The following is a 56903-nucleotide window of genomic DNA, read 5'->3' as shown; positions in this document are numbered from 1 at the left end:
GGATGCGCTCCTGGTTGCACACCAGGCGGAGCGAACCCTCGTGGGCACGCACCCGCTTCAGGCCGCCCACCAGCACACCGAGACCGGTCGAGTCGAGGAAGTCCACGCCTTCCATGTCGACGACGAGGTGGTACTTGCCGTCGTTGACGAGCTCGACCAGCTGCTCGCGCAGCTTCGGGGCGGTGTACACATCGATCTCGCCGCCAACCTCGACGACCGTACGATCGCCGACTGCGCGGGTCGACAGGGACAGGTCCACGGAACCTCCAGCACCTTGCCTTGCTACGTCATGTGCGATCCTCGGCCGGACGGCCGCCACCGCATGGTCGCGAGCCCGGGCGCGCCCAGCCAACGCGTGGCAAGCCTCAGCGCTGCGACCCACGGCCATACGGCCGTCACGGCCACATTCAACCACCTGCGACCATGCCCGCACGATGGCTTACGACGATTCTCCGTCACGCCGGTGACACACTGGGTCCCCATGCCGCCCCGACACAGCCTGCCCGAGGCACTGCTCACGACCCTGTCCACCAGCCGGGGGCGGTCCGATCGGCTCACCCATACGGAGCACCTTCCCGCGCGACCTGCGCGTTATTCGCCGTGGCCCGACACGATCCGACCGGAGATCATCGCCGCCGCGCACGCCGTGAGCGTGGAACAGCCCTGGGCGCACCAGGCAGAAGCGATGGAACTGGCCAAAACCGGCCAGACTGTGGTGATCGCCACAGGCACCGCCTCGGGCAAGTCGCTGGGCTACCTGGCGCCGGTGCTCAGCGACCTGCTGGACGGCACCGAGGCCCGCAACGGGCGCGGCGCCACCGCCCTCTACCTGGCGCCGACCAAGGCCCTCGCCGCCGACCAGCGCCGCCGGGCCGCCGAACTCGCCCCGCCCAGGGTCCGGTCCGCCCTCTACGACGGCGACACCCCGACCGAGGAACGCGAGTGGGTACGCCAGTATGCGTCCTACGTGCTCACCAATCCGGACATGCTGCACCGGGGCATCCTGCCCGCGCACGCCCGCTGGGCCTCCTTCCTCAAGGTGCTGCGCTACGTGGTGATCGACGAATGCCACAGCTACCGGGGCGTGTTCGGCTCGCACGTCGCCCAGGTGCTGCGTCGGCTGCGCCGCATCTGCGCCCGCTACGGTTCCTCACCCACCTTCCTGCTCGCCTCCGCCACCACCGCCGACCCGGCCGTCACCGCCCGGCGCCTCACCGGCCTGCCCGCCGTCGCCGTCACCGAGGACGCCTCGCCGCGCGGACCGATGGTCTTCGGGCTCTGGGAGCCGCCGCTGACCGAGAACGTCGGCGAGCACGGCGCCCCGGTGCGCCGCACCGCCACCGCCGAGGCCGCGCACCTGCTGACCGACCTGGTCGAACGGCAGACCCGGACGGTCGTCTTCGTCCGCTCCCGCCGCGCCGCCGAACTCGTCGCCCTGCAGGCCCAGGACCAGCTCGGCCGGCCGCTCGCCGACCGGGTGGCCGCCTACCGCGGCGGCTACCTCGCCGACGAACGCCGCGCCTTGGAGCGCGAACTGCACTCCGGCCGACTGCTCGGCCTCGCTTCCACCTCCGCCCTCGAACTCGGCGTCGACGTCTCCGGCCTCGACGCCGTCCTGATGGCCGGCTACCCCGGCACCCGGGCCTCGCTCTGGCAGCAGGCGGGCCGGGCCGGCCGCGAGGCCCAGGGCGCCCTGGCCGTCCTGATCGCCCGGGACGACCCGCTGGACACCTACCTGGTGCACCACCCGGAGGCGCTGTTCGCGGCCCCGGTCGAGGCCACCGTGCTCGACCCCGACAACCCGCACGTGCTCGCCCCGCACCTGTGCGCGGCCGCCGCCGAACTCCCGCTGACCGACGCCGACCTGGAGCTGTTCGGGCCCTCCACGGCGCCGCTGCTGCCCGTCCTGGAACGGCGCGGCCTGCTGCGCCGGCGCGGGGACGGATCCTGGTACTGGACCCGCCGCGAACGCGCCGCCGACGCCGTCGACCTGCGGGGCAGCGGCGGCAGCCCGGTGCAGATCGTCGAGGCGGACACCGGCCGACTGCTCGGCACGGTCGATGCGGCGGCCTCCCACACCACCGTCCACACCGGGGCCGTCCACCTCCACCAGGGCCGCACCTACCTGGTCCGGGAGTTGGACCTGGACAACTCGGTCGCCCTGGTCGAACCGGCCAACCCGCCGTACAGCACGGCCGCCCGTGACATCACCTCCATCTCCGTCCTCGACACCGACACCACCGTCCACTGGGGCGAGGGCCGGCTCTGCTTCGGCTCCGTGGAGGTGGTCAACCAGGTGGTCGGCTACCTCCGGAAGCGGATCTCCACCGGGGAGATCATGGGCGAGACCAAGCTCGACCTGCCGCCCCGCACCCTGCGCACCCGCGCGGTCTGGTGGTCCGTCACCGAGGACCAGCTGCTCGACGCGGAGATCCCGCTCGACCAGCTGCCCGGTGCGGCCCACGCCGCCGAGCACGCCTCGATCGGCCTGCTGCCGCTGTTCGCCACCTGCGACCGGTGGGACATCGGCGGCGTCTCCGTCCCGCTGCACCCCGACACCGGGCTGCCGACCGTGTTCGTGTACGACGGCCATCCGGGCGGGGCCGGCTTCGCCGAACGCGGCTTCCGGCGGGCCGCCCAGTGGCTGACGGCCACCCGCGAGGCGATCGCGGCCTGCGAGTGCGAGCGCGGCTGCCCGTCCTGCGTCCAGTCGCCCAAGTGCGGCAACGGGAACGACCCGCTGGACAAGGCGGCCGCCGTCCGGCTGCTGGACGTCCTGCTGGCCGGAGCCCCGCGCCCGGACGGCCCACCGAGCCCCGGCCCGGTGGAGGGGGAGGCGAAGGAGTCATGAGCCCCCGGCCGCGCCGAGGCCGTCCTCGGCGGCGGTGACCGCGGCCCGCACCGGTCCGGCCCGGGCCCTCGCCCTGGCCGGGCCGATCGGCAGCCGCACCGGCAGCCCACCGACCCGCACCTCGGCCACCACCTCGACCGCGTCCGCCGACCGGTCCACCGTGCAGGACACCACCGCGGCGCCCTGGGCCGAGGCGATCCCCACGGCCCGCCCGCACCCGCCGTCCTGGTCCAGCAGCAACCGGTCCGCCGCCGCGAGGGCCGCCAGATCGGCGGCGGACTCGGCCCGGTGCCGGGCGGCGACCGCCGCTGCGACCGTGATCGTCGCGGCGAACACCGCCGTACCCAGCATCGCCAGCGCGAGCACCCAGACCGTCGCCGAACCGGCATCCGGCCCGTACCCGCCCGTCGCGGCCGCCCGGGCGGTACGGGCGCGCGCCCACCGCCCCGCCACCGGGCACCGCCCGGTCAGGCCGGCCAACGGCCCTCACCTCCTTCCTCGATCCCGGTCAGCACGTCCTCCCGTGCGGCCACGGCGGCCGCACCGACCCGCACCGCGAGCAGCGCGCCCAACCGGCCCGGCGCCGCGGACGGCGCCTCCACCTCGACCCGTACCGTGTCGGCCGCCAGCGACACCCGTACCCGCACCCCCGGCGGGCCCGCCGCGCGGGCGAGTTCGGCCGCATCCGCCTCGCCCCGGGCGGCCGCCCGGGCGCCGACCCGGGCGGCGTCCACGCAGCGGATCTGCGCGGACGCCGCGAGCACGCCCCAGATCAACATCACGGCGAGCAGGACGAGCGCCGGCAGGGCCACCGCCGTCTCCGCGGTGACGAAGCCCGCGTCACCCCGGCGGCTCGGCCGCAGCGACCAGGCCCGGCCGCCGCACACCGCCCGCCGACTAGGTCGCATGGAGTGCCCGCTCCAGTAGGTCGGTCAGTGCCCCCGTCACCGACGCACTGGTCACCACCTTGTAGAGCCCGGCCGCGAGGGCGCACGCCCCCAGCGTCCCGACGGCGTACTCAGCCGTGGTCATCCCGGCATCCGACCGGCCCCGGCGCCGGGCCATCCGGCGCACCCCGCAAGCCACCCGGCGGCTCCTCCGCCGCCAGGGCCCGGGCAACTGCCCGAGCTCGCGCCCGGAACCGGGCCCCGTCACGATCACCGCAGTCATGAAGTCCTCCTGATCTTGGATTCCGAATCCCGTTCCGATCACACAGCCGACCGACCATCCGTCACATCGCCTCGGCGAACCTGCTGGTGAGCCCGACGACCACCGGCACCACGCCGATCAGCACGAAGGCCGGCAGGAAGCAGAGCCCGAGGGGCGCGGTGGCGAACACCCCCGCCCGCCGGACCCGGGCGTGGGCCGCCCGGGCCGCCGCCGTCCGCTGCCGCTGGGCGAGCTCGACCAGCGGCAGCGCTGCCGGGGCCCCGCCGAGGGTCGTCCGGAGCAGGCAGCGGGCCAGCGGAGCCAGCACCGGGTGCTGCTCGCCCAGCCGGTCCCAGCACAGCTCCGGCGGCGCCCCCAGGGCCAGTTCGGCCCCGATCGCGACCAGCCGTGGCCCCAGCGGGGCGTCCACGCTCCGCCCGACCGCCGCCACGGCCGCCGAGGGCGAGGCCGCCGACCCCAGGCAGGCCGCCAACAACTCTGCTCCCAAGGGAAGTTGCCTGGTCAGCAGCTCCTCCTCGCGGACCGCCCGCCGGTGCGTCGGCGACCGCGCACGGGCCAGCCAGCGGTAGGCACCCACCGCCAGCAGCGCCCCGGCCCCGATCCCGGGAGCGCCGCCGAGCAGCAGCGCGGCACCGAGCCCCGCCGCGACCGCCATGGCCACCCGCCGTCCGCGCTCACCACCCGGCCCGGCCGGGCCCGCTCGTTCCCGGAGCTCCTTCCGGGCCTCCTTCCGGACCTCCTCCCGATCCCGTTCCCGGGCGAGCGCCCGGCGCCGCCTCGCCCGCCGCCTCAGCACCGGCGGCACCAGCGCCCAGCCGGCCAGCGCCGCCGAACTCCCGAGAGCCGCCCACTCCATGGCCCGACTCACCCCGGCCGCACCTCCCACCCGCGCGCCCGCACCCGCGAGATCCCGCAGCCCTCGCCCCAGGACCTCACCCGGGCCGACACCCGGCCCGCACCGCGCCCGCCGGGCCTTCGGGGCACCTCCAGCCCGCCCCGGGCCGCCGCCCGGACGATGCGGGCCGTCCAGAGCACCCCCAGCCCCTCCAGGGCCGCGCCCGCCGCCAGACAGACCAGCCCGGCGGGCGTGTGCAGCAGGACGTCCAGCGGGCGTGCCCCGAGCGCCGCACCGAGGAGCAGTCCGGCGGCCGGCAGCACGGCCAGGACGGCGATCGTCGCCCGGGGGCCCGCCAGTTCCCCGGCGATCTCCTCCGCCAGCGCCCGCTCGCCGCGCAACGCCTCGGCGACCCGGTCCAGCGCGGTGGCGAGCCCCGACCCGCCCTCCGAGGCCACCCGCCAACAGGCTGCGATCGCGGCCGCCCCACTGCCGCCCGGCAGTTCGGCGAGCAGGTGGAACGCGCCGAGCACGTCCCCGCCGTAGCGGCCGGCCGCCAGCCTCGCCACCGGCTCCTCACCGAGCCGGCGCAGCGCCTGCGAGTCGGCGAAGAGGCGCGCGGTGACCAGGTGCAGCGCCCGCTCGGGTGTCGCCCCGCTGCGCAACTCCCCGGCCAGCGCGGCACACAGATCCACCACGGCCGTGGCCCGCCGCCCGGCCTCCGCCGCCAGACGCCGCCGCAGCCGCCACCGCCGCGCCGGCAGCACGGCCAAGGCCGCGACGAGCGCCGGCACCGGGGAGGAAGTGGCCCGCCACGCGACCAACCCGGCGGGCAGGAGAAGCAGTTCGGGCGCCAGGGCGGCCGCGAGCCGCAGCCGGGCCCGAGCGAACGCCTCCGGACCAGGGCCAGGACGGGTGCCCGTACCCGGCGCCGTCCCCGGCTCCAGGCCCGCGGCCGACACCGGCGGGCTGCTGCCCGCCAGCACGAGTCTGGCGCGCCGACCGCCCGGCAGCTGCTCCTGCAGCGCGCGCCACCCGAGGACGGCCGCCAGGCACAGCGCCGTCATCCAGAAGAGAGCGATCTGACTCTGCGACATGTCATGCACCTCCGTGTTCATCGACCCCTCCGGCCCCACGCCCCGAGCAGCGCCACTGCCCCGGCCGCACACCCGATCAGCAGCAGTGCGAAGGCGAGTTCCACCGCCCGCGCCTGCGGGCCCGCCAGCCCGGCCACCGCCGACGTCACGTCGGCCCCGCAGCGATCGCCACCCCGCGCGCCGCGAGCAACCCGATCAGCCGCTCCCAGCCCGCTCCCGGGACCATGCCGCCCGCCGCCGGGAACGCCACCGCTTCGGTGGTGACGGCCAGGCCCTCGCGGTCGCCCGCCAGGGTGTGGATCTCCGCCACCCGGCGCCGCCCCGAGCCCGGCTCCCGGACCAGGTGCACCACCACGTCGAGCGCGGCGCGCAGTTGGCTGTGCAGGGCCGGCCGGTCGAGCCCGGCGAGCGAGCCCAGGGCCTCCAGCCGGACCGGCACGTCGGCGGCCGTGTTGGCGTGGACCGTCCCGCAGCCGCCTTCGTGCCCGGTGTTGAGCGCGGCCAGCAGGTCCGAGACCTCCGCCCCGCGCACCTCGCCGACCACCAGCCGGTCCGGACGCATCCGCAGCGCCTGCCGGACGAGGTCCCGCAGGGTGAGTTCGCCCAGCCCCTCCTGGTTCGGCGGCCTGCTCTGCAGCCGGACCACGTGCGGGTGGGCCGGGCGCAGTTCGGCCGAGTCCTCGACCACCACGAGCCGCTCCTGCGGCCCGACCAGGCCGAGCAGCGCCGCGAGCAGGGTGGTCTTGCCCGAGCCCGTCCCGCCGGACACCAGCAACGACAGCCGGGCCCGCAGGATGCCGGCCAATAGGTCGGCCCCCTCCGGCGGCAGGGCCCCGCCCGCCACCAACTCGTCGAGCGTGAACGGCCGGGGCCGGCACACCCGCAGGGAGATGTGCGTGCAGCCGGCCGCGATCGGCGGCAGCACGGCGTGCAGCCTGGTGCCGTCCGGCAGCCGGGCGTCCACCCAGGGCCGGGCGTCGTCCAGGCGCCGCCCGGCCGCGGTGGCCAGCCGGTGGGCCAGCCGCCGCACCGCCTCGGCGTCGGCGAAACGGACTCCGGAGGCTCGGTGCAGGCCGCCGCCACGGTCGACCCACACCTCGTCCGGACCGTTCACCAGCACGTCCGTGACGTCGGGCGCCGCCAGCAGCCGCTCCAGCGGGCCCGCACCCACCAGTTCGGCGCGCAGCGAGCGCACGGTGTCCAGCACCTCGTCCCCGCCGAGCGGCGGCCTGGTGGCCCGCAGCACGGCCGCGACCGAACCCGCGGTCGGAGCGGCCCCCGACTCGGCCAGTCGCAGCCGCACGGCGTCCACCAGCTCCGCCGTCCGCTCCTCGCGGGCCGTGCGCCCGTACGGGCAGGGCCCGTGGTCGGCCTCGGGCGGGGGCCCGGGGGGCGGCACGCTCCGGAGCGGCCGGTGCTCCCGCACACCGTCGCCCGTGACCGCTGCCCCGCCCCGCGGGGTCGTCCTGCGCAGACGGACCATCAGTACACACCTCCTCCGACCGCCGGGACCGGCGGCAGCACTTCGTTCAGGAAGGTCGCGCAGAAGCGCGCGAGCGGGCCGGTCTCCCGGCTCCCGGGCGGGACGCCCTTGTCGACGTCCTGGGCCAAGCCCGGTTCGGGCTCCAACTCCCCGACCAGCTCCAGCCGCAGGCTCCGGGCGATCCGGCGCGCCGGGAGCCCGGAGATGCGCACCCGCCGCACCACGGCCCGGACGTCGCCGAGCCGCATCCGGGCGGCCGCCGCCACCCGGTCGGCGGCCGCGACCGCGCGCAGCTCGGCGGGCACCACCAGCAGCGCCAGGTCGGACTGCTCCAGCGCCTGCCCGGCGGCCGCGTCGAGATGGCGGGGCACGTCGACCACCACCAGCCCGCCGCGCCGCCGGGAGGCGGCCAGCACGCTGCGCATGGCCTCCGGCGGCACGGTCAGCGTGTCGCCGCGGTCCCAGGACAGGCAGGAGAGCGCGGAGAGCCGTTTGAGCGCCGGCAGCGCCCGGGCCAGCTCGGCCCCGCTGACCCGCCCGCGGGAGCCGGCCAGGTCGGGCCAGCGCAGCCCCCGGACCGTCTCGCCGCCGAGCAGGATGTCGAGGCCGCCGCCCAGCGGATCGCCGTCGATGAGTATCGTGCGCCGCCCGGTCCGCGCGGCCGTGACCGCGAGGGCGCAGGCCAGGGTGGATGCCCCGGCCCCGCCCCGGCCGCCGAGCACGGCCACGGTGACCGCCGGCGAACCGGCGCCCTCGGCGGCGTCGGCGATCCGGTCGAGCAGCCAGGCCTCGGCGTCGGGCAGGAACAGCACGTGCTCGGCGCCGAGTTGGACGGCGCGGACCCAGACCCCGGGGTCGTCGAGGTCCAGCCCGAGCAGCAGCACGCCGGCCCGCCGGCCGAGCCCGGCGCAGCGTTGGACCTGGTCGTCCCCGACCAGGACCAGCGAGGCGGCGTCCCAGTGCTCGCGCGTCGGCGGCGCGCCGCGGATCAGCCGGGGCTCGGCCCCCGCGGCGGCGCACAGCCGCAGCAGGTGCTCGGCCAGGGCCTCGTCCTCGGTGACGACGAGCGGTCCGGTGCTCCCGGGCCCCTCGGCGGTGACGTGGTCGGCGATCGGCGTCGACATGGTGGCTCCCCTCCGCGCCGCGGGCCAGGGGCCGGCGGCGCACGTCGGACGGTTCCGGCGGACGGCCGCCCGGCAGACCTCCAAGGAAGGGGTGAGGCCATGCCCGGCGACCGCCGCCGACGACCACGGTGGGGGGAGATCCGGATTCCGTCTGTCGCGTTCCGATTCCCTGTGGATAACTCATGTGCCGAATGGCTAAGCGTTCACCCGGGCGGGGGGCTAATCGGCAAAGAATTGACGATTGCGGATCACGGAGATGAACCGACACCCCATACCGACCCGACCCCGCGGGCCCCGGACATCCCTCGGGCACCATCGGACGAGACGCGCGGAGGCGGTGAACCGCCGGTCGGAACCAGCCGGGCGGGCATGCGGTCAATCCATGCGAACGGCAACGCAGAGTGACGAAATCCGGGCGACCGACCGGGCCGCCGACACCCCCTGTACACCGCCGACCGAGCGGCAGCGCCGCCTGGCACCGTGCCCTTCAAGGCCTGAAAATGGCCCCGGACGTGCGACGACCCCCGCCGGGGGGGAGAGCGGGGGTCGTCTATCCACGGCCCGACTCGGGGGGGAGGAGCCGGACCGGGTTAGCACGGTCGCGAACGATCCGTGACTTCCATGGTGTACCCGAGCGGCCAGAAACACAAACCCGCACGCCCGCGAGTACGCCGAATGGCGGGCTGTTTTGTGGCTCCCTCTATCCTCGGTTCCCGTGGACACCACCGAGAACGCCGACGATCACGCCGACGAGTCCCCGGGCGACACCACCGGGCCCGAGGAGCACCGCCAGCCGGTCCGCCCGAAGCCGGGCGGCTCTCGCACGGCCGCCTTCTTCGACCTCGACAAGACCATCATCGCCAAGTCGAGCGCGCTCGCGTTCAGCCGCCCCTTCTACCAGGGCGGCCTGATCAACCGTCGGGCCGTGCTGCGCAGCGCGTACGCCCAGTTCGTCTTCCTGGCCGGCGGCGCGGACCACGACCAGATGGAGCGGATGCGCGAGTACCTCTCCTCGCTCACCCGGGGCTGGAACGTCCAGCAGGTCCGCGAGATCGTCGCCGAGACCCTGCACAACCTGATCGATCCGATCATCTACGACGAGGCCGCCTCGCTGATCGAGCAGCACCACGCGGCCGGCCGGGACGTGGTGATCGTCAGCAGCTCGGGCTCCGAGGTGGTCGAGCCGATCGGCGCGCTGCTCGGCGCGGACCACGTGATCGCCACCCGGCTCAAGGTCGAGAACGGCTGCTACACCGGCGAGATCGAGTACTACGCGTACGCCGAGAACAAGGCGGCCGCCATCCGGGAGTTGGCCGCGTCCGAGGGCTACGACCTGACCGAGTCCTACGCCTACAGCGACTCCTCCACCGACCTGCCGCTGCTGGAGGCGGTCGGCCACCCGTCCGCCGTGAACCCCGACCGCGCGCTGCGCAAGGAGGCGCAGGCCCGGGAGTGGCCGGTGCTGGTCTTCGACCGCCCGGTGGAACTGCGGCGGCGGCTCCCGGAGTTCTCCGCTCCCAGCCCTTCGGTGCTGACGGCGGTGGCGGTCGGGACGGCCGTCGCGACCGCCGGGGTGATCTGGTACCTGGCCCGGCGCCGCCGCCCGTCCGCCTGAGGTCCGCCCTCGACAGGGCGGGCAAAACGGGCAATCGCCGCACAGTTCACTTTTCGGGTTCCCCTTTCGCCCGAAACGCGATACAAATGAAGCACGGCCCGCGAGACCCGGTCAGGACCCGAAGAGGTCGAACCGACAACGCAGTTCAGGCCCCACGGACCGCGTGTACAGATAGCCGAGCACCCACATGCAGCCGACCCGCTGTCGGGCCGCCGGACCAGACGAACGGGCAGGAGATCCCCGTCTGATCGGCACTTCCGGTGCATGCTTGGTCACCCGGTATCTGCACCAGCGGCGGCACCCGGAAGGATCAGGTGCCGCCGCATTTCCGTGGGCGCGGCCGCGGCCCCGAGGGGCCGGTCAGACCATCCCGCGCTGCATCGCCTCGCAGACCGCGGTGCTCTCCCGCACGCCGAGCCGCAGCGCGCTGCCGCAGTGGCCGATCCAGGCCGCCATCCCCTCGGGCGTGCCGGCCAGGTAGCCGGCCAGGGCCCGCCGGTAGGCGTCGGTGCCGAGCTCCGCCAGGCCGACCTCGGCCGGGCAGATCGACTTCGGGTCGAGCCCCTCGGCGATCAGCACGATCCGCTGGGCGGCCCGCGCGATCACCCCGTTGTGGCTGCCGAACGGGCGCAGCGCGAGCAGTTCGCCGTGCACCACCGCGGCCACCACCAGGGCCGGCGTGCCCACGCCCTGGCCCTCGGCGCGGGCCACCAGCAGCCGGGAGAGCTGGTCGAGCCGCGCGGCGACCTCGTCCGCGCCCGGGGCGGGCGGCAGGACGGGCACCGGCGCCGCCGGGTCGACCTCGACGGACTCGACGGTCTCCGCCGCCGGGAGGTCCAGCGGGAACAGCTCCTCGGCGTCCTCCCCCGCCCGGCGCGGCCGCCCGGCCGCGGGATCGGCGTCGCCGACCGCGAGCAGGTGCAGCCGGGCCAGCACCTGGAGCGGCGAGTGCCGCCAGACGCTGAGCAGCTGACCGGCCTCGGCGGCGACCCGCAGGGCGGCGCCGATCGTCCGGGCCTCGGCGTCGGCGCCGAAGTCGCTGCGGCGCCGGACCTCCTCCAGCGGCCAGTCGGCACCGGCCAGGGCCGCTGACGCGCGGGCGCCGCGCAGGGCGGATTCGGACGTGACCTCGGCCGCGCGGCGGCGCATCACGCGGTGGCCGTAGAGCCGGTCGACGGCCTTGCGCACCTCGGCGACCGCGTCGGGAACTCCGGGGAGCTGGGCCAGCGGGGCGAGGGGATCAGTTCCAGTGCTCACCTACCCGAGAGTAATGAACGGGCCGCCCCTCCCGGAACAGCAACCCCGCATCACCCGTTCGAGGCAATCCTCACTTCCCTCCCCCGAGGAGGCCCAAACCCCGGCTAGCATGGCCACTATCGGAGACGATAACGATTTCCAGTTAGGGGTGCCGCCGCCGCGCGCGGCTCCCGGGCAGGCGGCCCCGAGCGGGGCCCAGAGCGAGAGCCGGAGTCCCAGATGAAGATCGCCTTCGTCGGCAAGGGCGGCAGCGGGAAGACCACACTGTCCGCACTGTTCATCCGCCACCTGGCCGCCACCGGCCGACCGGTCATCGCCGTCGACGCCGACATCAACCAGCACCTGGGCCCCGCCCTCGGCCTGACGGACGCCCAGGCCGCCGAGCTGCCGCCGCTCGGCGGCCACCTGCCGGAGATCAAGGAGTACCTGCGCGGCAGCAACCCGCTGATCCGCTCGGCCGACGAGATGATCAAAACCACGCCGCCCGGGCGCGGTTCGCGCCTGCTGCGGATCGTCGAGGAGAACCCGGTCTACGCCGCGTGCGCCCGGCCGATCGCGCTGGACGAGGGCTCCGTCCGCCTGCTGGCCACCGGCGCGTTCACCGAGGAGGACCTCGGGGTGGCCTGCTACCACTCCAAGGTCGGCGCGGTGGAACTGCTGCTCAACCACCTGCTCGACGGCCCGGACGAATACCTGGTCACCGACATGACCGCGGGCTCCGACTCCTTCGCCTCCGGCCTGTTCACCCGCTTCGACCTGACCTTCCTGGTCGCCGAGCCGACCCGCAAGGGCGTCTCCGTCTACCGCCAGTACAAGGACTACGCCCGCGACTTCGGGGTGCAGCTGCGGGTGATCGGCAACAAGGTGCAGGGCCCGGACGACCTGGCGTTCCTGCGTCGCGAGGTCGGCGCCGACCTGCTCACCACCTTCGGCCAGTCCGACTGGGTGCGCCGCCTGGAGCAGGGGGCCGAGCCCCCGCTGAAGAGCCTGGAGCCCGGCAACCGGGCGGTGCTGGAGCGGCTGCGGGTCGAGGCGGAGGCGGCGTACGCGCTGCGCGACGCGCACCGCTACACCGCGCAGGCGGTGCTCTTCCACCGCCGCAACGCCGAGAGCTGGGCCAACGCCAAGGTCGGCATCGACCTCGCGACCCAGGTCGACGAGGCCTTCGTGCTGGGCGAGTTCGCGGGCGACGGGCAGCCGGCCGCGGCGGGCGCGCCCGCCTGACCCGCACCAATCCCCGGCTCCGCTCGAACGGGCCGCGGCCTCCCCTCCGTTCCGGGGCGGGCCGCGGCCCGTTCGCCGTGCCACGCCCCCTCCACCCACCGCCACCAGCAGATTCCCGACCGTTCGACCACCACCCAATGGGGTGAATCGAAGGTTTTCCGCTTCCCTCCTCGAACGACGCTGTGCAAAGCTTTCATTACCCTCGGTTTACCGAGTCTTGATGGTCCGTTCCGACGGTCCTCGGCGAGACATCCCGCACCTCGCCCAGGCCCCTGGCGGGCCCTGATGGTCAACGCCGGCCGGTGACACCCGCACTCCCCGCCGCGCCCACGCCATCCCGCCACACCGTCGCGACCCACGACAGCCGATCCGCCCCGGAGCCCGACTCCGGACTCACCACCGGACCTGACTGCGTTCGTTCACCGGACAGACGGGAAGACCATGACCCTCGACATCTCCAGTGCCCCCATCGCCTCCGACACCACCGACCACGCGCCTCCGGGCGGCAGCCCCCGGGCCCGCTGGGCGCAGGACCTCTCCGCCTCCCTGGTCGTCGCCCTGATCGCCGTACCGTTCGCCCTCGGCATCGCCCTCGCCACCGGCGCCCCGCTCACCGCCGGCCTGGCCGCGGCGGCGGTCGGCGGGATCGTGGTCGGCCTGGCCGGCGGCACGCCGCTCCAGGTCAGCGGACCGTCCGCCGCGCTGACCGTGATCACCGCCGGGCTGATCGCCCAGTACGGCTGGCGGGCCACCTGCGCCGTCACGCTGGCCGCCGGGCTGCTCCAACTCCTGCTCGGCGTCAGACGGGTGGCGCGGACGGCACTCGCCGTCTCACCCGCCATCGTGCACGGCATGCTGGCCGGAGTCGGGTTCACCATCGCCATCGCGCAACTGCACGTCGTCCTCGGAGGCTCCCCGCAGGGCTCCGCGATCGCCAACGTCCTCGCCCTGCCGGGGCAGTTGGCCGGTCCGCACCCGCCCGCGATGCTGGTCGGCACGGTGACCGCGACCGTCCTGCTGGGCTGGCCCCGGCTCGGCCGACTGCCCGGTCGGGCCGGCGAGTTGGGCGCCCGAATGGGCTGGGTGCCGGGCCCGCTGGCCGCCGTCGCCGCCGCGACCGCGCTCACCCTGGCGCTCGACCTGCCGCTCGCCCACATCCAGCTGCCCGCCTGGGAACCGCACGCGCTGCTGCCCGCACTGCCGCACGGCCCCCTGTCCGGGGTGCTCGCCGCCGTGCTCACCGTCACCGCCGTGGCCAGCGTGGAGTCGCTGCTGTCCGCCGTCGCGGTCGACCGGATGTCCCACCGCACCAGCGACCTCGACCGCGAGCTGCGCGGGCAGGGACTCGCCAACATCGTCAGCGGAGTGGTCGGCGGACTGCCGATCGCCGGTGGCGCCGTCCGCAGCACCGCCAACGTGCGGGCCGGCGGGCAGAGCCGGTGGTCCGCGGTGCTGCACGGCGTCTGGGTGCTCACCGCCGCGCTGGCGCTGACCGGCGGGCTGCGCCGCATCCCCTTGGCCGCGCTGGCCGCGCTGGTGCTGGTCGTCGGGCTGCAGATGGTGAGCTTCGCGCACATCCGCAACGTGCACCGGCACCGCGAGTTCCCGGTGTACCTGATCACCGTGGTCGGGGTGGTGGCCCTCGGCGTGCTGGGCGGCGTCGCGCTCGGCGCCGGCACCGCCGTCCTGCTCGCCCTGTACCGACTGACCCGCGCCCATGTGGACGTCGAGACCGGGCCGGGCGGATCGGTCACCGTCCAGACGCACGGCCCGCTCACCTTCGCCGCCGTCCCGCGGCTGAGCCGGGCACTGGCGGGCATCCCGGCCGGCAGCGAGGTCACCGTGGTCCACGACGGCTCCTTCCTGGACCACGCCGCGTACGAGACGCTGCACAGCTGGCGGACGGGACACCAGGGCGCTGGCGGCCGGGTCTCGATGGTGACGCGGCGCCAGGCCGACGAGGTGCTCGACCCGGACGGCACGGTACGGGCGGGCAGTTCGCCCGGCCCGCACCGCTGCCGGGCCTGGACGCCCTGGGTCGGCCACCACTGCATCGAGCAGCGGGAGGACCCGCACGGCCGGCTGCTGGACGGCGTCCGGGTGTTCCAACAGCACACCGCCCCGCTGGTCCGGCCCGAACTCGCCCGGCTGGCCCGGGAAGGGCAGACCCCCTCGCAGCTCTTCCTGACCTGTGCGGACTCCCGGATGGTCACCAGCATGATCACCAACAGCGGCCCCGGCGACCTGTTCACCGTCCGCAACGTCGGCAACCTGGTGCCCGCTCCCTTCGAACCGGGCGCGGCCGACGACTCGGTCGCGGCGGCGGTGCAGTACGCCGTCGAATCCCTGGAGGTGCGCTCGATCACGGTCTGCGGCCACTCCGGCTGCGGCGCGATGAAGGCCCTGCTGGACGGCGTGCACGAGCGCCCCGGGCCGCCCAGCCCGCTGACCCGCTGGCTGCGCAACGGCCGGGGCTCGCTGGACCGGCTCCGCCGAGCCCCCGCCGAGTTCTCCGACCGGCCGGTGGTGGACCTCGTGGAGCAGCTCTGCATCACCAACGTCGTGCAGCAGTTGGACCAGCTGATGACGAATCCGGCGGTCGAGCGCCGGGTCGAGGAGGGCAGCCTGCGGCTGGTCGGGATGTACTTCGACTTCGCTACGGCGCAGGCGTACGTGCTCGACCGCGCCGCCGGGACGTTCAGCCCGGTCGAGGCCCGCACCGACGCCCGCACCGAGGCCCGCACCGAGGCCCGCACCGAGGCCCGCACCGAGGCCCGCACCGAGACCGGTACGGAGACCCGCGCGGGGGCGGACGCGGGAGCTCGTCCGGAGCCGCGCGCCGGAGCGCACACCGGGGCACCCGCCACCGCCGGCCCCGACCAGCAGACGGCCTCGGTCGAACAGGTGGGGCCGTCCGGCCCGGCCCCGACCCGCGACAGCGAGGAGGACCCGCAACTGGCCGCCTGAGAGCCGGGCCCGCGCCCCGCCGGGCGGGCCCGGGCGCGGGCCCACCCCATCACGGTCCGACACACCCCACACGGTTACCACGCACCCGAACGCAGCCCGGTGCACCCCGCAGCGGTCTAGCATGTCCCGCTGTGGCGAACAGGCCGGGCGACCGTTCGACCATCGGTCAAAGGTCTACACCAATTCCCAGGAGCCTCTTGTCAACTGGCACGTTCGCCTGGTGAGCTGTGCGCTGGGACACACGGGACAATCCCCACGCACGGGATCGTCCCCGATCATGACTCGATGAGGAGTGCGCGTTGAGCAACGAGAGCCTGGCCAACCTGCTCAAGGAGGAGCGGCGCTTCGCCCCGCCGGCAGAGCTCGCCGCAACCGCCAACGTCACCGCGGCCGCGTACGGGCAGGCCTCCGAGGACCGTCTGGGCTTCTGGGCCGAGCAGGCCCGCCGCCTCAGCTGGGCCGTCGAGCCGACCGAGACGCTCGACTGGTCCAACCCGCCCTTCGCCAAGTGGTTCGCCGACGGCAAGCTCAACGTGGCGTACAACTGCGTCGACCGCCACGTCGAGAACGGCCTCGGCGACCGGGTCGCGATCCACTTCGAGGGCGAGCCCGGTGACGGCCGCTCGATCACCTACGCCCAGCTCAAGGACGAGGTCTCGCAGGCCGCCAACGCGCTGCTGGAGCTCGGCGTCCGCAAGGGCGACCGGGTCGCGGTCTACCTGCCGATGATCGCCGAGGCGGTCGTCGCGATGCTCGCCTGCGCCCGGATCGGCGCCACCCACTCGGTGGTCTTCGGCGGCTTCTCCGCCGACGCCGTCGCCTCCCGCATCCAGGACGCCCAGGCCAAGCTGGTCATCACCGCGGACGGCGGCTACCGCCGCGGCAAGCCCTCCGCCCTCAAGCCGGCCATCGACGAGGCCCTGACCAAGGTCGACGGCGTCGAGCACGTCCTGGTGATCCGCCGCACCGAGCAGGACATCCCCTGGACCGAGGGCCGCGACGTCTGGTGGCACGAGATCACCGCCCGCCAGTCGACCGAGCACACCCCCGAGGCGCACGACGCCGAGCACCCGCTCTTCATCCTCTACACCTCGGGCACCACCGGGAAGCCCAAGGGCATCCTGCACACCTCGGGCGGCTACCTCACCCAGGCCAGCTACACCCACCACGCCGTCTTCGACCTCAAGCCGGAGTCGGACGTCTACTGGTGCACCGCCGACATCGGCTGGGTCACCGGCCACTCGTACATCGTCTACGGCCCGCTCTCCAACGGTGCCACCCAGGTCATCTACGAGGGCACCCCGGACACCCCGCACCAGGGCCGGTTCTGGGAGATCGTCCAGAAGTACGGCGTGACGATCCTCTACACCGCGCCGACCGCGATCCGCACCTTCATGAAGTGGGGCGACGACATCCCCGCGAAGTTCGACCTGTCCTCGCTGCGGGTGCTGGGCAGCGTCGGCGAGCCGATCAACCCCGAGGCCTGGGTCTGGTACCGGGAGCACATCGGCGCCGGCAAGGCCCCGATCGTGGACACCTGGTGGCAGACCGAGACCGGCGCCATCATGATCAGCCCGCTGCCGGGCGTCACCGAGACCAAGCCGGGCTCCGCCCAGCGCGCCCTGCCGGGCATCGCCGCCACCGTCGTCGACGACAACGCCGTCGAGGTCCCCAACGGCTCCGGCGGCTACCTGGTGCTCACCGAGCCGTGGCCGTCCATGCTGCGCACCATCTGGGGCGACGACCAGCGCTACATCGAGACCTACTGGTCGCGCTTCGAGGGCCGCTACTTCGCCGGTGACGGCGCCAAGAAGGACGAGGACGGCGACATCTGGCTGCTCGGCCGGGTCGACGACGTCATGCTCGTCTCGGGCCACAACATCTCCACCACCGAGGTCGAGTCGGCCCTGGTCGGGCACCCCTCGGTGGCCGAGTCCGCCGTGGTCGGCGCCACCGACGCGACCACCGGCCAGGCCATCGTCGCCTTCGTGATCCTGCGCGGCGGCGCGACCGAGAGCCCGGAGCTGGTCGAGGAGCTGCGGGCGCACGTCGGCCGCACGCTCGGCCCGATCGCCAAGCCGAAGCAGATCAAGGTCGTCGGCGAGCTGCCGAAGACCCGCTCGGGCAAGATCATGCGCCGCCTGCTGCGCGACATCGCCGAGGGCCGCGAGGTCGGTGACACCACCACCCTCGCCGACAGCACGGTGATGAGCCAGATCCAGGCCCAGCTGCCGCCGACCGGCAGCAACGGCTGAGCATCCCGGCACGGTTGCCGAACACGCCGGCGCGGCCGGTGACGGTGCCCCGGGCGGTTCCCACCGCCCGGGGCACCGGCGTCCGCCCGCGCCGCCGTCACGCCATCGCGCGACCGCGCCACGCCGCCGTCAGGCCACCCCGCCGTCAGGCCACCGCGCGGCCGACCCGGCGCACCGTCAGTCCGCCGGCTCCGCCAGGCGTTCCGCGGCCAGGGTGCGCAGCGTCTCGTACGCGCTCCGAGCCAGGCCCCGGCTGCGCAGGGAGCGGGCGCCGGCCAGCACCGCCAGGCCGACCTGGGCCCGCGGGCTGAACCCGACGAAGGCGCCGGAGCCGCGGGTGGAGCCGGTGTGGAACACCAGCTCGGCGCCCTCCTCGGCGACACCCGACGGACCGGGCTCGCCACCCGGGCCGTCGACCTCCCCCGCCGCCTTCCCCGTCGCCACCCCTGCCGCGACTTCCCGCACCGCCGCCGGCTCCGCCTCCGTCGCGCACAGCGAGCGGTGGTTCCACCCGAGGCAGACCCGGGTGCCGCCGGTCCGGCGCCGCCCGGCCCTGGGGTGGCTGACCTCGCCGAGGGCCGTCCGCAGGACCGCCGCGTCGGCCGGTGAGGAGAGCGGCACGGCGTCCAGCGACAGGTGTGCCTGCAGGTAGCGGAGCAGGTCGTCGGCGGTGGAACGCAGCGCGGCCGCGCCAGGCAGCGCGGGCAGCCGGAAGGACGGCACCCAGCGGCCGCGCCGGTACCCGGTGGCATCCTCCCGGCCGGGGCCGCAGGAGGTGTCCAGCAGGCCCAGCGGGCCGCAGACCCGGGCAGCCAGCAGGTCGTCGTAGCGCTGCCCGGCCGCGTTGGCCAGCAGGAGGCCGAGCAGTCCGCAGCCGAGGCTGGAGTAGCGCACCTGGGTGCCCGGGGTTCCCCGCACCGGGGTCCGGGGCAGCGCCCTGAGCAGGTGTGCGGGGCCGAACGTCGCGTACGGACGGGTGAACCAGCGCGGGGCCGCCGCCGGCAGCAGGCCGACCGGCAGCCGGGGCAGCCCGGAGGTGTGGGTGGCCAGGTGGAGCAGGGTGATCGGCCGCTCGTGCGGATAGCCGGGGACGGCACCGGCGGGGAGGTAACGGTCGATCGGGTCGTCGTACCGGACCTCACCCCGGGCGGCCATCTCGGCGAGCAGCAGCCCGGTGAAGGTCCTGGTGACGGAGCCGAGCGCGAATCGGGTGTCGGCGCGGACCGGACGCTCGCCGGAGCGGTCGGCGCGCCCCCGACAGGCGACCGTCCGCTCGTCGCCGCGGATCACCGCGACGGCGACGCCGCCGTCCGGTCCGGCGGCGCGGAACAGCGGGCGGAGCAGCCGGTCGAGGTCGGCGGGAACGTCCGGATCCGCAGCACTCGAACCGGCCACGAAGGGACCCGCCACGAACGGACCGGCCACAAACGGACCGGCCACGAACGGACCGGACGCGCCGAACGCACCGCCCGAGCCGGGTGGCTCCGCGGGCTCACCGGGTAACAGGGGCGGTTCGGGCAGGGCGGTGCCACCACCGGGCATGGTCGTGCCTCCAGCACAGCGAAGGGGGATGTGCGCCGGCCCTGAACCGGGTGGCGCCTGCGACCGACGATAGGGAGGCGTTCACCCGAGTGCACTCGGCCTGGTCCGTTCGGGTGCCGGGCGACTGCTCCTCGGGAGTGCAGAAAGGGCCGGCAGGGCTTAAGTCCTTGAATAGGACGATCCGGTCATCACCCGAACGTCCCGTAGACTGCTAAGGACGCATCAAGATCCTCGTGCAGGAATCCGGGCGTCACAGGGCGCGCCGGGAAGTCTGGTCGGCACTTGCACCACCCGTGCAACCGTTGCCGCTCCCAGCCCCTCAGGAGGTCACGCGTGACCGACCAGTCGCCTGCCCACCAGCAGACCCCCCGACGCCGGCAGTTGCTCGGCCGGCTGTCCCTGCCCGAGCGCGCCTTCATCACCGACGCCCTGCGCACCGAGACGGTCGGCGGCATGCTCCTGCTGGGCGCCGCCGTGATCGCGCTGATCTGGGCCAACGTCTGGCCGCACGCGTACGAGAGCCTGCTCAACCACACCGTCGGCCCGTCCGCGCCGCTCCACCTCGACCTCTCCCTGGCCACCTGGGCCAAGGACGGGCTGCTGACGATCTTCTTCTTCGTCGCCGGGATCGAGCTCAAGCGCGAGTTCGTGGCGGGCGAGCTGCGCACCCCGAGTGCCGCGCTGCTGCCCGTGATCGCGGCCGTCTGCGGGGTCGCGATGCCCGCGATCCTGTTCGCCCTGGTCAACTCCGGCAGCGGCGGTCACCCCGGCGGGTGGGCGATCCCGACCGCCACCGACATCGCCTTCGCGCTCGGCGTGCTGGCCGTGGTCGGCAGCCACCTGCCGTCCCCGCTGCGCGCGTTCCTGCTCACCCTCGCCGTCGTGGACGACCTGATCGCGATCCTGATCATCGCGGTCTTCTACAGCTCCGGGATCAAGTTCTGGGCGCTCGGCCTGGCCTTCGCCGGTCTGGTGCTGTTCTGGTTCCTGCACCGCCGCGGGGTGCACGGCTGGTACCTGTTCGTGCCGCTGGCCGTCGTGGTCTGGGCGCTGATGCACGAGAGCGGCATCCACGCCACGGTGGCCGGCGTCGCGATGGGCCTGATGCTGCGCTGCCACCGGGAGGGCGACGAGCAGCACTCCCCCGGCGAGCACATCGAGCACCTGGTCCGTCCGCTCTCGGCCGGCCTGGCCGTCCCGGTGTTCGCGCTGTTCTCGGCCGGGGTGACGATCTCCGGCTCGGCGCTGCGCGAGGTGTTCACCCAGGCCGCCCCGCTCGGCATCGTGATCGGCCTGCTGGTCGGCAAGACGGTCGGCATATTCGGCGGCACCCGGCTGGCCGCGCGCTTCACCCGGGCCGAGCTGAACCCGCAGCTCAAGTGGGCCGATATGTTCGCCGTCTCGGTGCTCGCGGGCATCGGCTTCACCGTCTCACTGCTGATCAGCGAGCTGGCCTTCCCCAACGATCCGACGCTCGCCGAGCGCGCCAAGGCGGCCGTGCTGGTCGGCTCGCTGCTCTGCGCGCTGGTCGCCACCGCCCTGCTGAAGCTGCGCAACCGGCACTACCGCGCACTCTGCGAGGAGGAGGACCGGGACGTGGACGGCGACGGCGTCCCGGACGTCTACCAGGCGGACGACCCGGCCTGGCGGTCCCGTGCCTCCCGGCTCGCGGCACAGCCGGCCGACGGCCCGGCGGCACGCCCCGCCGACGAGGGACCGGGAACGCCCGGCTGAGGCCTCGAAAGCCGCCCCCGCAGCGGCCCCGGAGGCCGGAGGGCACCACTCCGGCGGGGCCCCGGAGTGGTGTCCGACAGACCGGTGGAGGCATGATTCTGAGCTGTCGACAGTCCACAGACGCCTCCGGGGCCCCCACCGGCCCGCCGGAACCGCACCATCCGGCGGCGTCACGCCACAGCCGCAGAGCCCCACAGCCGCAGAGGAGAATCGCTGATGCCCGCAGGAACCGCAGACCCGTCCAGCAACGGCCGGGCGCCCCACGAGGGCGAGCGTTCGGTGGGGCAGCTGTTCGCCGCGGCCACCGCCGACCTGTCCGCACTGGTCCACGACGAGATCGCGCTCGCCAAGTCCGAGATCCGGGCGGACGTCAAGCGCGGCGTCTCCGGTGGCCTCTTCATCGCCGTCGCCGGGGTGATCGCACTCGCCTCGGTGCCGATGTTCAGCATCGCGATCGCCTACCTCATCCACTTCCTGGGCGTGCCGCTCGGTGGGGCGTTCGCGCTCTCGGGTGTCCTCCACCTGATCCTCGCGCTCGTGGTCGGCATCGTCGCCGTGCGCTTCTTCAAGCGCATCCAGAAGCCGGAGCGCACCATGGAGGGCGTCCAGAAGACCGCCGAGGTGCTGAAGACCGCCCGGCCGCGCCCGGCCACCAAGGAGGAGATCGACCGGGCCCTGGGCCGCATCCCGTAAAGCCTCCCGGTCGGGCATCCCGTCAACCGCGGGCGCACCCGGACCCGCCGACAGCGAGTGCCGGGCGCGTCGGCGCCGCGCGGATGTGACACGCTCTCGGTATGCCGCTCGACCAGAAGCCCGTACCCGCGCGCCCGTCCGCCGATTCCGGCCCCGGCTCCGACCCCGAGACCGGGGCCGCCTCCGGGGCCGGCGCACGGCCCGGCGCAGAGCTCCGCCAGGCCCCCGGAGACGGAACCGGCCGGGACGGAAGCAGCGGCGAGGACGGAAGCAGTGGCGCGGGCGGAGCCGCCGAGGGCGGCTCTGTCGAGGGCGGAGCCGCCGAGGCGTGGAGCATCCGTCAGCCCGGCCCGTGGACGCACCGCGACCTCGCCGCCAACGGCGCCCGCTTCCACATCGCCGAGCTGGGTTCCGGCCCCCTGGTGCTGCTGGTGCACGGCTGGCCGGAGTACTGGTGGGCCTGGCGCCACCAGCTGACCGCGCTCGCCGAGGCCGGCTACCGCGCGGTGGCACTGGACCTGCGGGGCATCGGCGGCAGCGACCGCACCCCGCGCGGGTACGACCCCGGCAACCTCGCCCTGGACATCACCGGGGTGATCCGCTCGCTCGGCGAGCCCCGGGCACACCTGGTCGGGCACGCCTCCGGCGGCACCCTGGCCTGGGTGGCGGCGGTGATGCGGCCCTCGGTCATCCAGAGCCTCACCGTGGTCTCCGCCGCGCACCCCCGGGACCTGCGCCGGGCGCTCCTGACCGACCGCCGCCAGTTCGCCGCCTTCGAGCACGTGCTGGGCTTCCAGCGGCCGTGGATACCGGAACGCCGGCTGGTCGCCGAGGACGCCGCGCTGGTCGGCCGCTACCTGGCGGAGTGGACCGGTCCGAACGGCCTGGACGAGGCGGCCGTGCACGCGTACCGGCAGGCGATCCAGATCCCCAGCACCGCGCACTGCTCGATCGAGCCCTACCGCTGGCTGATGCGCTCGATGGCGCGGCCGGACGGCATCCAGTTCGCCCGGCGGATGAAGAAGCCGATCACCGCGCCGACCCTGCACGTCCAGGGCGCCGCCGACCCGGTGCTGCTCTCGCACACCGCGCTCGGCGGCGGCGAGTACGTCGCGGCGCCGTACCGCTGGCGGCTGCTGCCGGGGGTCGGGCACTTCCCGCACGAGGAGGTGCCGGAGCAGTTCACCGCCGAGCTGCTGGACTGGGTCGGCCGCCACAAGGAGTGAGCGGCGAGGACCCACCGCGCGGACCCGCCGCGAGGACCGACCCGCGCAAGGCATGACGCGCGCGAGGCGTGACCCGCGAAGGGCGTGCCCCGTGAGCGCCCTTCGCCCTCAACTCCCGTCAATCCGTGCTCATATGACAACCGCATAGGCCAATCTCGACGGCACCCGCACGGTTACCCCGACCGGCCCAGGGGCATCCATTCCGGTATGACCTGGATGCCCGATCGCGGCGGCGCCCCGCGCGGCCGACGCCACAACAGCCCCCAGCGCTCCGCGCACCGCCCCGACCGGGCGGAGGACCTCGGCTTCGACGGCGTCGAGCACCGTCAGCGCGCGGAGCGGCGGCAGCTCGGCATCCCGCGCATCCTGGGCCGGCGCGCCCGGTGGGTGGGCGCACGACTGCGGCGCGAGACCTGAGGCCTCGCGCCGCATCTCCGTTCGGCTGAACGCCGAGCCGTCAGTTGACGATCGTCGGCGACAGCGCCGTGAACCACAGCAGGACGAAGGTCGCCACCGACATGATCGGCACCAGCACCTTGGTCTCGACGTTGTTGCCGCTGCGCTTGATCAGCACGATCTCGTAGCGCTCCTTGTGCGGCCACAGCAGCGGCGCGCCCTTCTTGGTCAGGCAGTCGCCCAGCAGGTGCGCCAGCGTGCCCAGCGCCACCGCGTACGGCAGCCAGCCGGGCGAGTTGGGCATCCAGGTGTTCATGCCGAAGGTCCCGAGCGCGGACAGGCCGATCACGGTGATCCACGCCTCCGGGCCGTTGCTCGGCGGGCAGAGCCGCAGCGCCCGGATCGCGAGGGCCAGCAGGAAGAACGTCAGCGCGAGGGTGAAGTTGCGCCCCAGGTAGGTGACACCGGCCCAGGTGCCGCCGCCCATCAGCGCAACGAACAGCAGCGAGTGGGTGGCGTGCCGGTGCCCGCCGGAGGCCCAGGCCACGAAGCGGCAGAGCGCCTTGGAGACCGGGCCCAGGAAGTTGGCGATCGAGCCGTCGTGGTGGTCGAGGTCCGGCAGCAGGGCCGCGCCCGCGCACAGCACCGTGCCCATCAGTATGTCCGCCGGCTGCAGCGTGGTGTGCAGCAGCAGCGGGGGCAGGAACGGCGCGGATGCCGCGTACAGCATCGCCCCGCTCACCGCGTGCGAGTGACCCATCATCGGACTGCCACGACCTCCCCGTCGACTCACTCCGGGACGGCGCCCGGTTGAGCCGAACGGGTGAGCGCGGCCGAGGCTATCAGGATGGACTGACGGTACGACGGATCCCGCGCCGTCAGAAACGCCTGCTGAACGCCGCGAGGGGCGGTCAGAGCGCGCAGCCCTGGGTGTCGACCCGGGCGGTCGCGCCGCCGCCCTTCTCGACGTCGTCCCGCACCTCGGCGGCGGTCAGCACGTACCCGGTGTCGGCGCTGTCCAGCGACTTGGCGAACACCACGCCGTACACCTGGCCGTCCGGGGTGAGCAGCGGGCCGCCGCTGTTGCCCTGGCGGACCACCGAGCGCACCGAGTAGACGTCGCGCACCACCTGGCCCCGGTGGTAGATGTCCGGGCCGTTGGCCTGGATGCGGCCGCGGATGCGGGCGGGCTGGACGTTGAACGCGCCGTTCTCCGGGAAGCCCGCGACGATCGCGCTGTCGTTGGTCTTCGCCTCGCCCGCGAAGGTCAGCGCCGGCGCGTTCAGCTTGGGCACGTCCAGGACGGCGATGTCGCGCTGCCAGTCGTAGCGGACCACGGTGGCGTCGTACAGCTGGCCGACGCCACCGATCTGCACGGTCGGCTCGTCGACCCCGCCGACCACGTGGGCGTTGGTCATCACCCGGTGCGGCGCGAACACGAAGCCGCTGCCCTCCAGCGTCTTGCCGCAGGAGGTCGCGGTGCCGACCACCTTGACCAGGCTCAGCCGGGCCTTCGCGACCGCCGCGCTGTCGGCCAGCGCCGGGTCCGGGGTGTCGACCTGGGTGATCGGCTCGTGCTCGAAGGGGTTGAAGACCTGCGGGAAGCCGTTGCGGGCGAGCACCTTGGAGAAGTCCGAGAACCAGTTCGGGGCGTCGCCCGGCAGCGCGTCCTGGACGCCCGCCAGGATCTTCGAGGAGCGGACCTGCTTGGAGACCGTCGGCAGTGACGTCCCGGCGAGGGCGGACCCGATCAGCCAGGCCACCAGCAGCATCGAGAGCACGTTCACCGCGGCGCCGCCGGTCGCGTCCAGCACCCGGGCCGGGCGGCGCTCGATGTGGCCGCGCAGCTTCCAGCCGTAGTGCGCGGTGATCGCCTGGCCGACCGCGGCGAAGACGATCACCACCACGACGGCCACCACCGAGGCGGTGGTGCCCGGGCTGAGGTGGTCGAGCAGCAGCGGCAGCAGTTGGACGGCCAGCAGGCCGCCGCCGAGGAAGCCGATCAGCGACAGGACCCCGACGACGAAGCCCTGCCGGTAGCCGGACACGGCGAATCCCACGGCAGCGGCGATCAGCAGCACATCCAGGACGTTCACTCCGACACCCTCCCACGCCCGGCGCCCCCGCCGCGCCGCCCACCGGTCACGAACCGGCGGAGTCGCCGCCCAGCAGTGCGCGGGAGTGGTCGAGGTCGCCCTGCACCAGGGCCAGCGCCTCGTCGGAGAGGTCGACGACCCTGGAGCGGTCCCAGGGCAGCTCCAGGCCGCTGTGGTGCAGCACCCGGTCGATCACCCCGGCCGTGAAGCCCCACACCAGCCGCCCGGCGACCGCGAAGGCCGGCCCGACGTGCCCGGACGGGTGCCGCAGCCGCACCCGGTTCGCCGGGTCCGCCAGGTCCGTGATCGGCACCCGGAACACCGCGCCGGTCTCCCCCAGGTCCACCGGCCGCACCGGCGACTCCTCGCGCCACCAGCCCAGCACCGGGGTCACCACGAAGCCGCTCACCGGGATGTACAGCCGGGGCAGCTCGGCGAACACCTGCACCCCCGCCGGATCCAGCCCGGTCTCCTCCCAGGCCTCGCGCAGCGCCGCCGCGACCGGGCCAGGGCCGGCCGGATCGCCGTCCTCCGGGTCCAGCGCACCGCCGGGGAAGGACGGCTGCCCGGCGTGCGAGCGCAGCGAACGGGCCCGCTCGATCAGCAGCAGGTCCGGCCCCTGCGGGCCCTCGCCGAACAGCATCAGCACCGCGGCCGCCCGGCCGCCCTCGGCCGGCGGCAGGAAGCGGCTCAGCTGCTCCGGCAGCACCCGCTCCGCCGCCTCCCGGACCGGCTCCAGCCAGCCCGGCAGGCCGTCCCGCTCGACACCCCGCACGGTCATCCGCCCACCTCGCTCCGCCCCGCTGCCGACGACCGGCACGCACGCCTCCCGACCGTTCTCCCGCCCACCGCGCTCACTCCTCCACCGCCAGGTCCGCGACCCGCCCCCGGTGGGCGACCGCGTCGGCCCGGGCGGCGGCCTCGCCGGGGAAGTCCGCGGGCGGCTTCAGCCGCTGGCCCGGCTGGCCGCCCATCTCGTACTTGAGCAGCTTGCGGGCCTTCTCCGGATCGGTCTCGCCCTCCCCGTAGGCCGGGCAGAGCGGGGCGATCGGGCAGGCCCCGCAGGCGGGCTTCTGGGAGTGGCAGATCCGGCGGCCGTGGAAGACCACGCGGTGCGAGAGCATCGTCCACTCGGACTTCGGGAAGATCTCGGCGACGGCCGCCTCGACCTTCACCGGATCGTCCTCGGCCGTCCAGCCGAACCGGCGGGCCAGCCGCCCGAAGTGGGTGTCCACGGTGATCCCGGGGACGCCGAAGGCGTTGCCGAGGACGACGTTGGCGGTCTTCCGGCCGACGCCGGGCAGCGTCACCAAGTCGGCCAGCCGGCCCGGGACTTCGCCGCCGAACTCGTCGCGCAGCGCGATCGACAGGCCGATCAGCGACTTCGCCTTGTTCCGGAAGAAGCCGGTCGGCCGGATGACCTCCTCCAGCTCCTCCGGGTTCGCCGCCGCCATGTCCTCCGGCGTCGGGTACTTGGCGAACAGCGCCGGGGTGGTCTGGTTCACCCGCAGGTCGGTGGTCTGCGCCGACAGCACGGTGGCCACCAGCAGTTGGAACGGGTTCTCGAAGTCCAGCTCGGGGTGCGCGTACGGGTACAGCTCGGCCAGCTCGCGGTTGATCCGCCGGGCCCGCCGCACCATCGCCAGGTGGGACTCCGGCTTCCTCGGCTTCACCGCCGCCTTCTTCACGGCCGGCCCCGGCGCCGCGGCCTTCCGGACCTTGCTCTCTGCCATGCACGAAGGCTACGCCGATCGACTCTCCGCACGTGACCGGTTTCACGGCTCCTCGAACGGATGTGCCCGACCTGCACGTGCATGCCGCCCGCCGCGCCCCTTCGGTGGACGGGCCGGCGCCGGAGGCGGGGTCGTCCGGCGCCGCGGGCCGTCCGTAGTCCGCGAAAGTCCGCGAAGTCCTGAGGTCCCGAGGTCCCGGAGTCCTGAAGTCTGCGGAAAAAATTTCGCGCGGGACCGATGAGTTCCGCGCCGAGTCCCGGTCTACCCCCATGACCGGCTCGCACGACAGAAGGAACGCCCCCATGAACACCGTGGTCTCCGCCGACGGCACCACCCTCGCCTGCACCGTCACCGGCTCCGGCCCGGCGGTCGTCCTCGTCGACGGCGCGCTCTGCCACCGGAACTTCGGCCCGGGCGCGGCGATCGCCGAGCAGCTCGCGGCCCACCACACCGTGTGGACGTACGACCGGCGCGGCCGCGGCGCCAGCGGCGACACCGCGCCGTTCGCGGTGTCGCGCGAGATCGAGGACCTGGCCGCCGTGATCGCCGCGGCCGGCGGTTCGGCCCGCGTGGTCGCCTTCTCGTCCGGTGCCGCGCTCGCCCTGCGGGCCGCCGCCGCGGGCGTCGCGATCGACCGGCTCGCCGTCTACGAGCCGCCGTTCAGCACCGAGGACGGGCAGGGCGCACGATTCGACGGGTACGTCGACGAGCTGACGGCGGCGCTCGCCGAAGGCCGGCGCGGGGACGCCGTCGCGGCCTTCATGACCTTCGTCGGACTGCCCCGGCCGATGCTGGACGGGATGCGCAACTCCCCGGTGTGGCCGGCCTTCGAGGCGGTCGCGCCGACCCTCGCGTACGACGCGGCGGCGCTGGGCGAGCAGGCCGGTGCGGCCGTCCCGGTGGAGCTCCTGGCCGGGGTCGCCGTGCCGACCCTGGTGCTGGACGGCGGGGCCAGCCCGGAGCTGCTGCGGGCGCCGGCCCGGGCGGTCGCGGCGGCCGTGCCGGGCGCCGAGTACCGGACGCTCGCCGACCAGACCCACGAAGTGGCGGCCGAGGCGATCGCGCCGGAGCTGCTGAAGTTCTTCGCCTGAGGGCAGCGAGCATGGGAAGCACCGGAAGGCCGGATGCGCCGGACCGTCTCCTGACCTGCTCCTGACGTGTCCTACTCTTCGCAGTCGATCAGGCGATCAGACCTGATCCGATCAGAGGGGGAACACACCGCCATGGACGAGGACTTCAAGGACATTCCGACCACCACCCTGGCCGACGTCCTGGGCCGCGCGCAGGTGATGGACATCGGCATCCGCCCGCTGTGGGCGGGCGGGCCCCGGGTGGCCGGCCCGGCCTTCACCGTGCAGTGCCCGCCCGGCGACAACCTGATGCTGCACGCGGCCATCTACCGGGCCGAGCCCGGTTCGGTGATCGTCGTCGAGTCCGGGGACCTCGACTACGCGCTGGCCGGCGGCAACGTCTGCGCCGTGGCGCAGCGCCGCGGCGTGGCCGCCTTCGTCGCGGACGGCCTGATCCGGGACCTCGGCGAGGTCCGCGAGCTGGGCTTCCCGGTCTTCGCCCGCGGCGTGATCCCGATCCCCGGCGCGAAGCAGGCCCTGGGCACGCACGGCGCCGTCGCCCGCTGCGGCGGCGTGGCGGTGGCGGCCGGCGACATCGTGGTCGCGGACGAGGAGGGCGTCGTGGTGGTGCCCGCCGCCCGCCGGGCCGAGACGCTGGCCGCGGCCCGGGCGAAGCTGGCCAAGGAGGCCGCCGAGACGCTCGACGACTGGGAGGCCGCCCACCGCGCCAAGATCGACCAGGCGCTCGCCGGGCTGGGCTTCACCGGCTGACCCCCGCGGGCCGGTCGTCCCTCCCCGGGGCCGACCGGCCCGGGCAGCGGCCGACCGGCCCGGGCAGCGGCCGACCGGCCCGTACGGCGGCGGACCTGCCCGGACGGCGGCCGCACGATCCGTACGGCGGCGGACGATCCGCCGTTCGACGGGAGCGAGCGGGCGTGCGAGCCGCGGCGGGTCGCCGGACGCCCGCGCGGTGACCCGCCGGTACGAATGGCCCCGCGCAGCACACCTCGACACACCCCCTCCTCATATGATCGGAGCGACATGCGCCATGCTTGGTGATGCAGAACACTGAACGGAACTTGCGCCGGACGGCCCACCCGCCGGACGGCCGAGAAGGAGGAAGCACGTGGACGACGTTCTGCGGCGCGCCGCACTCTTCGCGGCACTCGACGACGAACAGGCCGGCGAGCTGCGCGCTTCCATGACCGAGGTCACCCTCGCCCGTGGGGAGTCGCTGTTCCACGAGGGCGACCCGGGCGACCGCCTGTACGTCGTCGCCGAGGGCAAGGTCAAGCTGCACCGCGCCTCGCCGGACGGCCGCGAGAACATGCTCGCCGTGCTCGGCCCCAGCGAGATGATCGGCGAGCTGTCGCTGTTCGACCCGGGCCCGCGCACCGCCACCGCGAGCGCGCTGACCGAGGTCAAGCTGCTGGGCCTGGGCCACGGCGACCTGCAGCCCTGGCTGCACGCCCGCCCCGAGGTCTCCATCGCGCTGCTCCGGGCCATCGCCCGCCGCCTGCGCCGGACCAACGACGTGATGTCCGACCTGGTCTTCTCCGACGTACCCGGCCGCGTCGCCAAGGCCCTGTTGGACCTCTCCCGCCGCTTCGGCGTGCAGTCCGAGGAGGGCATCCACGTCGCGCACGACCTCACCCAGGAGGAGCTGGCCCAGCTGGTCGGCGCCTCCCGCGAGACGGTCAACAAGGCGCTCGCCGACTTCGCCGGCCGCGGCTGGCTGAAGCTGGAGGCCCGCGCGGTGGTCCTGCTCGACGTCGAGCGGCTGTCCCGCCGCTCGCGCTGACGCCCTGAGCGCCGGCGCTCCGAACACCGCGAAGGGCCCGTCCGCGTCGGACGGGCCCTTCGGCGTTCGCGCGTCGGGGCCGGGTTCAGTCCTGCTCCGGGATCAGCCCGTGCTCCCGCAGGTAGTCCAGCTGGGCCCGCACCGACAGCTCGGCGGCCGGCCAGAGCGTCCGGTCCACGTCCGCGTAGACCCGGGCCACCACCTCGGCGACCGTCCGGCAGCCCGCCTCGACGGCGGTCTCCACCTGGGCGAGCCGGGCGGCCCGGTGGGCCAGGTAGTAGTCGACGGCGCCGAGCGCGTCCGCCAGCACCGGCCCGTGGCCGGGCAGCACCGTCCGCACGCCGTGCTGGGAGGCCATCGTGTGCAGGTGGCGCAGCGAGTCCAGGTAGTCGCCGAGCCGGCCGTCCGGGTGGGCGACCATCGTGGTGCCGCGGCCGAGCACGGTGTCCCCGGTGAGGACCGCGCCGTCGTCCGGCAGGTGGAAGGTCAGCGAGTCGGAGGTGTGGCCGGGGGTGGCCACCACCCGCAGGTCGAGGCCGCCGACGTCCAGGCGCTGGCCGCCGACCAGCCCCTCGGAGCCCAGCCGGTGCGCCGGGTCCAGCGCGCGCACCTCGGTGCCCGTCAGCTCGGCGAAGCGGGCCGCACCCTCGGAGTGGTCGGCGTGGCCGTGGGTGAGCAGGGTCAGCGCGATCCGCTTGCCCCGCTCCTCCGCGAGCTCGATCACCCGGCGCAGGTGGCCCTCGTGCAGCGGGCCCGGGTCGATCACCGCCGCGAGGTCCGAGCCGGGCTCGGAGAGCAGCCAGGTGTTGGTGCCGTCCAGCGTCATCGGCGACGGGTTCGGCGCCAGCACGCACAGGGCCCGAGGGGTGGCCTCGCCGCCGATCACCGCGGCGGGGTCACCCGGCAGGAGTCCACTCATGCGCCCGCCTCGCTGCCCTCGATGGTTCGCTCGCTCACCGGCCGCCCTCTCCTTGTCGGTGCAGGGCCCGCAGCGGCAGGGCCCGGACGAGGGCGCGCTGCGCCACCTCGACGAACGGGACCGGCACGTCACAGGCCGGGGTACGGGGGGTCACACGGCGGGCGGGCAGCTCATGGGCCGTCCGGCGCACCACGTCGTTGTGGGTCATCGGGCGTCGTCCTCTCCGGGGCTCATCACGGGCGGTGGCATCGGGAGCAGTGTCATCAGGGGCGAAGGTGCACGGGCGCGGCGGTCAGGAGTCCTCGGGGAACTCCCCGTCGATGGTCAGTTCGTCGTACCCCGGCCAGCGCACCGTCATCCGGTCCCCGCGCACCTCGGCCCGCCCCAGCACCGGCTCCAGCGGACGGTCGGCGGCCGCGGCCAGCGCCTCGGCGACGGTGCGCACCGGCGACAGCTCGCGCAGCACGGTCACGGTCGGCGGCAGCATGCCGAACCGGCCCTCCCGGTGGCCGAGCACCGCCTCGGTGGGCGTCAGCCAGGCGACCCGGTCGGCCTCGCCGACCTCGCGGGCCGCGTCCTGGCCGGGCGGCAGCGCGGCGACGAAGAACCAGGTGTCGTACCGGCGTTCCTCGAACTCGGGGGTGATCCAGCGGGCCCAGCCGCCCAGCAGGTCGCTGCGCAGCACCAGGCCGTGGTCGCGGAGGAACTCGGCGAAGGACAGCTCGTGCGCCTCCAGCGCGGTCCGCTCGGCGGTCCAGTCGCGCGGCGCGGCGACGCTGTCGGCGTCCGGGCCGGCGAGCAGCACGCCGGCTTCCTCGAAGGTCTCCCGGACGGCGGCGCAGACCACCGCCCGCGCCGTCCGGGTGTCCACCCCGAGGCGCCGGGCCCACTCCTCGGGCGTCGGGCCGGCCCAGCCGGTCTCGACCTCGGCGTCCCGCGGGTCCACCCCGCCGCCCGGGTAGGCGTACATGCCGGCCGCGAAGGCCATCGAGGTGCGCCGACGCAGCAGGTACGCCTGCGGGCCGTCCGCCGAGTCGCGCAGCAGCACGACCGTCGCGGCGGGCCGGGGCACCGGCGGGGTCAGCGTGCCGGAGTCGACCGCCCGGATGCGGGCAGGCCAACCGGGCGGCATCGGGAGCGTCGTCGCTCGATGGTCCATGCCCGGATGCTAAGCGCACGGAGGCGGGGTTGGACAGGCCTGGCCCCGCCTCCGTGATCACTCGAGCGGTCCGCGCGCTCAGGCGGTGCGGACGCGCACCTGGAGCTCGACCTCGACCGGGGCGTCCAGCGGCAGCACCGCGACGCCGACCGCGCTGCGGGCGTGCACCCCGGCCTCGCCCAGCACCTTGCCGAGCAGCTCGCTGGCACCGTTGATCACGGCCGGCTGGCCGGTGAAGTCGGGCGCGGAGGCGACGAAGCCGACCACCTTCACGACCTGCTCGACCAGGTCCAGGTCACCGATCACCGACTTGACGGCGGCCAGGGCGTTCAGCGCACAGGTCTGCGCCAGCTCCTTGGCCTCCTCGGGGGACACCTCGGCACCGACCTTGCCGGTGCTCGGCAGCTTGCCGCCGACGACCGGCAGCTGGCCGGAGGTGAACACGAACTCGCCCGCCCGCACGGCCGGCACGTACGCGGCGACCGGGGCGGCCACCGGCGGCAGGCTCAGACCCAGCTCGGCGAGCTTCGACTCGACCTTGCTCATGCGTTCTTCTCCCGCTTGAAGTAGGCCACCAGCTGCTCCGGGTTCGGGCCGGGCACGACCTGGACCAGCTCCCAGCCGTCCTCGCCGAAGTTGTCCAGGATCTGCTTCGTGGCGTGCACGAGCAGGGGCGCCGTCATGTATTCCCACTTGGTCATGGCCAGACTCTAGACGAGCGGGCCCGGCGATCGGCGCCGCCGCCGGGCCGCGCGGGAGGCGGCGTACGGGGCGGCGCGTGCCGCGGCGGGTGCGGCCGCGTGTGAGGTGAGGCACAAAGCAGGCATGATCTGGGCCCGGCACCCCGGAAGCTCCGAACATCCGGCACGCTCCCGGATTACCCTCGCGAGAGGGCACTCACATGGCGGCGACCTCGGCGGAAGGGCGCCCCTAGGACGGAACGGACGGAGACGGAGCGTGGCACGCACCCCCGGCCAGGCGGCCCGGCGCGACCCCGACTGGGAGGGCGTCCGGCTGCACGTGGTCAGCGGCAAGGGCGGCACCGGGAAGACCACGCTGGCCGCGGCGCTGGCGCTCGCGCTCGCCGCGGACGGCGGACGGGTGCTGCTGATCGAGGTCGAGGGCCGCCAGGGCATCGCCGAACTGTTCGGGATCGCCGCGCTGCCGTACGAGGAGCGCAGGATCGCCTCGGTCACCCGCGCCCAGCTGGGCCTGCCGGCCGAGCCGGGCGACGGCGCGGACAGCGGGCGTACGGGCGGCGGGCGTACGGGCGGCGGGCGTACGGGCGGCGCCGCCGGCGAGGTGTTCGCGCTGGCGATCGACACCGAGCAGGCGCTGCTCGAGTACCTGGAGATGTTCTACAAGCTCGGCCGCGCCGGCAAGGCGCTGCAGAAGATGGGCTTCATCGACTTCGCCACCACCATCGCGCCCGGCGTCCGGGACGTCCTGCTCACCGGCAAGGCCTGCGAGGCGGCCCGGCGCAAGGGCCCGGACGGCCGTCTGCGCTACGACGCGATCGTGATGGACGCCCCGCCGACCGGGCGGCTCACCCGGTTCCTGAACGTCAACGCCGAGGTCGCCGGCCTGGCCCGGATCGGCCCGATACACACGCAGGCGCAGGCCGTGATGGGGGTGCTGAAGTCGCCGGAGACGGCCGTGCACCTGGTCACCCTGCTGGAGGAGATGCCGGTGCAGGAGACCGTCGACGGCTTCGCCGAGCTGCGCGAGGTGAAGCTCCCGGTGGGCGGGGTGCTGGTCAACATGGTCCGGCCGCCGGTGCTGGACGCCGCGGCGGTGGCCGCGGTGCACGGCGACCACCGCGAGGAGGTCGCGGTGGCCCTCGGCGAGGCCGGGCTCGGCGGCCGCTCGCGCAGCCCGGAGACCGTCCGGGCTGCGGTGGAGCCGCTGCTCGACCCGCTGCTGGCGCAGGCCAGGGAGCACAGCGAGCGGGTCGAGCTGGAGCGCGCGCAGCGCGCCGACCTGCAGCGGCTGCGGCTGCCCACGTACGAACTGCCGCTGCTCGGCGAGGGCGTGGACCTCGGCGGGCTGTACCGGCTGGCGGGCGAACTCAAGCGGCAGGGGGCGGCGTGACCGGCAGCGGCACGAAGGCGAACGGCGGCGGCAACGGCATGCGGGGCACCGGCAAGCGGCTCGCGGTCGACGCGCTGATCGACGACCCGAAGACCAGGATCATCGTCTGCTGCGGCTCCGGCGGCGTCGGCAAGACCACCACCGCCGCGGCGATCGGCCTGCGGGCCGCCGAGCGCGGCCGCAAGGCGGTCGTGCTCACCATCGACCCGGCCCGGCGGCTGGCCCAGTCGATGGGCCTGACCGAGCTGGACAACACCCCCCGGGTGGTCAAGGGCGTCACGGGCGAGGGCGAGCTCCAGGCCATGATGCTCGACATGAAGCGGACCTTCGACGAGGTCGTGCTCGCCCACTCCGAGCCCGAACGGGCCCGGATGATCATGGAGAACCCGTTCTACCAGTCCCTGTCGGCCGGCTTCGCGGGCACGCAGGAGTACATGGCGATGGAGAAGCTCGGCCAGCTGCGCTCCGCCGACGAGTGGGACCTCATCGTCGTGGACACCCCGCCGTCCCGCTCCGCGCTGGACTTCCTGGACGCGCCCAACCGGCTCGGCTCCTTCCTGGACGGCCGGGTGATCCGCCTGCTGGCCGCCCCCGCCAAGGTCGGCGGCCGCAGCGCGCTGAAGTTCCTGAACGCCGGGATGGGCCTGTTCACCGGCGGGCTGGGCAAGATCTTCGGCGCCCAGCTGCTCACCGACGTGCAGACCTTCATCACCGCGATGGACTCGATGTTCGGCGGCTTCCGGGAGCGCGCCGACCGCACGTACCGGCTGCTCAAGGCGCCGGGCACGGCGTTCCTGGTGGTGGCGGTGCCGGAGCGGGACGCGCTGCGCGAGGCGGCGTACTTCGTCGACCGGCTCGCCGCGGACCGGATGCCGCTGGCCGGGCTGGTGCTCAACCGGGTGCACGACACGGGCGCGCCGCAGCTCACCGCGGAACGGTCGCTGGCGGCCGCCGAGACGCTGGAGGAGAACGGTTCGGAGCACTCCTCGCCGGCGGCGGAGCTGCTCGCGGCCGGGCTGCTGCGGCTGCACGCCGAGCGGATGCAGATCATGGGGCGGGAGCGCCGCACCCGGGACCGGTTCGTCTCGGTGTACCCGGACGTGCCGATCGTCGAGGTGGCCGCGCTGCCGGGTGACGTGCACGACCTGGACGGGCTGCGGGACATCGGGGACCGGCTCGGCGGCTCGGCGCCGTCCTGACCGGGCGGGTCGGACGGGGTCGGACGGGTCGGTCCGGCTCGGGCAGCCCGGGCGCCACGCGGCGCGGCCGGGAGGCTCGGGCTCAGCCCGCCTGGGCGTAGTCCGTCAGTATCACGCCGGTCGCGAGGGACTCCTCGTACTCGGTGCGGGCCGTCTCCAGCAGCCGCCGCCACGACATGACGGTCGGGCGGCGGCGCAGCAGCGCCCGGCGCTCGCGCTCCGTCATCCCGCCCCACACGCCGAACTCGACCCGGTTGTCCAGGGCGTCCGCGAGGCATTCCGTACGGACGGGGCAGCCGCTGCACACCGCCTTGGCGCGGTTCTGCGCCGCCCCCTGGACGAACAGTTCGTCCGGATCACTCGTGCGGCAGGCGGCCTGCGCACTCCAGTCGTCAACCCAGCCCATGCCGGCGCCGTCCTCTCCCGATATTCGAGGCTCCCCCACGGCGGCAACGGCATATTCACCGTTGCCAGTTGAGGACGTTACGGAAGAACGACAGCGCGCAACAGCCCCTTCGGGCTCAATCTCGAATGACCCGATCGGACTATGGGTATCGGTCATCTCACTCGTTGGAGTGATCGCAGGTCGCAAGCCTTGCCAGGCTCGACACCCGAACTCTCGCCACGCGCGTCGTCACGGAGCGCGACGGTTCACATGGGCACAGCAGGCCACAGCTGCCTCGAAACCCATCGAAAAGTGGGCAATTCGGGCAAGTCTCCCCACTCACAAGAGTGAATGATGTTGACGCACCGAAGCTGTCGCAAGCTTGTGACAAGCCTAGGCGAACACCTGCCCTCGTGTGCGGGATTCCGCGACGTAGGGTTCTCCTCATGGCACCGAAGCGCCCACAGGCATCCCAGCCCCCAGGCAACACCGGAGCTCCGGAGGGCAAGCGCAGCGGATCACCGCTCGAGTTCGCCGGACACGGAGTGAAGTTCCTGGGCGTCAGCGTGCTCTCCGGAGTCCTGCTGGCAGGCCTCGCCCTGCCCGCCGTCGGCGCCATCGGGCTGACCGCCAAGGACACGGCGGAGAGCTTCGACAACATCCCCGACGACTTCAAGACCCCGCCGCTCACCCAGGCCACCCAGATCTTCGACGCCAAGGGCGGCCTGATCGCCAAGGTCTACGAGCGCGACCGCACCGTCATCACGGCCGACCAGATGTCGCCGTTCATGCGGCACGCCCAGGTCGACATCGAGGACGCCCGCTTCTACGAGCACGGCGCCGTCGACCTCAAGGGCATCCTGCGCGCGATCAGCAAGAACGCCGAGAGCGGCACCAACTCGCAGGGCGCCTCGACGCTCACCCAGCAGTACGTGAAGAACGTGAACGTCGAGAAGGCCGGCGACGACCAGTCGGCCGTCCTGGAGGCCCAGCGCAAGACCCTGGGCCGCAAGATCCAGGAGCTCAAGGTCGCGATCAAGCTGGAGGAGGACCTGACCAAGGATCAGATCCTCACCAACTACCTCAACATCACCTTCTACGGCCACCAGGCCTACGGGGTCGAGTCCGCCTCCCAGCGGTACTTCAGCAAGAGCAACAAGGACCTGACCGTCGCCGAGGCCGCCACCCTCGCCGGGATAGTGCAGAACCCGTCGTCCTACGACCCGGTCCGCTACCCCGACAACACGGTCAAGCGTCGCAACGTCGTCATCGACAAGATGCTGGAGAACAAGCACATCACCGCCGACCAGGCGAAGGAGGCGAAGGCCGCCCCGCTGGGCCTGAAGTTCAAGGACCCGCAGAACGGCTGCATCACCGCCCAGGCCGGCATGGGCTTCTTCTGCGACTACGTGCGCCACGTGGTCAAGCAGGACCCGGCCTTCGGCAAGAGCGCCGAGGAGCGCAAGAAGCTCTGGGACACCGGCGGCCTGAACATCTACACCACGCTCGACCCGGACAAGCAGGCCGCCGCGCAGAACGCCGTCACCAAGCTGGTGTACGTCACCGACCCGGTCTCCGCCGCCGCGACCATGATGGAGCCGGGCACCGGCAAGATCCTCGCGATGGCCCAGACCCGCCCGTACGGCCTGGACCAGAACAAGAACCAGACCGTCGTCAACCTCAACGTCGACGCCTCGATGGGCGGCGGCAACGGCTTCCAGCCGGGATCGACCTTCAAGCCGATCGTGGCCGCCGCCGCGCTCGAGTCCGGGCTCCCGCCCACCCAGCAGTACAAGTCGGAGAACCGCATCGAGTGGCCGACGATGAAGACCTGCGAGGGCACCTGGAAGAACACGGAGAAGGGCAAGGCCCGGACCGTCCCCAACGAGAACGAGAACGAGAAGGGCCCGTACGACCTCAAGACGGCCATGGCCATGTCGGTCAACACCTACTTCGTCGAGATGGAGGCCGACATGGGCCTCTGCCCGGTGAAGCAGATGGCCAACAAGCTCGGCATCACCGCCAAGGCCAGCGGCAAGCCGCTGGAGGAGGTCCCGTCGATGGGCCTCGGCGTGCAGGAGATGTCCCCGCTGACCATGGCGAACGTCTACGCGACCTTCGCCGCGCACGGCAAGTACTGCAGCCCGATCGCGATCAACAAGATCACCACGGTCGACGGCAAGAACGTCAGCGTCCCGCAGTCGACCTGCACCCAGGCCTTCTCCGAGAGCACCGCCGACGCGATGAACACCGTGCTCAGCGGCGTGACCGAGAAGGGCACCGGTAAGGACCTCGGCCTGGACGACGGCCGGCCGATCGCCGGCAAGACCGGTACCTCCGACGAGAAGCGCGCCGCCTGGTTCAGCGGCTACACCCCGCAGCTCGCCACCTCGGTCTGGCTCGGCGGCCCCGCCGGCGGCGTGCCGATGAAGAACATCAAGATCGGCCCGACCAACTTCACCGAGGTCTTCGGCGCCACCGGCCCCGGCCCGATCTGGCGCCTGGCGATGAACCAGGCCCTGAAGGGCTCCCCGATCCAGCAGCTGCCCACCGCCAGCATCCCCGACATGCCCAAGCCCGATCCCAACCCGACCACCGCCCCGAGCGACCCGGCCCAGCCGGCGGGCGGCAACCCGCCGCCGCCCGCCGCCCCGGGCAACGGGAACGGCGACCCCGGCATGATCGGCGGCGGGATCACCCTCCCGCCGGGCCTCGTCGGCGGCGGCAACGGCAACGGCGGCAAGCACGGCGGCGGCAACGGCAACGGCTGACGCCGGCGGCCGCGGGCCCTGAGCCCTGGCCCTGGGCCCTGAGCCCTGGGCGCACGTGAAGGGGCGCTTCCCGAGTGGACTCTCGGGAAGCGCCCCTTCCGTTCGCGTTCACGCCCTCACGGGCACTCGTCCGGGCCGGAATCAGCCCGCCAGGGCGGCCTTCACCGCGGCGGCGACCCGGCCGCCCTCGGCCAGCCCGTCCACCTTCGGCTTCACCAGCTTCATCACGGCGCCCATCCCCTGCGGGCCGGTCGCCCCGCTCTCGGCCACGGCGGCGGCGACGATCGCGGTCAGCTCCTCGCCGGAGAGCTGCTTGGGCAGGTAGCCCGCCAGCACCTCGCCCTCCGCGAGCTCCCGGGCGGCCTGCTCGGCCCGGCCCGCGGAGCCGAAGGCCTCGGCCGCCTCCCGGCGCTTCTTCGCCTCGCGACCGATCACCTTGAGCACGTCGGCGTCGGACAGCTCGCGCTTCGACTTGCCCGCCACCTCCTCGCTCGTGACGGCGGCCAGCGTGAGCCGGATGGTGGACGAGCGCAGCTCGTCCCGGTCCCTGATGGCAGCCGTGAGGTCCTCCTGCAGCTGCTCCTTGAGCGTGGTCATGGCCCCGAGTCTCCCACCTGCGGCGACCGGTCGCCCGGCAATATCGCGAGGAGCGGATCCGGAGGCCCTGGTCACGGGCACCCGGTAACCGCTTACCGTGGTTACATGACCGACGCGGCAGGCCTGCTCCTCACCACCCCCGCCGGCACCAGCTTCCACTTCGACCCCGGCGCGCTCTGCCTCGAACTCCTCACCACCGGCGGCCCCGGCGAGTACGCCCGCTACGAGGTGCTGCACCAGCCGTCCGACCTCGCCGCCTGGCTCCCCCGGTCCCGCCTCCGACTGCCCGCCGGCGCCGTCCGGATCACCGCCGACCAGCTCGCCGCCGCCCGCACCCTGCGCGACGCCCTGTGGCGGCTCGCCGCCGCCCGGGCCCACGGCATCCCCGGCGACCCGGCCGACTACGCCGTGCTCAACCGGGCCGCCGAACACCCCCCGCTCGTCCCCAGGATCGCCCCGGACGGCACCCCGGCGGCCCCCCTGCCCGCCGATGGCGCGCAGCTCGCCTCCACCCTCGCCCGGGACGCCATCGCCCTGCTCACCGGCCCGTACGCGGACCGGGTGCGGGAGTGCGGGGCGCACAACTGCCAGCTGGTCTTCGTCGACACCTCCCGGCCCGGACGGCGCCGCTGGTGCTCCATGGAACGCTGCGGCAACCGGCACAAGGTCCGGGCCCTGCGCGCCCGGCGGGAGCCGGAACCGGCGCCCGCACCCGGCTCGCCCTCGTTCACCAGCTGATCCACCGTCTGAGAGCATGGAGCGATGCGACCGCTGTACTCCGTTCCCCTCGGTGTCGCCGCCGCCGGCGCCGCCTGCCTCGCCTACTCCGTCGGGTACGAGGTCCGATCCTTCCGACTCCGCCGGGTCGAGGTCCCCGTCCTCCCGCACGGCGCCCGGCCGATCCGGATCCTGCAGGTCTCCGACATCCACATGGTGAGCGGGCAGGGCAAGAAGCAGCGCTGGCTGCAGAGCCTCGCCGGACTGCGCCCCGACCTCGTGGTCAACACCGGCGACAACCTCTCCGACCCGCTCGGCGTCCCCGCCACCCTCGACGCCCTCGGGCCCCTGATGGACTTCCCCGGCGTCTACGTCTTCGGGTCCAACGACTACTACGGCCCCGCCCCCAAGAACCCGGCCCGCTACCTCAAGGCCATGCGCAGCGGCGTCCACGGCATGAACAACCCGGACGGCACCGCCAACCGCGGCGTCACCGGCGCCGTCCACAACCCCTGGGAGAAGCTCCGCGACGGCTTCGACGCCGCCGGCTGGCTCGACCTCACCAACGCCCGCGGCCGGCTCACCATCGGCGGCCTCGACCTCGAGTTCACCGGCCTCGACGACCCGCACATCCGGCGCGACCGCTACAGCGCCGTCTCCGGCGGCCCCTCCGCCGACGCCGACCTCTCCCTCGCCGTCGTCCACGCGCCCTACCTGCGCGTCCTCGACGCCTTCACCGCGGACCGCTACCCGCTGATCCTCGCCGGCCACACCCACGGCGGCCAGCTCTGCATCCCCTTCTACGGCGCCCTCGTCACCAACTGCGACCTCGACACCGACCGGGTCAAGGGCCTCTCCACCCACACCGCCGGCGGCCGCCGCTCCTACCTCCACGTCTCCGCCGGCTGCGGCACCAACCGCTACACCCCGATCCGCTTCGCCTGCCCCCCGGAAGCCACCCTCCTCACCCTCACCGCCGCCCCCCGCTGAACCCCTCCCGGGCGCCGGTCCGAAACCGGATTTCGTGTCTCGGCAAGCGTCCGGTAGAGTTCTACTCGTCGCGAAGGAGACGGAGCGACAAACAGAAAGACCGGGGTGTGGCGCAGCTTGGTAGCGCGCTTCGTTCGGGACGAAGAGGCCGTGGGTTCAAATCCCGCCACCCCGACCCAGTGCAGAGGGCCTGCCGGAGAAATCCGGCAGGCCCTCTGTCGTTGTGCGCGCCCGCCTGAGTGACTACGCCTCAGGCCCCCGGCCGAGCAGCCCACCCACCGCCCGTGCCCGCCGACCGGGCCCACTGCCCGTGCCCCGCCGGCCGGCGAGCGTGTCGGGCGGGTCAGAGGGTGGCGGGGAGGTCGGTGCGGGAGGTGATGCCGAGTTTGGGGTAGGCCTTGTAGAGGTGGTGGGCGACGGTGCGGGGGCTCAGGTAGAGCTGGGCGGCGATGTCGCGGTTGGTGAGGCCCTGGGCGGCGAGGCGGGCGATCTGGCGTTCCTGCGGGGTGAGGGGGGTCAGGGAGGACGTGGCCGTGGGGGCGATGGTGGGGGTGCCGGTGGCGGCGAGTTCGGTGCGGGCGCGGGCGGACCAGGGGTGGGCCGCGAGGCGGTCGAAGGTCTCCAGGGCGGCGGTGAGGTGGGGGCGGGCGTCGGTGCGGCGGCGGGTGCGGCGCAGCCATTCGCCGTAGAGGAGGGCGGTGCGGGCCTGCTCGAAGGGGCGGTTGGTGGTGGCGTGCAGGTCGAGGGCGGCGCGGTAGGCGGCTTCGGCGAGTTCGTCGGGGCCGAGGAGGGCCTGGCAGCGCAGGCGGAGGGCTGCGGTCCAGGGGCGGTCGGCGGCGGCGGTCCAGCGGGCGAAGCGTTCGTACGGTTCGGCGGCGCGTTCGGGGGTGCCGAGGCGGACGGCGGCCTCGACCAGGTCGGGGACGGCCCGGGTGGCGCTGACGTGGTGGCGGTGCGGCCCGGTGGTGAGGGTGTGCAGGCGGTCGGCGGCGGCGCCGGCGCGGCCTTGGCCGAGGTCGTGCAGGGCGAGGGCCCAGTGGGCCCAGGGGTGGCCGGCGGCGGGGGCGGCGGTCTGCGGGCCGGTGGTGGTCAGCGCGGTGGCGGCCAGGGACGCGGCGGAGGGCTCGGTGCGGCCGTCGAGGGCGGCCAGGTAGGCGAGCAGGGCGGTGAGTTGGCTGACCCACTGGTGCTGGCCGGTGTCGCGGGCGAGGGCGAGGGCCTCGGTGGCGGTGACCTCGGCGTCCTGGTGGCGGCCGTGGAAGAGCTCGGCCTCGGCGAGGAAGAACTGCAGGGTGGGCAGGACGCCGACGGTGCCCTTGGCGCGCGCTTCGGCGACGAGTTCGGCGGCGAGTTCGGCGGTCTCCTCGTCCCGGCCGAGGACGAGGGTGGCGCCGCAGAGCTGGACGAGGTCGACGGGGCTCTCCGCGCCGGCCCTGCGGGCGGCCTCGGCGGTCTCCCGGACGGCCGGGAGGGGCCCGGCCGGCCGTCCGAGGGCGGGGAGGACGGCCGCGGGCAGGTGGCGGGCCAGCGGGGCGAGCGGGTCGTCCTCGGGCAGCGGGAGGGCGGCGAGCCGGTCCAGCACGGCGGCGACCGGCTGCTCCCCCGCGTACCAGGCGGTGTGGAAGGCCTGGAACAGCATCCGGGCGGCGTGCGCCGGGTCGATGTCCGCGGCGGCGGCGTCGAGCAGCAGGCGGTGGGCGGTCGGGTAGGAGCCGCGCCAGAAGTGCGCGGTGGCCCGTACCTGGTCGAGCAGGGCGTGCGCGAACGCGTTGTCGGTGCGGGCGGCGGCTTCGTCGGCGAGCGCTTCGGCCCGGGCCAACTCGCCTTCCTCGGTGGCGGCTTCGGCGGCGAGGACGAGACGCCGGGTGGCGCCCTCGCGGTCGGGGGTGAGCCGGGCGGCGCGCTCGTAGGCGGCGGCGCCGCCGCGGCCGCCGCGGCGTTCGGCATGGACGGCGGCCCGCTCCAGGGCGTCGGCCAGGTCGGGGTCGGGGTCGGTGGCGGCCAGGGCGAGGTGCCAGGTCCGGCGGTCGCCGTCCGGCAGGGCCCCGGCGACGGCCCGGTGCGCGGCCAGCCGCTGGTGGTGCGGGGCGCGTTGGAGGACGGCGGCGCGCAGCAGCGGGTGCCGGAAGGCGGCCCGGCGCTCGGGGGTGACCGTGACGAGGCCGAACTCCTCGGCGGGGGCGAGGTGTTCGGCGTCGACGCCGAGGGTGGCCGCGGCGGGCAGGATGACGGCCAGATCGCCGCTCTCCTCGACGGCGGCGACCAGCAGCAGGGTCTGGGTGGCCGCGGGCAGGCCGGTGACCTGGCCGTGGAAGGCGATCAGCAGCCGGCTGGTGAGTGGCAGCGCGCCGACCCCGCCGGACGGCTGCGGGCCGGCCGTGAACGCCTCTGCGGTGAGCGGCAGTTCGGTGAGCGCGAGCGGGTTCCCGGCGGCCTGGGCGAGCAGCCCGGTCCGGGCGGCGGCGGGCAGCTCGGGGCCGGCCCGGTCGGCCAGCAGTCGGGTGGCGTCGGCCTCGGACAGGGCGGCGACGTGCAGTTCGGGCAGTCCGAGCGGCCGGTCGGCCGCGCCGCCGGTGGTGCGGGCGGCCAGTAGCAGCACGACGCCCTCGGCCTGGAGGCGGCGGGCCGCGAGCAGCAGGGCGTCCAGGGAGGCGCCGTCCACCCACTGCAGGTCGTCGACCACGCACAACAGCGGCCGGTCGGCGGCGAGTTCGGCGAGCAGCCCGAGGGTGGCGAGGCCGACGAGGAGCCGGTCGGCGGGCGACGAGGACTCCTCGGCCAGGCCGAACGCCCGCTCCAGCGCCCGCCGTTGCGGCCCCGGGAGGGCCGCCAGCCGGTCCAGACCAGGCGCGAGCAGCATGCTCAGCCCGGCGAACGGCAGTTCGGCCTCGTACTCGACGCCGGCCGCCCGGATCACCCGGAAACCGTCCCCGGCCCGCGCGACCGCACCGTCCAGCAGCGCGGTCTTGCCGATGCCGGGCTCGCCCCGGAGCAGCAGCACTCCGCTGCGCCCGTCCCGAGCCGCCGCCAACAGGCCGTCCACGGCGGCCTGTTCGTCTTCCCTCCCGTACAGCATGCCCCGACCCTACCCAGGCCGCCCCGGCGGCGGGGTGCCAGGACGGGTCCCGACCGACCTACGCACCCGTACGGACCGACGTACGCACCCCCTACGGATACGTGACGGATTCGCCCGCACCGGCCCGTCCCTAACGTGGTGAGCACCGGGAGCGACCCGGACAACCACCCGCCAGGACAAGGGAGTCGACCATGACCGAGCTGACCGCCACCACCCTCCAGCAGCTCGCCGAGCGCTACCTCGCGGTCTGGAACGAGACCGACCCGGCCGCCCGCCGCAAGCTGGTCGACGAGGTGTGGGCCGAGGACGGCCGCTACACCGACCCGCTGGCCGCCGTGGCCGGCCGGGACGCGATCGACGGCCTGATCGGCGCGGCCCAGGCGCAGTTCCCGGGGATGCGCTTCACCCTCGGGCCGGTGGACGCGCACCACGACATCGCCCGGTTCACCTGGAACCTCGGGCCCGCGGACGCGCCGGCGGACGCCGAGCCGCTGGTGATCGGCTTCGACGTGCTGACGGCCACGCCGGACGGCCGGATCGGCGCGGTGTACGGCTTCCTGGACCGCGTCCCGGGCGCCTGAGCGGCGACCCCGAGCCGGCCACCCTGCCGAGCCGGCGATCCGTACCGGTGCGGGGCGGGCGCGAGCACCGCGCCCGCCCCGCACCGGCCGGCCCCACAACCCCCTGGAGGAGAGCCCGAGATGAGCACCGTCCTCGACGGAAGCACCCGGAGCACCCGGAGCACCCGGGGAGGCAGGACGGACGACGCGGCCGCCGCCCCTCGGGGCCTGCTGCCGGTGGTCCTGACCGCGACCTTCATGACCGCCCTCGACGTCTTCGTCGTCAACGTCGCCGTCCCGTCCGTCCAGGCGGACCTGGGCGCCGGCCCGGCCGCCGTCCAGTGGGTGGTCGCCGGTTTCGGCCTGGCGCTGGCCGCCGGGCTGGTCACCGCCGGCCGCCTGGGCGACCGGTACGGCCGCCGCCGGGTGTTCGGGCTCGGCCTGGCCCTGTTCACGCTCGCCTCCGCGGGCTGCGGCCTCGCCCCCACCGCGGCGGCGCTGGTCGGCGCCCGGGTGGCGCAGGGCCTCGCGGCGGCGCTGATGGGCCCGCAGGTGCTGGCGATGCTGCGGACGGCGTTCAGCGGCGCGGCGCAGGCGCGGGCGTTCGCCCGGTACGGGCTGACGATGGGGCTCGGCGCGGTGTTCGGCCAGCTGATCGGCGGGCTGCTGATCCGCGCGGACGTCCTCGGCCTGGGCTGGCGCAGCTGCTTCCTGATCAACCTTCCGGTCGGCCTGGCCGCCCTGGGACTGGTCCGCCGCTGCCTGCCGGAGTCCCGCGCGCCGCACCGGCCGGGGCTGGACCCGGTCGGCGTGCTGCTGGTGACCGGTGCGCTGACCGGCCTGGTGCTGCCGCTGATCCAGGGCCCGGCGCTGGGCTGGCCGCTGTGGACGTGGTGCTGCCTGGGCGGCTCGCTCGCCCTGCTGGCCGGTTTCGCCGCCCACCAGCACCGCGCCACCCGGGCCGGCGGCTCGCCGCTGGTCGACACCCGGCTGTTCCGGAGCCGGGCGTTCGGCACCGGCCTGCTGGCCCAGTTCGTCTTCGTGCTCGGCCAGGGCTCGTTCTTCCTGGTGCTCGCCCTGCACCTGCAGCTCGGCCGGGGCCTGGACGCGCTCGGCGCCGGGCTGGTGTTCACCGCGATCGGCCTCGGCTACCTGCTGACCTCCAACGCCACCCACCGGGTCACCGCCCGGTTCGGCGGCCCCCGGACGATCGCCGCCGGCGGGCTGCTGATGGCCGCCGGGCTGGCGCTGCTCGCGCTCGCGGCGTACGGGGTGCCGGCCGGGAGCGTGTGGTGGCTGGCGCCCGGGCTGTTCGTGGACGGCGTCGGCATGGGCCTGGTGATCGCCCCGGTCACCGCCACGGTGCTGGCGGCCGCCGAGCCGCTGCTGGCCGGTTCGGCGGCGGGGGTGGTGTCGACCGTGCAGCAGGTCGGCGGGGCGCTCGGGGTCGCGCTGATCGGGCTGGTCTACTACGGCGCCGGTGCCCCGACCGCGGCCTTCGGGCACAGCGTGCTGGCGCTGGAGCTGGTGCTGGTGGCGGTGGTTCTGACGGAGCGGTGGCGGCTGCCGCACCGTCACCGGACGCCCCGGCGGCACTGACCGGCAGCACTGACCGGCGGCATCGACCGGCAGCACCGACCGGCAGCGGACGAACGAACGGGCGGGGCGCCGAAGTACACCCGCCCGTTCCCCTCCGTCCCCCGGATCGGGTTGGATGGTCGGATGAGCGAGGAGAAGAGCGCCGTACCGGCGTGGGAGCAGCGGTTCAGGGCCGCGCGGGTGTCACTGCCGGACTGGGCGGAGGACGCCCCCGACCGGGCGCTGTACGTGTCCAACGCGACCGGCACCTACGAGGTCTACGCCTGGGACCGCGCCACCGACGCCCACCGCCGGGTCACCGACCGGCCGAACGGCACCACCGACGCCGAGCTGTCCCCGGACGGCCGGTGGATCTGGTGGTTCGACGACCAGGACGGCGACGAGTTCGGCGTGTGGCGCCGGCAGCCGTTCGCGGGCGGCCCCGACGAGGAGGCCGTGCCCGGTCTCGCCGCCTCCTACTCGGCCGGCCTGGCGCTCGGCCGCGACGGCACCGTCGTCGTCGGCCGCTCCACCGACGAGGACGGCACCACCCTGCACCTGCGCCGCGCCGGCGCCGCCGAGCCGGTCGAGATCTACCGGCACGAGGAGTACGGCGGGGTCGCCGACCTCAGCCACGACGGCACCCTGCTCGCCCTCGACCACACCGAGCACGGCGACGCCATGCACTCCGCGATCCGGGTCTACCGGCTCACCGCGGACAGCGTCGAGACCGTCGCCGAGCTGGACGAGGTCACCGGCCGGGACGAGCCGCGCGGCGTCGCCTGCCTCGGCTTCGCCCCGGTCGAGGGCGACACCCGGATGCTGGTCGCGCACCAGCGCACCGGCCGCTGGGAGCCGATGATCTGGGACGTCGCCACCGGCGCCGAGACCGCGCTGCCGCTGCGCGACGAGCAGGGCCGCGAACTGCCCGGCGACGTCTCCGCGCAGTGGCGGCCGGGCGCCGCGGAGCTGCTGGTCGAGCACGAGTACGAGGCGCGCAGCGAGCTGTTCTCGTACGCGCTCGCGGACGGCCGGCTGACCCGCCTGGACACCCCGCGCGGCACCGTGGGCGGCGCCACCCCGCGCCCGGACGGGACCGTCGAGTACCTGTGGTCCTCGGCCGCCGAGCCGTCCGCCGTCCGCTCCACCGCCGGGACGGTCGTGCTGCGGGCGCCCGGCCCGGTGCCGCCGGGCTCCGTCCCGGTCGAGGACGTCTGGGTCGACGGGCCCGGCGGGCGGGTGCACGCCCTGGTGCAGCGGCCGGCGAACGGCCCGGGCCCGTACCCGACCGTGTTCGAGATCCACGGCGGCCCGACCCACCACGACAGCGACTCCTTCACCGCCGGCCCGGCCGCCTGGCTGGACCACGGCTTCGCCGTCGTCCGGGTCAACTACCGCGGCTCGACCGGCTACGGCCAGGCCTGGACGGACGCGCTGCGCGAGCGGGTCGGCCTGATCGAGCTGGAGGACATCGACGCCGTCCGCACGTGGGCGGTGGACAGCGGCCTCGCGGACCCGGGGCGGCTGGTGCTCTCCGGCGGCAGCTGGGGCGGCTACCTGACCCTGCTCGGCCTCGGCGTGCAGCCGGAGAACTGGTCGCTCGGCCTCGCCGCCGTGCCCGTCGCCGACTACCACACCGCCTACGCCGACGAGATGGAGGCGCTCAAGTCGCTGGACCGCACGCTCTTCGGCGGCACGCCGGAGGAGGTGCCGGAGCGCTTCTCGGCCTCCTCGCCGCTGACGTACGTCGAGCGGGTGCGAGTGCCGGTGTACATCAGCGCGGGGGTCAACGACCCGCGCTGCCCGATCCGGCAGATCGAGAACTACGTCGAGCGGCTGGAGCAGCTCGGCACGCCGCACGAGGTGTACCGCTACGACGCCGGGCACGGCTCGCTGGTGGTGGAGGAGCGGATCAAGCAGCTGCGGCTGGAGATCGACTTCGTCCGGCGGCACCTGGCCACGGCGGACGGCGGCACCGCCGCCGCGACCGCTCCCGAGCCCGGCGCCCGGACCGCTGCCGGAACCGGGGAGACGGTGTGAGGCGGGGGCTGATCCTCGCCGGCGCGGCGGTGGCCGGGGCCCTGGTGCTCACCGGCTGCGCGGGCCGGCACGGGGCCGAGGCCGCCTGCCCGCCCCCGCCGACCGCACCGCCGGCGCCGGTCGGGTCGGCCGGGCCGGGCGCGACTCCGACCCGCCCCGCGCCGAGCACGCCGGGCGCACCGGGCGCACCGGGCGCACCGGGCGCGACCGCGCCGGCGAAGTCCGGTGCCGCGGCCACGCCCGCGAACGCGGGCTCCGCCGGGGCGGGCGTCGTGCGGCCGGCCGGGTACGAGGACGGCGAACCGGAAGCGGCCGCCGGGACGGCGCTGCTCGCCAAGGGCGGGTCGAAGGGGTCCGGCGGGTCCTCGGGCTCCTCCGGCTCGCACGGCTCCGGCTCGAAGGGATCGAAGGGCTCGAAACCCGGGCGGACGGTCCACCACCACATCGACCACTACGACTCGGACGACGAGGGCGGCGGCCGCGGCCACTGCCACAGCGAGCCGGTGGTCACCGTCCCGCCGACCCCCGCGCCGGGGGCGACCAGCCCGACCGCACCGGCACCCGCGCCGCCCCTGACCCCCACTCCGACCAGGCCCGCGCCGCCGGGCGCGCCCGGTGGTCCGGCGACGGTGCCGGCGGCACCCGCCAGGCCCACGCGCTGACCGGAGGGACGCGCGGAGGCCGGCTCGGCACGGCTCAGCAGGCCGGCTCGGCACAGGCCGGCTCGGCGGAGGTCAGCTCAGGACCGGGTCCAACCCGAGGGCCCGGTCCTGCTCCGCCTCCGCCTCGCGGCGCACCAGGCGGAACCACATGAAGACGACGAACCCGGCGAAGACGAACCACTCCAAGGTGTAGCCCAGGTTCTGGAACGCGCGCAGGGTGAGCCCGTCCCCGCCCTGCGGCTGGACGGTGGGCACCGCGGTCAGCCCGGTGGGCACCTCGTCGGCGGCGACCCAGCCGTCGTACCAGCCGTCGTACTCCAGCACGTTGAGCAGCGACGCCCGGTTGATCATGCCGAGCCGGCCGGGCGGCAGCCCCCCCGCGACGGCGCCGTTGCTGCCGACCGACTCGTTGGCCTGCAGCCGGCCGGTCACGGTCACCGGGCCGCTCGGCGGGGCGGCGGGGGTGGCGCCGGCCGCGGGCTCCCCGGGGGCCCAGCCGCGCACGACGGCGACGGCGTGGCCGTCCGCGGTGCGCAGCGGGGTCAGCACGTAGTAGCCCTGCTTGCCGTCCAACACCCGGTTGGGGACGAAGAGTTGGTGCTCCGCATCGAAGCTGCCGGCCACCGTGACGGGCTTGCCCACGGTCTCGGTGGTCACCTGCGGGGTGGCCGGGCCGAGCAGCGCGTCGATCGGCCTGGCCTCACCCGAAGCGGTGACGGCCTGCTGGTTCTTCTCGTGCGCGGAGGCCCGGTCCTCGAACCGGCCGAGCTGCCAGGAGCCCAGCCAGACGCACACCGCCACGGCCGCCACGGCCAGCGCGGTGCCGCTCAGCCAGCGGGGAGTGAGGAGGAACCGGTACACACCCCCCACGGTAACCACTCTTCACACCCTCCCCGACCACAGGGGTCCCGCCGGGCCGCCTCCGGGCCCGCCCCCGGTCGGCCTGCCCGCAGTCAGCCCGCCGCCGGTGAGCCCGGCTGCGCCGGGGCGACGGTGCCCGCCGGCTGGACGCCGCCCCGGTAGAGGGTGCCGGCCGTACAGCCGAGCGGGACGGTGGCCGTGGCCGCCGCGGGGCTGCCGGGCGCCGGGGTGTGGGCGAGGGTGACGGTGGCCGGTCCGCCGGTGGGGGCCGCGGTCGGGGTGGCGGTGGGGCTGGGCGCGCCGGTGGGGCCGGCGGTCGGGGTGCCGGTCGGCTGCGGGTTGGCGGTGGGCGCGACGGAGGCGCCGGCCGCCGGGGCGGCCGAGGCGGCGGGCGCCTGGTCCTGGGAGGCGCCGGCGGCCTGGTTGGGTCGGGCCGACCCGGCGGCGCCGGTGCTTCCGGTGCCGGTGCCGGAGCCGGTCCCGCCGCCGGTGCCCGAGCCGCCGCCGTTCCCGGCGGGGCCGCAGGTCTGGTCGGGGATCCAGGCGAACGGCACCCGGTAGCCGGCCTGCGGGGCCAGCACGGGGGGTTCGGCGTCCATGGCGGGCAGGCCGTCCGCCGGGTCGCCGGGGCTGTGGTCGGCGGTCCGGAAGCGGCTGCGGTCGGCCCCGGAGAAGGCGGTGACGGAGACCGCGCCGGGCCCGCCGAGGCGGCACGCGTTCGCGGAGACGTTGAAGACGGTGAACGAGCCGTACACCCGGCCCGCGGCGTCGGCCGCGCCGACCTGTGCGGCGCCCTGGCCGAGGTCGGCGCGGGAGCACAGCGGGACGAGGACGGAGTTGCTGGCCCCGGCCGGCGCCGGGGCGGAGCCGTCCGGGCGGGCCGTCCCGGCGTCGGCGCTGGGCGAGGCGACGGCGGTGCCGGACGCCGCGGCGGAGGAGCCCCGGCCGTCCGGGCCCGCGTGCTCCGCGGTGGAGCCGCCGGTGGAGCCGGCGGTGGCGCCGGTGGCGGCGGAGGCCGAGGCCTTGGCGGCGTCCCCGGGGCCGCCGGAGAGCCCGAGGTGTTCGCCGTCGTGCAGGGCCGGCAGGGCCACCGCGACGGCCAGGGCGAGCGCGGCGGCGCCGGTCCAGGCGCCGCACCGGGCCGCCCGCCGCCGGGGTACGGCCCGCTGGATGCGGGGCAGCCCGCCGGGCCCGGGTTGGATGTCGGCGACGGCGTGGTGCATCAGCGCGCGCAGGGCCCGCTCCTCCGCGGACAGTCCTCCGCCGGAGAGCTCGCCGACCGACAGCTCGTCCACCGGCAGCCCGCCCACCGGCAGCCCGGCGCCCGGCAGCTCCGCGCCGTCAGCCATGGCCGGCCTCCATCTGGGCCCGCAGCGCGGCGAGCCCGCGCGAGCCGTAGGCCTTCACCGATCCGAGCGAGATGCCCAGCGTCTCCGCGACCTGCGCCTCCGTCATGTCCACGAAGTAACGCAGCACCAGAACCTCCCGCTGACGGCGTTGCAGACCACGCAGCGCGGCCTTCAACTGGTCGCGCTCCAGCGCATCGTAGGCTCCTTCTTCTGCACTGGCCATGTCAGGCATCGGCTTCGGCAGCAGCCGCAGCCCGAGGATCCGGCGGCGCAGCGTGGAGCGGGACAGGTTGACGACGGTCTGCCGCAGGTAGGCCAGGGTCTTCTCGGGCTCGCGCACCCGGCGGCGGGCGGCGTGCACCCGGATGAACGCCTCCTGCACGACGTCCTCACAGGTCGAGAGGTCGTCCAGGAGCAGCGCGGCGAGGCGCAGCAGGGATCTGTAGTGCGCCTGGTAGGTCTCGGTGAGCAGGTCCTCGCTGGTACCCGCGTCGGTACCGGCGCCGGAGTCCGCCGCACCGGGTGCGACCGCGGTCATCTGGCTTTCTTCCGGCCTACTCGCAGGCCACTGGACGCGCGACGGGAACGTCACCGCGGCTGTCGCCGAGATGCCCGACCCTGCCCCCACCATCACGTTCGCCACGCCCGTTGGACACTCGATCCCCTGTCATGGTTGCCCAGCCCGAGGGACATTCTTCCGCATCGGCGGAAGTGCCCTCCAGGGAATTCGAGAGGGTTTCCGGACAGATTGTGGGGGGAGAGCGTACGGACGCTAGGCAGGTTGCAGCTCGCGGGCCACCAGTTCGGCGATCTGGAGCAGGTTGAGCGCGGCTCCCTTGCGCAGGTTGTCGCCGCAGAGGAAGAGGTCGAGGGCCTCCGGCTCGTCCAGGGCGCGGCGCACCCGCCCGACCCACACCGGGTCCGTCCCGACCACGTCGTTCGGGGTGGGGAACTCACCGGCCGCCGGGTCGTCGTAGAGCACGACGCCGGGGGCGTCCCGCAGGATCTCCTGCGCGTGCTCCTGGGTGACCTCGCGTTCGAACCGCGCGTGCACGGCCAGCGCGTGGGTGCGGACGACCGGCACGCGCACGCAGGTCGCGGAGACCCGCAGGGCGGGCAGGCTGAGGATCTTGCGCGACTCGTCCCGGATGCCGAGCTCCTCGGAGGACCAGCCGCCCTCGCGCAGCGACCCGGACCAGGGCACCGCGTTGTACGCGAGCGGGGCCGCGAACGGCCCGTGGTCGGCGATCACCGCGCGCAGGTCGCCGGTCTTGCGGCCTGCCGTCGTGCCCGTGACCAGCGCGGTCTGCCCGCGCAGCGCCGTCTCGCCGGCCCGGCCCTCGCCGGTGGCGGCCTGGTAGGAGGCGACGACCAACTGCGCCAGCCCGTACTCGGCGTGCAGCGCCCAGAGGGCGGCGATCATCGCGAGGGTGGTGCTCGCCGGGCTGGCGACGATGCCGCGCGGGCGGATCCGCAGCGCGGCGGCGTTGACCTCGGGGACGACCAGCGGCACGTCCTCGGCGGTCCGGAAGACGGCCGAGTCGTCGACCACCACGACGCCCTTGGCCGCCGCGATCGGCGCCCACTGGGCGGAGACCGGTTCGGGCACGGCGAACACGGCGACGTCGATCCCGGCGAACGCCTCCTCCGCCAGCGGGACGACCTCGACGGCCTCCCCGCGCACGACCGCCGTACGGCCGGCCGAGCGCGGAGAGGCGATCAGGCGGATCTCGCCCCAGACGTCCTGACGGAGCGCGAGCAGGTCGAGCAGCACCTCGCCGACCGCGCCGCTGGCGCCGACGACGGCGAGGTTCGGCCGCCGGGTCATCGCCCGCCGCCCCCGGCCGGCCCGCGGCTCATCGGCCGGTGCCGCCGTAGACGACGGCCTCGTCGCTCTCGCTGTCCAGCCCGAAGGCGCTGTGCACGGCGCGGACCGCCTCCGGCACGTCCTCGGCGCGGGTGACCACCGAGATGCGGATCTCCGAGGTGGAGATCAGCTCGATGTTGACGCCCGCGGCGGACAGCGCCTCGAAGAAGGTCGCGGTGACGCCCGGGTTGGAGCGCATGCCCGCGCCGACCAGCGAGATCTTGCCGATCGCGTCGTCGTAGCGCAGCGACTCGTAGCCGATGCCCTCCTTGACCCGGCCGAGCGCGTCGATGGCCTTCTGGCCCTCGGTCTTGGGCAGGGTGAAGGAGATGTCGGTCAGACCGGTCGACGCGGCGGAGACGTTCTGCACCACCATGTCGATGTTGACCTCGGCGTCGGCGATGGCGCGGAAGATGCGCGCCGCCTCACCGGGCTTGTCGGGCACGCCGACGACGGTGACCTTCGCCTCGGAGGTGTCGTGGGCGACTCCGGAGATGATGGCCTGCTCCATCTCGCCCCCTTCGGGCTTGTTCGGGTTGTCGTTGCTGACGATCGTCCCGGGAAGACCCGAGAAGGACGAGCGTACGTGAATGGGGATGTTGTAGCGACGGGCGTACTCCACACACCGATCGAGCAGCACCTTGGAGCCCGACGAGGCCAGCTCCAGCATGTCCTCGTAGGCGATCCAGTCGATCTTGCGGGCCTTCTTCACCACGCGCGGGTCGGCGGTGAACACGCCGTCCACGTCGGTGTAGATCTCGCAGACCTCGGCCTTGAGCGCGGCGGCCAGCGCGACCGCCGTGGTGTCCGAGCCGCCGCGGCCCAGCGTGGTGATGTCCTTGCTGGACTGCGACACGCCCTGGAAGCCGGCCACGATCGCGATGTTGCCCTCGTCGAGGGCGGTGCGGATGCGGCCCGGCGTCACGTCGATGATGCGCGCCTTGTTGTGGACGGAGTCCGTGATGACGCCGGCTTGGCTGCCCGTGAAGGACTGGGCCTCGTGACCCAGGGATTTGATCGCCATGGCCAGCAGCGCCATGGAGATGCGCTCTCCAGCGGTCAGCAGCATGTCGAACTCACGGCCGGCAGGGAGCGGTGACACCTGCTCCGCGAGTTCGATGAGCTCGTCCGTCGTGTCGCCCATCGCGGACACCACGACGACGACCTCATGGCCGGCCTTCTTGGCGTCAACGATTCGACGGGCCACGCGCTTGATGCCTTCGGCATCCGCAACGGATGAGCCGCCGTACTTCTGCACGACAAGGCCCACGTGCGCTCCTCGACTAGGTCGTTTCCGGGGGCGCCTGGCCCCCGCACCCCACCGGGTGGAGGGGGGTGTGCGGTCCGCGTCAGTCTATCGAGCGGTCCTGCCCCGACCGGGGCTTTCCATATGATGAGACGGGCGTTTCAGCACGTGGGCGGCGGTGCGCGGGTCCGCACCGGCAGGTCTGCGGGGAATCCGGCGCCGCTCCGAAGAATCGGCGGAGGGGAGGACGGCGATCCGGCCGGATTTCCCTCCCGGGCGGGGCGCTGAGGCGTGTGTCACACGTCCGCCCGTCCGGACCTGCTCGGTGCCCGCCCGTCCGGACCTGCTCGGTGCCCGCTCGGCGTCCGCTCGGCGTCCGCTCGGTGCTCTGTGCGGACGCCCGTTGAGCGTCCGTTCAGCGCCCGTTCAGCGCCCGAGGCCCAGCTCGGCCGCCATCAGGTCGCCGGCCTGCTGCTCCAGCTGCTCGTCGGTGAGCCCGTCGTCGTCGGTGTCCGCGCCGTCCGGCACCGCACCGATCGGGCTGTCCAGCCGGACGTGCGCGATCAGCGACTGCAGCGCCCGCAGCACCGCCGAGCAGGTCGTGCCCCAGTTCGACAGGTACGAGAACTGCCACCACCACAGCGCCTCACTGACCCGGCCCTCGCGGTAGTGCGTCAGGCCGTGCTGCAGCTCGCCGACCACGCCGGCCAGGTCGTCCGAGATCCGGAAGGCGTTCGGCTTCTCCGGCGGGCCGTACGGGTCGAAGACCTCGTGGTAGACGTCGATCGGCGCCAGCAGCGCGGCCAGGTGCTCGCGCAGCTGCTCGCCGTCCGGCTCCGGCCCGGCGTCGGGCTCGAAGCGGTCGTCCGGGACGACGTCCTCGATGGCGCCCAGCCGGCCGCCCGCCAGCAGCAGCTGCGAGACCTCCAGGAGCAGCAGCGAGACCGCGCTGCCCGGTTCGTCGCCCTTGGCGACCTCGGTGACGGCGAGCACGAAGCTCTCCACCGAGTCGGCGATCTGGACGGCGAAGTCGTCCGGCTCCGAGCCGTGGCCGTGGGTGTGCGGGGCCGCTTCGGTGTGCGGGGCGTGGGGCTGCTGGTGGGGGGTCCGGTCAGACATCGAGCAGTCGTCTCCCTTCGAAGGCGCGGCCGAGGGTGACCTCGTCCGCGTACTCCAGATCCCCGCCGACGGGCAGACCGCTCGCCAGACGGGTCACCTTCAGGCCCATCGGCTTGCAGAGCCGGGCCAGGTAGGTGGCGGTCGCCTCCCCCTCCAGGTTGGGGTCGGTGGCCAGGATCAGCTCGGTGACCGTGCCGTCCGCGAGGCGCGCGAGCAGCTCGCGGATGCGCAGGTCGTCCGGGCCGACGCCCTCGATGGGGCTGATCGCGCCGCCCAGCACGTGGTAGCGGCCGCGGAACTCGCGGGTGCGCTCGATGGCGACGACGTCCTTGGGTTCCTCGACCACGCAGATGACACCGAGGTCGCGGCGCGGGTCCAGGCAGACCCGGCACTGCTCGGCCTCCGCGACGTTGCCGCAGACCGCGCAGAAGCGGACCTTGTCCTTGACCTCCAGCAGCGCGTGCGCGAGGCGGCGCACGTCGGTCGGGTCGGCCTGCAGCACGTGGAAGGCGATCCGCTGGGCGCTCTTGGGCCCGACGCCGGGCAGCCTGCCCAGTTCGTCGATCAGGTCCTGAACCACGCCCTCGTACAACGTCGCGCCTTCCCTCGTGCTCGGATGGTCCGTGTGCTCCGGTGCCATCATCCAACGAATCGGGCGCCGGACACACCGCCCGACGCCCGACTCCCACATAAATCACATGGGTCCGTCGTCTGAACATCAGACCATTGGGCCCGCTCTCCCGGCCTCGGCCGGGAACCGACCGGGCCAGCAGGGCAGACCGGGTCAGAAGGGCAGACTGGGTCAGAAGGGCAGACCGGGGATGCCGCCGCCCATGCCCTGGGTCAGCGGGCCCATCCGCTCCGCCTGCATCTTCTGCGCGGCCTGGTTGGCGTCCCGAACGGCCGCCAGGACCAGGTCGGCCAGGGTCTCGGTGTCCTCCGGGTCGACGGCCGCCGGAGCGATGGTCAGCGCCACCAGCTCACCGGCACCGGTGACCGTGGCCTCGACCAGGCCGCCGCCCGCCGAACCCTGCACCTTCGCCTCGGCCAGCTCCTGCTGCGCCTGGGCGAGGGCCTGCTGCATCTTCTGCGCCTGCTTCATCAACTGCTGCATGTTGGGCTGACCACCACCGGGGAACACGGCTCACTCCTTGCTGTCACGCGGTCGATCTGTCGTCACCGCCGAGCCTACGGGCTCGTACGCGCCCACGGGCCCGCCCGGTCGGTGCTCCGGCTTCCGCTCGGCTCCCCCGGTGGCTCGGCTCCCCCGATGGCTCGGCTCCCCCAGTGGCTCAGTTGCCCCGGTGGTGGATCTCCTCCAGGACGGTGGCACCCAGCTCGCGGATGATCAGCTCCTGGCCGGAGAACGCCTCCTCGGTGAGGTCCGGGTCGTCCTCCTCCGGGATGTCGTCCTCCGGGGCCACCGCCGGCGGCGCCGCGACGGGCGGCGGCGGGGGCGTGTGCGGCACCGGGGCGGGCGCCTGGGCCTGCGGCCGGGGCGCCGGCTGGACCGGGGCCGCCGGGGCCGCGGGAGCCTGCGGCTGGACG

51 protein-coding genes, 1 tRNA gene and 1 pseudogene (1 of these 53 running past the window's edge) are annotated in these 56903 nt (G+C 74.4%); 22 read left to right on the top strand and 31 right to left on the bottom strand.

Annotated elements, in window-relative coordinates; translation table 11 throughout:
- Positions 1-259, bottom strand: the 5' portion of a protein-coding gene (bldG, locus tag VM95_RS18870) for an anti-sigma factor antagonist BldG (RefSeq protein ID WP_045698282.1). Its footprint begins 83 nt before the window's first position; the window shows 259 of its 342 coding nt (coding positions 1-259); its start codon is at positions 257-259; its stop codon lies off the left edge, out of view.
- Positions 260-481: 222 nt separating this feature from the next.
- Here bldG and VM95_RS18865 point away from each other — a divergent pair, with 222 nt between their 5' ends.
- Entirely contained in the window at positions 482-2851 is a 2370-nt protein-coding gene (locus tag VM95_RS18865; protein ID WP_107073006.1) for a DEAD/DEAH box helicase, read from the top strand.
- On the opposite strand, the gene VM95_RS18860 is transcribed toward VM95_RS18865, so the two are convergent.
- From VM95_RS18860 to ssd, 7 genes are all read right to left on the bottom strand, one after another.
- The gene (locus tag VM95_RS18860) at positions 2846-3331 is read right to left on the bottom strand and encodes an Rv3654c family TadE-like protein (protein WP_244178841.1); all 486 of its coding nucleotides are present in this window, start codon (positions 3329-3331) and stop codon (positions 2846-2848) included. The two genes, VM95_RS18865 and VM95_RS18860, sit on opposite strands and share 6 nt — an antisense overlap.
- On the bottom strand, positions 3319-3759 hold the full coding sequence (locus VM95_RS18855; protein WP_045698278.1) for a TadE family type IV pilus minor pilin: 441 nt from the start codon (positions 3757-3759) through the stop codon (positions 3319-3321). The genes VM95_RS18860 and VM95_RS18855 overlap by 13 nt, the downstream gene beginning before the upstream one ends.
- On the bottom strand, positions 3749-3916 hold the full coding sequence (locus VM95_RS44475) for a DUF4244 domain-containing protein (protein WP_107073008.1): 168 nt from the start codon (positions 3914-3916) through the stop codon (positions 3749-3751). Before VM95_RS44475 ends, VM95_RS18855 begins: the two co-directional genes overlap by 11 nt.
- A 166-nt stretch (positions 3917-4082) precedes the next feature.
- Entirely contained in the window at positions 4083-4889 is an 807-nt protein-coding gene (locus VM95_RS18845) for a type II secretion system F family protein (RefSeq protein WP_157882144.1), read from the bottom strand.
- Positions 4886-5953, bottom strand: a complete 1068-nt coding sequence (locus tag VM95_RS18840; protein WP_107073007.1) for a type II secretion system F family protein — start codon at positions 5951-5953, stop codon at positions 4886-4888. The genes VM95_RS18845 and VM95_RS18840 overlap by 4 nt, the downstream gene beginning before the upstream one ends.
- Before the next feature lie 145 nt (positions 5954-6098).
- Positions 6099-7268 (bottom strand): TadA family conjugal transfer-associated ATPase, encoded by a 1170-nt coding sequence (locus tag VM95_RS18835; RefSeq protein WP_045698318.1) that lies wholly within the window; start codon positions 7266-7268, stop codon positions 6099-6101.
- Positions 7269-7435: 167 nt separating this feature from the next.
- A complete protein-coding gene (gene ssd / locus VM95_RS18830; RefSeq protein WP_045698274.1) occupies positions 7436-8560 on the bottom strand; it encodes a septum site-determining protein Ssd in 1125 nt (374 codons plus the stop codon).
- Between the two features lie 715 nt (positions 8561-9275).
- Between ssd and VM95_RS18825 the strand changes: the two genes are divergently transcribed.
- The gene (locus VM95_RS18825) at positions 9276-10175 is read left to right on the top strand and encodes an HAD family hydrolase (protein WP_078860126.1); all 900 of its coding nucleotides are present in this window, start codon (positions 9276-9278) and stop codon (positions 10173-10175) included.
- A 360-nt stretch (positions 10176-10535) separates the two neighbouring features.
- Here the strand turns inward: VM95_RS18825 and VM95_RS18820 are convergent, their stop codons facing one another.
- Positions 10536-11432, bottom strand: coding sequence for a Fic family protein (locus VM95_RS18820; RefSeq protein WP_078860124.1), 897 nt, complete (start codon positions 11430-11432; stop codon positions 10536-10538).
- Between the two features lie 219 nt (positions 11433-11651).
- On the opposite strand from VM95_RS18820, the gene VM95_RS18815 reads away from it, so the two are divergent.
- The 3 genes from VM95_RS18815 (at position 11652) to acs (ending at position 17878) form a co-directional block, all read left to right on the top strand.
- Positions 11652-12656, top strand: a complete 1005-nt coding sequence (locus tag VM95_RS18815) for an ATP-binding protein (RefSeq protein WP_045698271.1) — start codon at positions 11652-11654, stop codon at positions 12654-12656.
- A gap of 441 nt (positions 12657-13097) precedes the next feature.
- Complete coding sequence (locus VM95_RS18810) at positions 13098-15623, top strand: SulP family inorganic anion transporter (protein ID WP_078860122.1); 2526 nt, start codon at positions 13098-13100, stop codon at positions 15621-15623.
- A gap of 299 nt (positions 15624-15922) precedes the next feature.
- The gene (gene acs / locus VM95_RS18805) at positions 15923-17878 is read left to right on the top strand and encodes an acetate--CoA ligase (protein ID WP_045698269.1); all 1956 of its coding nucleotides are present in this window, start codon (positions 15923-15925) and stop codon (positions 17876-17878) included.
- A gap of 177 nt (positions 17879-18055) precedes the next feature.
- Here acs and VM95_RS18800 read toward each other — a convergent pair whose 3' ends face one another.
- Positions 18056-19288 (bottom strand): serine hydrolase domain-containing protein, encoded by a 1233-nt coding sequence (locus tag VM95_RS18800; protein WP_244178840.1) that lies wholly within the window; start codon positions 19286-19288, stop codon positions 18056-18058.
- Positions 19289-19753: 465 nt separating this feature from the next.
- Between VM95_RS18800 and nhaA the strand changes: the two genes are divergently transcribed.
- From nhaA to VM95_RS18780, 4 genes are all read left to right on the top strand, one after another.
- Positions 19754-21154: a Na+/H+ antiporter NhaA gene (gene nhaA / locus VM95_RS18795; protein WP_045698267.1), complete on the top strand. Its 1401-nt coding sequence runs from the start codon at positions 19754-19756 to the stop codon at positions 21152-21154.
- A 216-nt stretch (positions 21155-21370) separates the two neighbouring features.
- Complete coding sequence (locus VM95_RS18790; RefSeq protein ID WP_045698263.1) at positions 21371-21847, top strand: phage holin family protein; 477 nt, start codon at positions 21371-21373, stop codon at positions 21845-21847.
- A gap of 101 nt (positions 21848-21948) precedes the next feature.
- Complete coding sequence (locus VM95_RS18785) at positions 21949-23073, top strand: alpha/beta fold hydrolase (protein WP_244178839.1); 1125 nt, start codon at positions 21949-21951, stop codon at positions 23071-23073.
- A 207-nt stretch (positions 23074-23280) separates the two neighbouring features.
- Entirely contained in the window at positions 23281-23490 is a 210-nt protein-coding gene (locus VM95_RS18780) for a hypothetical protein (protein ID WP_045698261.1), read from the top strand.
- Positions 23491-23530: 40 nt separating this feature from the next.
- Here VM95_RS18780 and VM95_RS18775 read toward each other — a convergent pair whose 3' ends face one another.
- The 4 genes from VM95_RS18775 to nth all read right to left on the bottom strand — a co-directional run bounded on the left by VM95_RS18775 (position 23531) and on the right by nth (position 27298).
- Complete coding sequence (locus tag VM95_RS18775; protein WP_078860138.1) at positions 23531-24229, bottom strand: metal-dependent hydrolase; 699 nt, start codon at positions 24227-24229, stop codon at positions 23531-23533.
- A 151-nt stretch (positions 24230-24380) separates the two neighbouring features.
- Positions 24381-25565: a MarP family serine protease gene (locus VM95_RS18770; RefSeq protein ID WP_045698256.1), complete on the bottom strand. Its 1185-nt coding sequence runs from the start codon at positions 25563-25565 to the stop codon at positions 24381-24383.
- A gap of 46 nt (positions 25566-25611) precedes the next feature.
- On the bottom strand, positions 25612-26346 hold the full coding sequence (locus VM95_RS18765) for an NUDIX hydrolase (protein ID WP_045698254.1): 735 nt from the start codon (positions 26344-26346) through the stop codon (positions 25612-25614).
- Positions 26347-26419: 73 nt separating this feature from the next.
- Complete coding sequence (gene nth, locus VM95_RS18760) at positions 26420-27298, bottom strand: endonuclease III (RefSeq protein WP_045698252.1); 879 nt, start codon at positions 27296-27298, stop codon at positions 26420-26422.
- A 302-nt stretch (positions 27299-27600) separates the two neighbouring features.
- On the opposite strand from nth, the gene VM95_RS18755 reads away from it, so the two are divergent.
- The 3 genes from VM95_RS18755 (at position 27601) to VM95_RS18745 (ending at position 30169) form a co-directional block, all read left to right on the top strand.
- Positions 27601-28389, top strand: coding sequence for an alpha/beta fold hydrolase (locus VM95_RS18755; RefSeq protein ID WP_045698251.1), 789 nt, complete (start codon positions 27601-27603; stop codon positions 28387-28389).
- A gap of 132 nt (positions 28390-28521) precedes the next feature.
- Positions 28522-29139, top strand: a complete 618-nt coding sequence (locus VM95_RS18750; protein WP_045698250.1) for an RraA family protein — start codon at positions 28522-28524, stop codon at positions 29137-29139.
- Between the two features lie 355 nt (positions 29140-29494).
- Positions 29495-30169: a Crp/Fnr family transcriptional regulator gene (locus VM95_RS18745; RefSeq protein WP_030288117.1), complete on the top strand. Its 675-nt coding sequence runs from the start codon at positions 29495-29497 to the stop codon at positions 30167-30169.
- Positions 30170-30254: 85 nt separating this feature from the next.
- Here the strand turns inward: VM95_RS18745 and VM95_RS18740 are convergent, their stop codons facing one another.
- From VM95_RS18740 to sp36, 5 genes are all read right to left on the bottom strand, one after another.
- Positions 30255-31088, bottom strand: coding sequence for an MBL fold metallo-hydrolase (locus tag VM95_RS18740; protein WP_045698239.1), 834 nt, complete (start codon positions 31086-31088; stop codon positions 30255-30257).
- 34 nt (positions 31089-31122) lie between these two features.
- Positions 31123-31296, bottom strand: a complete 174-nt coding sequence (locus VM95_RS42640; protein WP_157882143.1) for a hypothetical protein — start codon at positions 31294-31296, stop codon at positions 31123-31125.
- Positions 31297-31380: 84 nt separating this feature from the next.
- Complete coding sequence (locus VM95_RS18735) at positions 31381-32247, bottom strand: NUDIX hydrolase (protein ID WP_157882142.1); 867 nt, start codon at positions 32245-32247, stop codon at positions 31381-31383.
- A 78-nt stretch (positions 32248-32325) separates the two neighbouring features.
- Positions 32326-32793 carry a RidA family protein gene (locus VM95_RS18730; RefSeq protein WP_045698235.1) on the bottom strand — a complete coding sequence of 156 codons (468 nt, stop codon included), beginning with the start codon at positions 32791-32793 and terminating at the stop codon, positions 32326-32328.
- Positions 32790-32948 (bottom strand): Sp36 family protein, encoded by a 159-nt coding sequence (gene sp36, locus VM95_RS41660; RefSeq protein ID WP_094743074.1) that lies wholly within the window; start codon positions 32946-32948, stop codon positions 32790-32792. The genes VM95_RS18730 and sp36 overlap by 4 nt, the downstream gene beginning before the upstream one ends.
- A 256-nt stretch (positions 32949-33204) precedes the next feature.
- Here sp36 and bagA point away from each other — a divergent pair, with 256 nt between their 5' ends.
- Positions 33205-34338, top strand: a complete 1134-nt coding sequence (gene bagA, locus VM95_RS18725; protein WP_045698233.1) for an ATPase BagA — start codon at positions 33205-33207, stop codon at positions 34336-34338.
- Between the two features lie 38 nt (positions 34339-34376).
- Positions 34377-35537, top strand: coding sequence for an ATPase BagB (gene bagB, locus VM95_RS18720; protein ID WP_045698306.1), 1161 nt, complete (start codon positions 34377-34379; stop codon positions 35535-35537).
- An 82-nt stretch (positions 35538-35619) separates the two neighbouring features.
- Here the strand turns inward: bagB and VM95_RS18715 are convergent, their stop codons facing one another.
- Entirely contained in the window at positions 35620-35943 is a 324-nt protein-coding gene (locus tag VM95_RS18715; RefSeq protein WP_033333275.1) for a WhiB family transcriptional regulator, read from the bottom strand.
- A gap of 425 nt (positions 35944-36368) precedes the next feature.
- On the opposite strand from VM95_RS18715, the gene VM95_RS18710 reads away from it, so the two are divergent.
- A complete protein-coding gene (locus VM95_RS18710) occupies positions 36369-38693 on the top strand; it encodes a transglycosylase domain-containing protein (protein WP_078860117.1) in 2325 nt (774 codons plus the stop codon).
- Positions 38694-38834: 141 nt separating this feature from the next.
- On the opposite strand, the gene VM95_RS18705 is transcribed toward VM95_RS18710, so the two are convergent.
- Complete coding sequence (locus VM95_RS18705) at positions 38835-39290, bottom strand: GatB/YqeY domain-containing protein (RefSeq protein WP_045698221.1); 456 nt, start codon at positions 39288-39290, stop codon at positions 38835-38837.
- Between the two features lie 105 nt (positions 39291-39395).
- Between VM95_RS18705 and VM95_RS18700 the strand changes: the two genes are divergently transcribed.
- The 3 genes from VM95_RS18700 (at position 39396) to VM95_RS18690 (ending at position 41172) form a co-directional block, all read left to right on the top strand.
- Positions 39396-40028 carry a CGNR zinc finger domain-containing protein gene (locus tag VM95_RS18700; protein ID WP_045698219.1) on the top strand — a complete coding sequence of 211 codons (633 nt, stop codon included), beginning with the start codon at positions 39396-39398 and terminating at the stop codon, positions 40026-40028.
- 24 nt (positions 40029-40052) lie between these two features.
- Complete coding sequence (locus VM95_RS18695) at positions 40053-40997, top strand: metallophosphoesterase (RefSeq protein ID WP_045698217.1); 945 nt, start codon at positions 40053-40055, stop codon at positions 40995-40997.
- A gap of 101 nt (positions 40998-41098) precedes the next feature.
- Positions 41099-41172 (top strand) — tRNA-Pro (locus VM95_RS18690).
- Positions 41173-41340: 168 nt separating this feature from the next.
- Here VM95_RS18690 and VM95_RS45235 read toward each other — a convergent pair.
- Positions 41341-44073 (bottom strand): ATP-binding protein, encoded by a 2733-nt coding sequence (locus VM95_RS45235; protein WP_045698215.1) that lies wholly within the window; start codon positions 44071-44073, stop codon positions 41341-41343.
- Positions 44074-44264: 191 nt separating this feature from the next.
- On the opposite strand from VM95_RS45235, the gene VM95_RS18680 reads away from it, so the two are divergent.
- The 4 genes from VM95_RS18680 to VM95_RS38915 all read left to right on the top strand — a co-directional run bounded on the left by VM95_RS18680 (position 44265) and on the right by VM95_RS38915 (position 48913).
- Entirely contained in the window at positions 44265-44654 is a 390-nt protein-coding gene (locus VM95_RS18680) for a nuclear transport factor 2 family protein (protein WP_045698213.1), read from the top strand.
- Between the two features lie 120 nt (positions 44655-44774).
- Positions 44775-46232 carry an MFS transporter gene (locus VM95_RS18675; protein ID WP_045698211.1) on the top strand — a complete coding sequence of 486 codons (1458 nt, stop codon included), beginning with the start codon at positions 44775-44777 and terminating at the stop codon, positions 46230-46232.
- A 123-nt stretch (positions 46233-46355) separates the two neighbouring features.
- On the top strand, positions 46356-48251 hold the full coding sequence (locus VM95_RS18670; RefSeq protein ID WP_078860115.1) for a S9 family peptidase: 1896 nt from the start codon (positions 46356-46358) through the stop codon (positions 48249-48251).
- Complete coding sequence (locus tag VM95_RS38915; RefSeq protein WP_052707438.1) at positions 48248-48913, top strand: hypothetical protein; 666 nt, start codon at positions 48248-48250, stop codon at positions 48911-48913. Before VM95_RS18670 ends, VM95_RS38915 begins: the two co-directional genes overlap by 4 nt.
- Before the next feature lie 72 nt (positions 48914-48985).
- Here the strand turns inward: VM95_RS38915 and VM95_RS18660 are convergent, their stop codons facing one another.
- The 9 genes and pseudogenes from VM95_RS18660 to VM95_RS18620 form a co-directional block, all read right to left on the bottom strand.
- A complete protein-coding gene (locus tag VM95_RS18660; protein WP_045698209.1) occupies positions 48986-49774 on the bottom strand; it encodes an SURF1 family protein in 789 nt (262 codons plus the stop codon).
- A 92-nt stretch (positions 49775-49866) separates the two neighbouring features.
- Positions 49867-51123 carry a hypothetical protein gene (locus VM95_RS42635; RefSeq protein ID WP_052707437.1) on the bottom strand — a complete coding sequence of 419 codons (1257 nt, stop codon included), beginning with the start codon at positions 51121-51123 and terminating at the stop codon, positions 49867-49869.
- A complete protein-coding gene (locus tag VM95_RS18650; protein WP_045698207.1) occupies positions 51116-51661 on the bottom strand; it encodes a SigE family RNA polymerase sigma factor in 546 nt (181 codons plus the stop codon). Before VM95_RS18650 ends, VM95_RS42635 begins: the two co-directional genes overlap by 8 nt.
- Positions 51662-51895: 234 nt before the next feature.
- Positions 51896-52951, bottom strand: coding sequence for an aspartate-semialdehyde dehydrogenase (locus VM95_RS18645; RefSeq protein WP_045698205.1), 1056 nt, complete (start codon positions 52949-52951; stop codon positions 51896-51898).
- 28 nt (positions 52952-52979) lie between these two features.
- Positions 52980-54260 (bottom strand): aspartate kinase, encoded by a 1281-nt coding sequence (locus VM95_RS18640; protein WP_045698202.1) that lies wholly within the window; start codon positions 54258-54260, stop codon positions 52980-52982.
- 402 nt (positions 54261-54662) lie between these two features.
- Positions 54663-55355, bottom strand: a complete 693-nt coding sequence (locus tag VM95_RS18635; protein WP_078860111.1) for a DUF5063 domain-containing protein — start codon at positions 55353-55355, stop codon at positions 54663-54665.
- A complete protein-coding gene (gene recR / locus VM95_RS18630) occupies positions 55348-55947 on the bottom strand; it encodes a recombination mediator RecR (protein WP_045698199.1) in 600 nt (199 codons plus the stop codon). Before recR ends, VM95_RS18635 begins: the two co-directional genes overlap by 8 nt.
- Positions 55948-56157: 210 nt before the next feature.
- On the bottom strand, positions 56158-56496 hold the full coding sequence (locus tag VM95_RS18625) for a YbaB/EbfC family nucleoid-associated protein (RefSeq protein ID WP_078860109.1): 339 nt from the start codon (positions 56494-56496) through the stop codon (positions 56158-56160).
- 151 nt (positions 56497-56647) lie between these two features.
- Positions 56648-56903: pseudogene (locus VM95_RS18620) on the bottom strand (DNA polymerase III subunit gamma and tau); the annotation flags it as partial.

This window comes from Streptomyces rubellomurinus (assembly GCF_000961885.1).
In the GTDB taxonomy this organism is placed as follows: Bacteria; Actinomycetota; Actinomycetes; order Streptomycetales; family Streptomycetaceae; genus Kitasatospora; species Kitasatospora rubellomurina.
The sequence above is the reverse complement of the archived record's forward strand: the minus strand, read 5'-3'. Positions and strand labels throughout refer to the sequence as shown.

Excerpts from the sequence above, each read along its gene's own strand:
- VM95_RS18865 (WP_107073006.1), top strand. The coding sequence starts at position 482 with ATGCCGCCCCGACACAGCCTGCCCGAGGCACTGCTCACGACCCTGTCC.
- VM95_RS18855 (WP_045698278.1), bottom strand. The coding sequence starts at position 3,759 with ATGCGACCTAGTCGGCGGGCGGTGTGCGGCGGCCGGGCCTGGTCGCTG.
- VM95_RS44475 (WP_107073008.1), bottom strand. The coding sequence starts at position 3,916 with ATGGCCCGGCGCCGGGGCCGGTCGGATGCCGGGATGACCACGGCTGAG.
- VM95_RS18840 (WP_107073007.1), bottom strand. The coding sequence starts at position 5,953 with ATGTCGCAGAGTCAGATCGCTCTCTTCTGGATGACGGCGCTGTGCCTG.
- ssd (WP_045698274.1), bottom strand. The coding sequence starts at position 8,560 with ATGTCGACGCCGATCGCCGACCACGTCACCGCCGAGGGGCCCGGGAGC.
- VM95_RS18815 (WP_045698271.1), top strand. The coding sequence starts at position 11,652 with ATGAAGATCGCCTTCGTCGGCAAGGGCGGCAGCGGGAAGACCACACTG.
- VM95_RS18810 (WP_078860122.1), top strand. The coding sequence starts at position 13,098 with ATGACCCTCGACATCTCCAGTGCCCCCATCGCCTCCGACACCACCGAC.
- VM95_RS18790 (WP_045698263.1), top strand. The coding sequence starts at position 21,371 with ATGCCCGCAGGAACCGCAGACCCGTCCAGCAACGGCCGGGCGCCCCAC.
- VM95_RS18785 (WP_244178839.1), top strand. The coding sequence starts at position 21,949 with ATGCCGCTCGACCAGAAGCCCGTACCCGCGCGCCCGTCCGCCGATTCC.
- VM95_RS18780 (WP_045698261.1), top strand. The coding sequence starts at position 23,281 with ATGACCTGGATGCCCGATCGCGGCGGCGCCCCGCGCGGCCGACGCCAC.
- VM95_RS18775 (WP_078860138.1), bottom strand. The coding sequence starts at position 24,229 with ATGGGTCACTCGCACGCGGTGAGCGGGGCGATGCTGTACGCGGCATCC.
- VM95_RS18765 (WP_045698254.1), bottom strand. The coding sequence starts at position 26,346 with ATGACCGTGCGGGGTGTCGAGCGGGACGGCCTGCCGGGCTGGCTGGAG.
- nth (WP_045698252.1), bottom strand. The coding sequence starts at position 27,298 with ATGGCAGAGAGCAAGGTCCGGAAGGCCGCGGCGCCGGGGCCGGCCGTG.
- VM95_RS18755 (WP_045698251.1), top strand. The coding sequence starts at position 27,601 with ATGAACACCGTGGTCTCCGCCGACGGCACCACCCTCGCCTGCACCGTC.
- VM95_RS18750 (WP_045698250.1), top strand. The coding sequence starts at position 28,522 with ATGGACGAGGACTTCAAGGACATTCCGACCACCACCCTGGCCGACGTC.
- VM95_RS18740 (WP_045698239.1), bottom strand. The coding sequence starts at position 31,088 with ATGAGTGGACTCCTGCCGGGTGACCCCGCCGCGGTGATCGGCGGCGAG.
- VM95_RS42640 (WP_157882143.1), bottom strand. The coding sequence starts at position 31,296 with ATGACCCACAACGACGTGGTGCGCCGGACGGCCCATGAGCTGCCCGCC.
- VM95_RS18735 (WP_157882142.1), bottom strand. The coding sequence starts at position 32,247 with ATGGACCATCGAGCGACGACGCTCCCGATGCCGCCCGGTTGGCCTGCC.
- VM95_RS18730 (WP_045698235.1), bottom strand. The coding sequence starts at position 32,793 with ATGAGCAAGGTCGAGTCGAAGCTCGCCGAGCTGGGTCTGAGCCTGCCG.
- sp36 (WP_094743074.1), bottom strand. The coding sequence starts at position 32,948 with ATGACCAAGTGGGAATACATGACGGCGCCCCTGCTCGTGCACGCCACG.
- bagB (WP_045698306.1), top strand. The coding sequence starts at position 34,377 with ATGCGGGGCACCGGCAAGCGGCTCGCGGTCGACGCGCTGATCGACGAC.
- VM95_RS18715 (WP_033333275.1), bottom strand. The coding sequence starts at position 35,943 with ATGGGCTGGGTTGACGACTGGAGTGCGCAGGCCGCCTGCCGCACGAGT.
- VM95_RS18710 (WP_078860117.1), top strand. The coding sequence starts at position 36,369 with ATGGCACCGAAGCGCCCACAGGCATCCCAGCCCCCAGGCAACACCGGA.
- VM95_RS18705 (WP_045698221.1), bottom strand. The coding sequence starts at position 39,290 with ATGACCACGCTCAAGGAGCAGCTGCAGGAGGACCTCACGGCTGCCATC.
- VM95_RS18700 (WP_045698219.1), top strand. The coding sequence starts at position 39,396 with ATGACCGACGCGGCAGGCCTGCTCCTCACCACCCCCGCCGGCACCAGC.
- VM95_RS18695 (WP_045698217.1), top strand. The coding sequence starts at position 40,053 with ATGCGACCGCTGTACTCCGTTCCCCTCGGTGTCGCCGCCGCCGGCGCC.
- VM95_RS45235 (WP_045698215.1), bottom strand. The coding sequence starts at position 44,073 with ATGCTGTACGGGAGGGAAGACGAACAGGCCGCCGTGGACGGCCTGTTG.
- VM95_RS18680 (WP_045698213.1), top strand. The coding sequence starts at position 44,265 with ATGACCGAGCTGACCGCCACCACCCTCCAGCAGCTCGCCGAGCGCTAC.
- VM95_RS18675 (WP_045698211.1), top strand. The coding sequence starts at position 44,775 with ATGAGCACCGTCCTCGACGGAAGCACCCGGAGCACCCGGAGCACCCGG.
- VM95_RS18670 (WP_078860115.1), top strand. The coding sequence starts at position 46,356 with ATGAGCGAGGAGAAGAGCGCCGTACCGGCGTGGGAGCAGCGGTTCAGG.
- VM95_RS42635 (WP_052707437.1), bottom strand. The coding sequence starts at position 51,123 with ATGGCTGACGGCGCGGAGCTGCCGGGCGCCGGGCTGCCGGTGGGCGGG.
- VM95_RS18650 (WP_045698207.1), bottom strand. The coding sequence starts at position 51,661 with ATGACCGCGGTCGCACCCGGTGCGGCGGACTCCGGCGCCGGTACCGAC.
- VM95_RS18645 (WP_045698205.1), bottom strand. The coding sequence starts at position 52,951 with ATGACCCGGCGGCCGAACCTCGCCGTCGTCGGCGCCAGCGGCGCGGTC.
- VM95_RS18635 (WP_078860111.1), bottom strand. The coding sequence starts at position 55,355 with ATGTCTGACCGGACCCCCCACCAGCAGCCCCACGCCCCGCACACCGAA.